The sequence below is a fragment of the Phaeobacter sp. JH20_02 genome (assembly GCF_048056915.1).
Taxonomy (GTDB): Bacteria; Pseudomonadota; Alphaproteobacteria; order Rhodobacterales; family Rhodobacteraceae; genus Phaeobacter; species Phaeobacter bryozoorum.
Genome location: NZ_JAYMVP010000017.1, coordinates 54930 through 111128, shown reverse-complemented (window position 1 = coordinate 111128; position 56199 = coordinate 54930). Strand labels below are relative to the sequence as shown.

The window sequence follows — 56199 nt, the reverse complement described above, 5'->3', positions numbered from 1 at the left end:
TGGAGATCAACGGCGCGTCGGCAAAGGATCGGCGCAAGCGCGCGGATGAGCTTCTGGACATGATTGCACTGCCGGGGCAGGGGGACAAACTGCCGTCGGAACTGTCTGGCGGTCAGCGTCAGCGGGTTGCCATCGCGCGCGCGCTCTGCGCTGAGCCGGATGTGCTCTTGCTGGATGAACCGCTGTCGGCACTTGATCTGAAGCTGCGTCAGCACATGCGGACCGAACTGCGCGAAATTCAGCAGCGGGTCGGCATTACGTTTATCTATATCACCCACGATCAGGGCGAGGCGCTGACCATGTCCGACAATATCGCCGTCATGCGCGCCGGCGTGATCGACCAGATCGGCAACGGCAAGGCGGTCTATAACGATCCTGCAACGGCCTTTGCCGCATCCTTTGTCGGGGAGAACAACGTGTTCCGCGGCAAGGTGAAGCGGGTAATGGGGAATGAAGCGCTCATAGCGACGAACCGGTCCGGTAATCTTGTCGCGCGGATATCTTCTGCCAATCAGGGGAAGATGAAAGAGGGCGATGATGCGATGATGTTTATTCGCCCCGAAGCTTTTGCCCTGGCGCCGCAAGGGGCCACCGGTGATCATTTTGTGACCGCCAAGGTCAACCACGAGGAATTTGAAGGCAATGCCTTCAACATCTTCATGGAGGGAGACGGCGGTAAGGAGCTGAAGGTTTCCATCCCGAACCTTGGTCAGTCGTTCGACGATCACACAGGTCAAAACATCACCCTGGAATACGAGACGAAGAATGCCGTCGTCGTGCCCGCGGGTGAGCTGGCCGCAGAATAAGGAGGGCCAGATCATGCCAAGATTCCTAAGGGAATTCTTTAATCGCAACGGCTACGGACTGGGTTCGTTGATGCTTGGTCTCGTCCTGTTTTGGACTATCGGCCTCATCATTCTGCCGCAGCTGTCGATGCTCGACTTTTCATTCCGACCGAACCTGCCTCCACCAGAGATCGGCGGGCCCAAGGACGTCTATACGCTGGAGAACTACAAATATCTGGTCTTTGGCCCCGAGGGCGGTAGCCAAGACTACAATGCAGTTGATCTGCGGGTATTCTTCCGCACGCTCGTCGCTGCGGTCTGTGTCACGGTGTTCAACCTGATCCTTTGCTATCCGATCGCCTATTATCTCGCGCAGACCAAGGGCAATCACATCCGTATTTTTGCCCTGATGCTGATCATCCCCTATTGGATCAATGAAATCCTACGGGCCTTTGCCCTGCGCATCATTTTCGGGGAAAGCGGTGTTCTGAACACGGCCCTCGTCGGGATGGGGGTTTTCGATACGCCGTTTGATTTCATTCGCAATGATATCGCGCTCTATGCAGGGCTTGGCTATGCCTACATCCTGTTGATGATCTTTCCGATCTATAACGTGATCGAAAGCTTGGATCGCAACCAGATCGAGGCCGCTCGAGACATGGGGGCCAGCTGGGCCAAGATCCACCAACGTGTTGTAATCCCCTATGCCAAACCAGGTATCAGCTCGGGGTGCACCATGGTGTTCATGCTCTCGGCGGGCGCTCTGGCGGCGCCGCAGATCCTGGGTGGCCCCTCGTCCTTGTGGTTCACGCAGTTGATCTACCAGCAGTTCAATGACAACTCCGACTGGCCGCAGGGTGCTGCCTATGCGGTGGTACTGCTTGTGACCTGTATCCTGTTGGTTCTGGCCGTCATGCGCCTGTTCAAGGTGAATATGGGAGATATCGGCAAATGAAGAATTTCTCCTTTCTGCGCCTGAGCGTCTGGTTCTATCTGGCGATATTCTTCGCCTATCTTCTGGGGCCGCTGGTGATCATGTCGGTCACCGCCTTCAACTCGCCGGGCTTTCCGCAAGCCACGCCATGGGAGTGCCTGACATTCGAATGGTTCTCTGCCCTGTTCCAGGACGAGCGCATTCTGAATGGCATCTGGAATTCTATTCTGGTGGGCGCGGGCACGGTGGTGCTGTCGGTGGCAATGGGTCTGGCGGGCGCTTTGATGCTAACGCAGATCTGGCCGAAGCTCCGGGCGACCTATTACACCGTCATCATCGCACCGATCCTGATACCGGGCGTGGTGATCGGTATTTCGACGCTGGTGTTCTGGGATCGTATCAACCGTATGGTTGGTCTGGGGGCGGATAGTTTCCTGTCCAATGGGCTGTTCTTGACCATCATCGGCCAATCCACCTTCATCGCCAGCTATTGTATGCTGGTGCTGGTGGCGCGTCTGCAGCGTTACGACATCGCGCTGACTGAGGCGGCGCTTGACCTCGGGGCGACCCATGCGCAGGCGTTCCGCAAGGTTCTGTTGCCATTCATGAAACCGGCAATTGCGTCGGCGGCGGTTCTTGCCTTCCTTGCTAGTTTTGAGAACTACAACACCACTACTTTCACCTTCGGCGAATACCCGACCCTGACAATCGAACTGGCGCAAAAGGTGCGCTACGGTATCACTCCGGCGATCTCTGCTCTGGCATTTATCATCGTTGTGCTGACGGTTTTTGCGGCGCTGTTCAACGAGGCAACAATCCGTCGGCGTGAGTTGGTCGCGGCGGCCCGCAAGGACGCGACGGTAGAAGAGCTGGAAAGTGGCCGGCTGCGGCTGCCGGGGTTCCTCAGTTCGAACTGGGCGGCTCTTGGGCTGGTTGGGGTTGCCTGCTTCACCATTGTGATTGTCGGCACGGCGACTGTTTACAGCCCAGCCCAATGTATCGCCGAAGTGAAGGAGCAGAAACGTCTGGAAACCGAGCTGCGTATTCAGGAATTACGTCAGCGCCGTGCCGAAGACGCTGCTCGCCGAGCAGCTGAAGAAGCAGAAAACGGGAGCTCTGATGCTGGAGGCGCAACATCTGAGCCATCTGGCAGCGGTGGTAATAGCTCTGGGTTTGGCGGGGTATTTGACCCCAATGCTCTGGGTGGCGGAGACAGCGCTGCCCCTGAAGGCGAAGACGAAAGCTCGGCACCGGCAAGCGGCGGAAACTCCGCCTTCGGTGGCGCGTTCGATCCCAATGCGCTCTCGGGTGAAAGCACGTCTGACGGCAACTGAGCAACTCTGCGTGTAAAACGACAAAGCCCTGCCCAAGGTTCTCTCTTGGGCAGGGCTTATTTCATGCCAGACCAGTCCAGGCTGGTGACAGATCAATCTGGTTCCTCGAGCCCGTGAGAGGGGTAGGCCGCGATTTGCCCGATCCCGCAGGCCGGTTGTCATGCGGTCCGCAGGTCAGCTGAGATGCGCCCGGGCTGCAACTGTTGGCCGGACCGGCGCCTGAACGGATCCAAATCGACGTAGTTTGTGCCACCCCGTCAACCGCCCTGTCAGGATCCGCCACAGCGAGCGATAGACATTGATGATCAGCAATTGGCGATAAATGAAGCGGTTCAACAACAACAGCAGCACCATGGCACGCGGGGTCGATGGCTCGGACCGTACGGCATAATCAGCCATGATCATTTCCAGCAGCGGTAGCGCAAGGAAAATGGCGAGCACGGCATAATCACGAACGGTGAAGGCGTCAAAGGTGGTGCCGTCAAAGCTGGACACGAACCGTACCAACATGAGCACCAGCAACAGGTCGATGATCGGGCCAAGAAGCGGCATGATCACTCCGAAGACAACCAGATCCGTAAGCCCGACCAAGCCGACAGCATGGCCCTGACGGATGGTGCCGCGATGTTTCCATGCGGATTGCAGGATCCCGATCGACCAGCGCATCCGCTGTTTCATCAGCGTTCCGACGGATGCGGGCGCCTCGGTGTAGGCATATGCACGCTCCGCGGCACGGACCTCATACCCCTTTTCCAGGAGTGAGATGGTCAGATCGGTGTCTTCTGCCAGCGTCTGGCTGCTGTAGTAGCCACATTTGCGCACAGCGTCGGTTCGCCAGGCGCCAAATGCACCGGGTACAACCATGATCGCATTGATCGTTTCATAGGCGCGGCGGTCGATGTTCTGGGCGACCGTATACTCAAGCTTTTCCAGCTTTGTCAGAAGGTTGTTAGAGTTGCCGACCATGATTTTGCCAGCCACTGCACCAACGTTGGGGTTGCGCAAGGGCTGCATCAGACGGCGGATAGCATCCGGCGCGACGATGGTATCGGCATCAATCGCAACGACAAAGTCGGTGGTGACATGCGAGAAGGCGAGATTGGATGCTTTCCACTTGCCGCCATTGGGCTGACGCAGGATCTGTACCTTCGGGTTGCCTTTGTAAGTCTTTGTCACCAGCTCATAGGTGGAGTCCGTCGACCCGTCATCCACCACCAGCACTGATAGGTTGGGGTAGTCTGACTCCAGCACGCTGTAGATCGTCTTCAGGATGCTATTCTCTTCGTTATAGGCTGGGATCACCACCGTCACCGGGGCGGAAAAATCACCTGTCCGGTGGCGTAGATCCATGCGGTCGGCACGGCGGGAACGGATCGCCATTATGAACAGGACAAGAGCGCGGATGACCCCGAGAAGCACTGCAAATGGAACCACAAATGCCACCCACGTGGCGCTGTTTCCCACACCTGTAAAGGCCAGCGCTTCGAAGGGTTCAAGGCTGGCGACCTGCCGCGTCTCGTAGGGGCTTCCAAACCCGGCCATTGCCTGTTCTAGCGTCAGAAACTGATAGCCGCGCGCTTTCAGCTCGGGCAGCAACAGGCGTAGGGCGCTGATGGTACTGCTGCGCGGACCTCCGCCATCGTGCATGAGCAGCACCTGACCGCTGCCGTCCAAGGCTCCCAGAGTGTAGTCTACCAGTTGCTTCGGGCTCAGGCTGCGCCAATCCGGTGGCACGATATCCGCACCCAGGAGGTGATAACGTTGATCGATAATGGTCTTCAGCCGCCGCGCCAGATCGCCCTCCAGCGGTCCGGGACCACGCATATAGGGCGCGCGGAAAACAACTGGTGTGCGGCCGGTCAGCCAGGAAAAGATCCTTGACTGCAAAGCCAGTTCAACCTGCACCCGCGCAGGGGACGCGCGATTGAGCTGCGGGTGAGAGAAGGTGTGCAGCCCGAAGTCGAATTCGGCTTCGGCGAGTGCGTTGACGACGTTCTTTTGCTCAAACATCTGATTGCCGACCATGAAGAACGTCGCAGGGACGTTGGCGGCATTCAGGATATCGAGGATCTCCTGCGTGTGGTCCTGCGACGGCCCGTCATCAAAGGTCAGGAGAATGGATTTGTCTGGCAAGACCCCGTAACGGTCCGCGATGACCGGCAAGGGCAGCGGATCGGTGATCGCATCGATGACCATGAGAGTTTCGGAATCGCGGGTCACGTGGCGACGGCCGACGACTTCGGTTTCGCTGAACCGCAGAAATGGGCCGGTGCCACGATACGAGACAAAGCTGTTCAGATCGATATCACGCAACGTGGCAAAGGCTTCGTCCGACAGGATATCTTCCTCGGCGAGCAGAGGCCAAATGGAGGGATCCTCTTGCCCCAGCCCCCAGATCGCAACACCGTCGATGCCAGCTTCTGCGACACTCAGCAACTGGCTGTAGTGGCTTACGGCATCCAGATACCAGATCATGTTTCGCTCGCCACCAGCGTCCATATAGGAGATCAGCCCGTGACCTTTTTCGGGTGCATAGCCCGCGAAGGCGCCATATTGGTCGGCCTGGGACATTGCATCTGCATAACTGATAAACTCCGGTGCACTCGTGCCAGTGGTCCAGTGCACACCACCAGCCGCGAGACCAATCACCAGTTTATCCTGAGGGATAGTGGTGCGCGCACGTTCGAGAACGGACTGGAACCAATCAAGCGGAGCTGGCGATTCTTCGTAGATCCCGAGACGGTAGCTGTTCTGAATGGCGGGCAGGATCACCCGCTCGGGCAATGCGCTGCCATAGGCAAGGGTTTCGATCTGGTCTGGCGCGATAACTGCACAGGTTTCCAGGTTTGCTGCCGCGAAGTCCCCTTTCACACCATCGAGATGGAGTAGAGCCTTTTGCAGGTTTTGCACCTCAAGCCGACGCATATCAAAACACAGACCGGACCACCCCTGCCGCGCCGCAAGCGCTGCGGTATTAGACCAGTGACCAGACGCCTCGCTGCTGAGCGCGCTGGCCTGCACATGGATCAGCGGCTGGATCGGACTATCGCCAAAAGGATTGGTCCGCACGACATAGGGCGTACTAAAATCCTGATTGCCGGACTGCAACCAGTCGACACCTTTGTCGCTGATGATCAGCCATTCGGGGACAAACACATTGATCGTGTTGCAGGTCCGTTGAACGGAGTTGGAAACGTCTTCGAGGTCCGCCGTTACAAAAGCGTATACTTTCGAGGGGTTATTGCTCGCACTGCGTGCCGTGCCTGTTTGGGTTTCGCAGGAACTGCCGCCCGCAATATCCGCGCTGGCGTAATCGCGGTCGAGCTGATCATTGCCCCCATCGCCTTCCAGATTGTCACTCTGCGGCAGGAAACGGCGCCAATCTTGGCTGATGTTATCCGCAGGCGCGCTGTTCTGAAACAATGGTCGCGCCAATTTGAACTCGGTGATCACATTCTGTGTCACGGCAATGATCATCGCCGCCGCCAGGGCGAGCGCAATCACAAACAACAGGACCGCCAGAAACGGCCGGGTTGCGTTGCCAGCTTTGAAGATCTGCTTCTCCGCGTCGGTCGAAAGAGCCATCTCGGCCGGCAGAATCTCAGTCGGAAATGTCTTGTGACGACGCGTTGAAGCAGCAGGAGCCTTTGCTCTGCTTTTCTTTGGACCTGGCGTCGGCCGATTATCAGTCGTCGTGTACATCACTTGCCAACCCGTTCAAATAACGTGTTACTTTTTCAATTACTCGTTTGGGGGGCAGGCGATTTTCGCCAGTCGTGCTTTCGCGCGAACCATTTCGATTCCGCGTCCGCTAATTAAGTTTTTAACAAAGTCCTAACGATAATTCAAGATGGGCATCGCGGCTCGTTCAAGTTATGGTAAACAGCGCCGAAACCAGAAAGTTGGACAGGGTAATGCGGTGGAAACGTCGTGAGTTTCTGGGGTTGGCCTCAGGTGGCCTGATAGGTGCAGCATGGCCGGCTGAAGCGCAGACAGATCACGCAGAGGGAATTCGGGCGTTTTCCATACTGCTGACAGGTGTGCATCCATCCCTGCCCGAGAACGCACTTGGCTCGCTGATCTTTGCGTTCCTGTCGCAAGGCGTTGCTTTGGCGGTTGAAGTTGAGTTCGATGACTTCGCCAGACACAGCCCGGATGCCGTTCATCCGGTCTTGTCGATGCTGAGTGACACGGCATCCAAAAACCGGACATTCGTCGAGATTGTCCCTGCCACGCGCGATCTCATGCAGAAGACGGGATATTTCAAGGCACGAGCACTCTGGAGCCTGCGATCACAGATTGATCGGCTTTTGCCGGGATCGATGGCGGCGGCGGCCCAGCCTGCGCATTTTTCGACCGTGTCCACAAATGGGGTGGAGGGCGACCTGAGGCAGGATGGCTTGCGGACCGGAGGGTGCACGACCGTGATATACGATGCGGTTGCTAATGCCGAACGCGAGGCGCTGCTTGGGCCGGCCGCAGTTCTGATGTTACCGCTTAAGGCGCGTCTTGATCTGAGATCAGCCCAGAAGAAGATGACATCCGGGCTTTTCTCCCAATTGGGGGACGGGACGGTGCTGGCCATTGATGTGGCGGAACTGCCGATTGATCCGGCACGCGCTTATGAGGTCGGTCAACGTATCGCCGCGAGTGTCAATCGCGCGCGTCTTTCAGGGTATCTTCTGTCGGTCCTGCCGCGAGAACTTTACAAACGGTGTTGTGCTTTCCTGCCAAACCACTCCCGGCACTATGTCATTCTGCCCGAGTTCCCTGAGAGTGGGGAAGGCTATGACGCGTTACTGGGCCAGGCGCGGGCACGTCTCGGCGTTGACTGTGTGACTCTGGTGCGCGGCGGGGAGCGTCGCGCGGATGGCGCTTTGTTGTTGGAGACCCGTGACGGGGAGCAGCGCCGTCTGGGAGCGCCGGGCCTGGGGCCTGACGGCGAACCGGTTGAAGGCCCGCTGTTCCTTGCCGATGAGGTTGCGCCGCAGCGGGGAGACGTGCGGCATCCGGATGCTGTCTTCGTTCATAAGGTTGACGCTGTTGGCAAGCTCGCCGCCAAGATTCCGGCCGCGAATGGGATCTGCCTTAATTATCCTACAGGAATTGTTGACCCGGCGCATGAGTTGCTGCTGGAGGCGCGCGAGGCACTGCGCAGTACTGATTTGGCGCCGGAGCCGCCTGTGTTTAATGAGGCCATGATGGCCGACGCACAACTGGCCTACAGCTATCTGGAACAGGCAGAGATGAGCGCCACCGGGTTGGCGCTGACCGTCAGGAAGCAGATTAACGGTAAGTCTTTCAACAACTATGAAATTACGATGTGGGATGTCGGCAGCCTGATACTGGGGCTGCTCGCCGCAATTGATCTGGATCTGGCGCCCGCTGACAAGATCTATCGCCGCATCAAGAAGATCATGGCATCCCTGCCGGTGATCACTGACGGGGACATGGCCTATCCGCCTACGCTGATCAATGTGCGGGATGCGTCTATCGAACGCCGCGGCTTTGATGCCTGTGATTTTGCACGCCTGAGCAGTGCCGTGACCCGGGCCGCGAAACATGCGGCGCTTGCGGAGGCGTCGTCTCAGCTAATGAAGAAATGGGAAATTGCGGGCCTTATGCAGGGTGGTGTGCTGAAGAATATTCTGAAGACACGAATCCAGTCGTCGTATCTGTCGCATTGCGCCCACTATCAGACGCGTATTCTGCCGTTGCTGGGTCAGACTGATACGCGATCTCCTTATCGCGAGGCCTTCGTCGGGGATACCGTCGCCGACAGAACGGTCAGTCTACTCTATACGGTGGATCAGATTGGTATTCTGCCCTCCGAACCGCTGCTGCTGGAATATGTCGAGTTGGGGCCCTCGGCGGAATGCGCGGTCCTCACCGATATCTTCCTTGGGGCGATGAAGCATCACTATGATCAGACCGGGCAATTGCTGGCGCCATCAGAGACCCCAATCGATACAGCGCCCTGGTTTGTCTATCAGGGGTTCGATCTTGGCCATGAAACGCGATGGAATGTCAGTTATCGAAAGGGGCGCGATGTGCTCTTTGAGCCTGTGGCGACCAGCCCCTACGGGATCTTTTCAACCAAAGCGGCTTATCTGTGGTATGCGGTGCGGCCATGCGCGTTCAGCCTGAAGATGCTGGAAACCGCACAGAGCCGCGCCCGAATTGATGGTTTTGGCATGAGCAGTGGCCTGTTCCTTGACGGCTATGGGCAAATGGCAAACCATGCTGACCTTAACACCAATGGGATCGTCCTGCAGGCGCTTGCGCATCTGAAGCGCCGCGCCCGCTAGGGTTAGCGAATTGGATCGCGACCAAGTTAACTCACCGGGCGGAAGACCTGACAGCCGCTGGCCGAGATTTCGCCCTGTGCAACAGGATAGCCGCGCCGTGGGTTGAGGCGGATGGGCTGCATCCCCGTCAATCGGTTCATGCAGCGTTCGGTGTCGCGGACAGAGTTTCGCTTGCCCCCGATGTAGATGTCGAGCCAGGGGCGGCCATTCTTGCCGGTATGGCAGGGACCATTTTGTGGCTGGTGCCCGTCGCCACATACATCTTCTACGATTGCGTATTTGCGCAGGCGCTCGATGTAAAACCGTGTGCCTGCCGGGAAGTCCAACGTCTGGCGCCCGCGCCGAATGGCATGTCCCACCGCGATGGTAATTGGGTCATTATAAGTGCCGGTTCCGCCGGCCTGGCGCCGCAGGACCGGGCGCGCAATGGCGGCACTGCCGGGGGGAGTGTTATCCCAATAGCTGTAGCCGGTAAGATACCCTTCGAATCTCACCTCGGTGCCACGTTTGACGAATTCGTCCAGCTGACTCTTGATATTGTTGTTGATGCTTTGCGCCGGGAGCATTCCGGCAGAAGCGCTCATCATGGTCAGTGCAGCGGCAGCCACTGCAGTTTTTCGAATAATAGAGTTCCAGATCGTCGACATGACGTGTTCCTTGTCGAGGGCAGCCTCGTGCTATCGCGGCTGATAGGGAGATCAGCACGCTGGTTTTGGTACAACTCACCCGGCGCACCGACTGCATGTCGATGCGTTCCAGGCGGCCGGGTTCGGTATTGCCCTGTCGGCAGTTATTGGTGTCGTGTGGTGGCCCGCGAACTGGCGTTCCCGGCAGGGGTGCAAAACGATGACGCGTCCATTTCGTTGGTCCCGTTCCGCAGCGCCTCACGACTGAAGCAAAGCGGATACACCAGATACGGTGTCGTACTCAAAGTGAGCCCACCGGTTTTGGCGGGAACCTTCCAATGGATAAGCGGATTTCAGGCAGCATCGATTTTGGCGGCCACTTGATTTTTTTAAGAGTTTGGAGTCGCGGCGCGGCACCATCGTCGTTTCCAGCGCGGCCTGAGGCAGAGCGCCAACGTCGGCTCGGCTAGATGCGATAGATCGCTCAAGCTGTGTCTCAACGAAAACACGCTGTCTCTGCACGCGCTGAATGTGGGGAGGACCCGGGAAAGTTGGACGCTTGCCTGTATGATCTGCCCTGCGAGCTGTCGGTTGAAAAACCGTAGCCTTGGCCCGCATTTTTCACTTTGGTCCAAACAGACTGGATCGACCCCATACCGCTTGGCACCAGCCGGCACGATGCCCGGCCTTGTCCTGGTCGGCGGGCCGTCGTGTTGCACTTGATTTGTCATTCAACCCTCCTGTTCCGGGTGCTGCTGCGGCGCCGCGCCCCGCTTAGCTCGCGGGATTGCGGTCCTTGGCAATGAGAATGACGGCTGAAAATTAAAATCAGCCTTAACCAGAGTGATTCGCGCATCGCAATCTGTAGACAATTTGATTCAACGGCGGTTAACCGCTGACAGTCTCGAGCAGCGGTCGGCGTTGTTGCTGCAATGGCAACGAATCGGAGTTCGAATGCTCAGGATCGATTCGGTCTCGAGGGGCGTTGTGCTCGATCGGTGGGCTGTCGGCGGACAATCTGTGGGAGAAGCTCTGCAATCGCGAAGGATCCCTGCATACGGAGGGGGTAGCGGCCGAGAATGGCGGCTTCAGATATGCTGTTAAGCATATAAACTTGCGATGTTCTGGAAACTGGTGCTGCTGGAGAGAATCGAACTCTCGACCTCTCCCTTACCAAGGGAGTGCTCTACCTCTGAGCTACAGCAGCGCCGGTGAGGGGGCTTTTAGGCATAAACGAAGTGGGGTGCAAGAGCATTCTGGACGGTTTTTTCACACTCCGGTACAGAAGATCTATGGCAGAGAAGAAAACAGTAAAAAGCGGCGGGTCAGCGCCCACACGCGAAGACCGGTTGAAGGCCGCATTGAAGGCGAATATGGGCCGTCGGAAGGCTCAGGCCAAGGCGCGTGCGGTAAAAGACGACAGTATCGAACGCAGGGCCGACGACCTCTCAACAGGCAGTTCCAAGGAGTAAGGGCAGATGGATTCGATTTTGGTGACCGGGAATGGCCCGCTCAAGGGGCAGATTCCCATCGCGGGTGCAAAAAACGCCTGTCTCACGCTGATGCCGGCAACCATGCTGAGCGAGGAGCCGCTGACGCTGACAAATGCGCCGCGACTTTCGGATATTCGCACCATGACGACCTTGTTGCAGTCGCTGGGAGCCGAGGTGTCGACGCTGCAGGATGGCCAAGTGCTGGCGATGTCCAGCCATGACATCAACAATCATACCGCAGACTACGATATCGTGCGTAAAATGCGGGCGTCGATTCTGGTTCTGGGGCCAATGTTGGCACGCGATGGTCATGCGGTTGTCTCGCTGCCTGGTGGCTGTGCCATTGGGGCGCGTCCGGTAGATCTGCACCTGAAAGCGCTGGAAGCGCTAGGGGCAGAGCTGGAACTGAAAGACGGTTACGTCCATGCCAAGGCGCCGATGGGCGGCTTGAAAGGTGGCACTATCGATTTCCCCTTGGTTTCAGTCGGCGCGACCGAAAATGCCCTGATGGCCGCGACTTTGGCCAAAGGCACCACCGTGATCAACAACGCGGCGCGGGAGCCTGAAATCGTCGACCTGGCGCAGTGCTTGCGCAAGATGGGTGCTCAGATCGAAGGTGAAGGCACCTCGACGATCACAATTCAGGGCGTGGATCGTCTGCACGGCGCCACCCATCCGGTTGTTACCGACCGGATCGAGCTGGGCACCTATATGCTGGCGCCAGCGATCTGCGGTGGTGAGGTTGAGCTGCTCGGCGGAAAACGGTCCTTGATCGAGGCGTTCTGTGATAAGTTGGAGGCCGCCGGCGTCGAGATCACCGAGAATGAGAACAGCCTGACCGTGCGCCGCGGCAGTAACCGCGTTCAGGCCGTGGATGTCGTGACCGAACCGTTCCCCGGTTTTCCGACCGATCTTCAGGCGCAGATGATGGCCCTGATGTGCACGGCCGAGGGAACCAGCGTTCTGGAAGAGAAGATCTTTGAGAACAGGTTTATGCATGCGCCGGAGCTGATGCGCATGGGCGCGAAGATCGACGTGCATGGTGGCCATGCTACCGTGACCGGCGTCGAAAAACTGAAAGGAGCACCGGTGATGGCCACCGATCTGCGTGCCTCGGTTTCCCTGATCCTTGCCGGCCTCGCGGCAGAGGGTGAAACCAAGGTTAGTCGGGTCTATCATCTGGACCGCGGCTACGAGCATGTGGTGCGGAAGTTGTCGTCGGTCGGTGCCAAGATCGAACGGATCCAGGAGCAGTGATGTCAGATGCCAGTTTCGACGATGGGCGCGAAGCGCCGCTGAATCTTGGTGCCCTGGGTCCCGACGATCTGCAGGTCATCGCCTCGCTCGCACAGGATGCGGTGTTTCCGGTGACGGAAATCAGCTGGCGCCCGACCGAACGGCGTTTTGCCCTGCTGCTGAACCGGTTCCGCTGGGAGGACAAGGACGCCGCTGAAAGGCGCGGGCGCCCTTATGAACGGGTGCAGAGTGTACTGGTGGTCGATCAGGTGCTGTCTGTGGCGTCGCAAGGGGTGGATCGCAAAGAGCGCGATCTTATCCTGTCTCTCCTATCGCTGAGTTTTGAGCCTGGCACCGACGGTGACGGGCATATTGTCCTGACGCTTGCCGGTGATGGGGCCATCCGTCTGGCTGTCGAGGCGATCGAGGTGACCTTGCGCGATGTGACGCGTCCCTATCAGGCGCCGTCGGGTCGGGCACCGCAGCACGAGACATGATGTTGCGCCGACTGGTCAAGGCTGATCTTGCGGATCTTCGTGCCCTGTGGCGCGAGGGGCTGACAGAGTTTCCTGCGTCATTTCTGATGACCGTGGAAGAAGCCGACAGCATTCCGGATGCGGCTCTGATCAGCGGCTTCGAGAGCGGCGCCTATTGGGGCGCGTTTGCCGAGGAACGGTTGGTGGGTTTTGCCGTGCTACGGCAGGGGGGATTGTCACGCATTTCCCATACCGCCGATCTGGGGCCTTTCTATATCTCACGTGCCTATCAAGGTCAGGGGATGGCCCGAGCCCTATTGACGCAAATTCTGGGTCACACGCGCGAGATTGGATTGACCCAGGTCGAGCTTTGCGTGGATCAGGAAAACAAGAAAGCGCAAAGGCTCTATCAGCAGGCCGGTTTTCGCCCATTCGGTCTTCGCCCCCGTTCGGTGATGTTGGGAAGTGAGCCCCGACATGATGTGCTGATGCTATGTCCGCTGGATGATACTCTGCCGCCGGACATGATATCGCAACTGGCGCGGCGGGTGCTGCGCTGACATCAACGCAAGCAATCATCTTGAGACTGAGGGCTGGGGGCTATATTGCAGGCGCAAAGGAGAGCCATGATGCCCGTTTTTCTAAACGCGTCCGACGCTGATTTCGAAAAGGCCTTTACCGCGCTTCTGGGCGCGAAACGTGAAGACAGTCCCGATGTGGATGCTGTGGTTGCCGATATTATCGCAGATGTCCGCGCCCGTGGCGATGCCGCGCTGATTGAGCTGACCGCAAAATTCGACCGGTTGCAGCTGACAGCCGATCAGCTGCGAATCTCTGATGCCGAAATTGACGCGGCTGTGCAGGCGGTCTCTGGCGAGGAACGTGCAGCGCTTGAGCTGGCGGTCGATCGAATTCGCGCCTATCACGCACGGCAGATGCCTGCGGATGATGCGTGGCAGGATGATACTGGCGCGTCATTGGGGTGGCGCTGGTCGGCGGTATCGGCCGCAGGTCTTTATGTGCCGGGGGGGCTGGCGAGTTATCCGTCCTCTGTGCTGATGAATGCGGTTCCGGCGAAGGTTGCCGGTGTTGAACGGCTCGCGGTTGTGGTTCCGACGCCGGATGGGCAGATCAACCCTTTGGTTCTGCTGGCGGCGCGGTTGGCGGGCGTCGATGAAATCTACCGTATCGGTGGTGCGCAGGCGATTGCGGCCCTTGCCTATGGAACCGAGAGCATCGCCCCTGTCGACAAAATCACCGGCCCCGGAAACGCATTTGTTGCTGCGGCAAAACGGCGCGTTTTCGGGAAGGTAGGCATCGACATGATTGCAGGGCCGTCCGAGATCCTGGTGATTGCGGACAAGGACAACGACCCAGACTGGATCGCGCTGGATCTGCTGAGTCAGGCTGAGCATGACGAAAGTGCGCAGTCGATCCTGATCACCGATGACGAAGGATTTGGGCGGGCCGTGGCGGAAGCGGTCGAGCAACGATTGAAGACGTTGGAGCGTGCCGCCATCGCTGGCCCCAGCTGGCGCGACTATGGTGCCGTGATTACCGTGCCGGATCTTGCGGAGGCAGCGCGGCTTTCGAACCGCATCGCGCCCGAGCATCTTGAACTCTGTGTTGCTGATCCGCGCGCGCTCAGCGAAAAGACCATTCATGCCGGGGCGATCTTCCTTGGCCAATATACGCCCGAAGCCATCGGTGATTATATCGGTGGACCGAACCACGTGTTGCCAACGGCGCGATCTGCACGGTTCTCATCTGGCCTGTCAGTCATGGATTTTCTGAAGCGCACGACGCTGAGTGAGATCACGCCTGAGGCGCTGCGGGCTATCGGACCTGCGGCCGAGACACTTGCGAAAAGCGAAAGCCTGCAGGCCCATGGTCTGTCTATCCGCGCCCGGCTGGATCGGTTGAATCGGTAATGCAACGGCGAAGGCCGTGACGAATTGCGGGGCGGCCTTCAGATGCGAGACTGTCCCAAGAGACACATCCTTGCTGCACATCGTGCCCCCCGGATTGCTGTTGCTGCGGCCATCGGCTAGTCAGTTATCTGTATGACCCGCGCACAGAGATCTGACCCATGAGCCGCATCAGCCAAATTGACCTTGATGACAGTAACTTGCCGCCGCCGACGCCCGAGATTGAGCAGGAGCGACGAGTCGCCATTTTCGACCTGATCGAGGACAACAGCTTTGCCCTGCCTGCGCGCGGCGAGCGCGAGGTGCCAGAAGGTCCCTATCATCTAGGTCTTGCGATCCGGGATAAGCGGTTGGTGTTTGATGTGGCGTCCGAAGCCGGGGAGAAAGCGGCGGAATTCCATCTGTCACTGTCGCCGTTCCGTCAGGTCGTCAAAGATTACTATCAGATCTGCGAGAGCTATTTCACAGCTGTTAAGACCCTGCCGCCCAGTCAGATCGAGACGATCGACATGGCCCGCCGAGGTATCCATAACGAAGGCAGCCGCGTTCTTCAGGAACGTCTGGAAGGGAAGGCCGAGATTGATACGGATACGGCGCGCCGCCTCTTCACGCTGATTTGCGTTCTGCATTTTGGGGGCTGAAGCGTGAGCGAGTTGCCACAGTCGATTTTGTTCTGCTGTGACCACAACGCGGTCCGTTCCCCTATGGCCGAGGGGATCATGAAGCAATTTTATGGCTCTGGCACCTATGTGCAGTCGGTCGGTGTCAAGAATGATATGGAAATCGACGGTTTCTGCATCGCGGTCTGCCAGGAGATCGGCGTTGAATTGTCGCGTCATCGCTCGCGGTCGTTTGACGAAATGGAGCAATGGGGCGACGACCTGTCGTCTTTTGATCTAGTCGTGGCTTTGTCGCCTGCCAGCCAGAGACGGGCCCTGGAACTCACCCGGTTTTTTCACCTCGATGTCGAATATTGGCCAATTATGGACCCAACTGGACTGGGGGAAACCCGGGATGCCAAGCTAGACAGCTACAGGCAAACCCGATCCCAGATCATCCAGCGCCTGACTGAGCGCTGGGGCAACCCGTTGGAGACAAAATGAACCGCACCGTCACCCGATATTTTGAAGCATTCAACGCCAAAGATACCGAAGCCATGCTGTCGTGTCTTTCCGATGACGTGGCCCACCACGTGAACGAAGGCAAAATCCGCACCGGTAAGGCGTTGTTTGCCGAGTTTTGCGCCCATATGAGCCGCTGCTACGACGAAAACCTCACCGATATGGTGATTTTCGATAATGAAGACGGTACCCGGGCGGCTGCCGAATACATCGTGAACGGCGTCTACCTCGAAACCGATGCAGGTCTGCCCGAAGCGCATCGGCAAAGCTACCGCCTTCCCGCCGGGTCGTTCTTCGATCTGAAGGACGGCAAGATCATCCGCGTGACGACATATTACAACCTGGCGGATTGGACGGCGCAGGTCTCTGGCTGATGGACCTTCAATTGGAGGTTTTGCGTGGCGCGGCCTTGGCTGAAGCGATTGATGACATCGCCCGCCTTCGCATAGCTGTCTTTCGCGATTGGCCTTATCTCTATGATGGCGATTTGGCCTACGAACGCAGTTATCTGCAAAGCTATCTGGACAGCGACCGGTCTATCGTAATTGGGGCATGGGATGGCGAGGCGCTTGTTGGTGCTTCGACCGGCGCACCTCTCGCGGATCACGCCGAGGATTTTGCCGCTGCGTTCGACGGAACCGGCTTGGCGCTGACGGATGTTTTCTACTGCGCCGAATCCGTGCTGTTGCCACAGTATCGCGGGCGCGGGCTTGGGCGCAGTTTCTTTGATATGCGGGAGGCCCATGCCCGAAATCTCGGCTTTTGCGTATCCGCGTTTTGCAGCGTTCAACGTCCGGGCGACCATCCCGCCAGGCCCGAGGTGTACAATGATCTACACAGTTTCTGGCACAAACGTGGATACTCCCCCATGCCGGGTGTGGTGGCTCGTTTTTCGTGGCGTGACGTGGGAGATGTGGAGGAAACCCGAAAACCGCTTCAATTCTGGTCACGCAGCTTGACCTGAGCGGTCTCGTGCAGCTCAGCTCTTCTCAGCCGTTCGATGTCAAACGACAGGAAAATCTTATGAAAATCGCCACTGCTGCCTATCCGCTCGATTGGTTTGATGACTGGTCCGAATATGATGCCAAAATCACCCATTGGGTAAAAGAAGCGGCTGAACAGGGAGCAGAGCTGCTGGTGTTTCCCGAATATGGCGCGATGGAGCTGTCCACGCTCGATGGTGCCGAGGTTGCCGGAAATCTGGAACAATCCCTACATGCGGTTTCCAGCCGGATGCCTGAAGTCGATGCCTTGCACCTGCGTCTCGCCGCGCAATTCGGAGTGCATATTCTTGGGGCATCGGCGCCCGTATTTGATGGCCGGGATCGTCCGGTTAATCGTGCGACCCTATATGCCCCGAACGGCAGGAAGGGCGTTCAAGACAAGCAGATCATGACCATGTTTGAGCGTGATCCATGGGAGGTGGTCGGTGGCGGCCCACTCAAAGTGTTTGACACCGAACTGGGCAAGATCGGCATCCTCATCTGCTACGATAGTGAATTTCCGCTTTTGGGACGGGCGCTTGCAGATGTGGATCTATTGTTGGTGCCGTCCTGCACGGAGGCACTGGCGGGCTATTGGCGGGTCCGCATCGGCGCCATGGCCCGCGCGCTCGAAAATCAGTGCGTCTCGGTGATGTCGTCTATCGTAGGCCCTGCGGAATGGTCAGAGGCCGTGGATCAGAATACCGGAACGGGTGGCATATTTGGACCGCCTGATACCGGCTTCCCCGCGACTGGTGTCTTGGCCGAGGGCATATTGAACAAGCCGGGCTGGACCTATGCCGACATTGATCTTGAGGCGATTGCCCATGTGCGCCGCAATGGCGTTGTACGCAACCGCACGCATTGGGACGAAAGGGCAGAACCTGAGAAATCGGTCACAATATGTCAGCTGCGGTGATTGCGCCCTTGAAAATCTGGGAAAAAGCGCTCATTTAAGCGCACGTCCCGCAGACTCGCGGGAAACCGCAATTATGGAGATAACATGGCCAAGGAAGATACGCTCGAATTTCCCGGTGTCGTGAAGGAACTCCTGCCCAATGCGACGTTTCGGGTCGAGCTGGAAAACGGCCATGAGATCATCGCACATACGGCAGGCAAGATGCGCAAGAACCGCATCCGTGTTCTGGCTGGCGACAAGGTACAGGTTGAAATGACCCCATACGACCTGACTAAGGGACGGATCAACTACCGCTTCAAGTAAGCGTGGCGATCCCTCATATGAACAAAGCCCGGCCTTCGAGCCGGGCTTTTGTTTTGGGTGCAGCTCGCAGCGTGCTGGGTTGGGCTTTCCCCGGTCCGGCAGAGCCAGTAAGACAAGTCTGAAGTGCCTGGCGGCTTTCGCCCGCGGGTTAGAAACACGAACAAGAGGTCCGGACATGGCATTCATTCTGGGATCAGGCAGCCCGCGTCGATTGGAACTGCTGGCTCAGCTGGGAATCACCCCGGATGCGGTCTGCCCACCCGATATAGATGAGACACCCAAGAGGGGAGAATTGCCGCGTCTTTATTGCGCGCGTATTGCCCGGCAGAAAGCCGAGGCGCTCGTTGCCAACCCAGAGGATGTGGTTCTCTGTGCGGACACCACAGTAGCGTTGGGGCGCAGGATCTTGGGCAAACCGTCCGATGCCGGGGAAGCTGCGGAATTTCTTCTGGCGCTTTCTGGACGTCGTCATCAGGTGATTACCTCGGTTGCGGTGCGCCGCGGCGATCGCATTTGGGCGCGTGATGTTGTCAGTGCCGTGAAGATGAAACGCCTCTCGGATGAGGATCTGAATGCCTATCTTGCGACCGGTGATTGGCAGGGCAAGGCGGGCGCCTATGCAATTCAAGGCCCAGCAGGAGCGTTGATCCCTTGGATCAACGGATCCTTCACTGGAATCGTCGGTCTGCCATTGGCCGAAACCGCCGCCCTGTTGCGCGGCGCAGGCTGGACACAGAGTAAGGAGACAGCAGCATGAAGGGACGGACAATTGTGCTCGACCATATCGATGGTCGCGAGGCCGCGGCGCTCATGGTGGATGGCCAGCTTGAGGATCTGCTGATTGACAGCGACGCACCGACACCGGGTACGATTTACCGGGCCCGAGCAGATCGCCCCGTCAAGGGGCAGGGCGGAATGTTCCTGACCACACCGGACGGGCCTGCTTTTTTGCGTCAGGTCAAGGGGTTGGCGCCCGGTCAGGAGTTGCTGGTGCAGCTGACAGGATACGCCGAAGCTGGCAAGGCCTTGCCAGTCTCCCAAAAACTCCTGTTCAAGAGCCGCTACGCGATCGTCACGCCTGAGGCTCCTGGCCTTAATATTTCCCGCTCGATCCGCGACGAGGATGAGCGGGACCGCCTTTTGGAAATCGCCCACGATGCGATGGGGGATCACGGCTATGGCCTGATCCTGCGCTCCGCCTGTCATGGCGCTGACGGGGAGGAGATTGAAGAAGATATCCTCGCCATGGTGGCGCTGGCCTCCCAGGTCATGGAGGATTCCGGTAGCGGACCAGAAGTATTGGCGGAGGGGGACACCCCGCATCTTCTTGCATGGCGTGACTGGACCGATCCGGCAGGTATCGAGCGCGATCCCGGTGGATTTGAACGTCTGGGCGTATTGGATGCACTGGAAACGGTTCGGGGCATTCGCGAACCTCTCAGCGGGGGTGCCTTTCTTTTTATCGAACAGACCCGCGCGCTGATCGCTGTCGACGTAAACACCGGCAGCGACACATCGCTTGCAGCTGGCGTGAAAGCCAATATGGCCTGCGCAAAATCCCTGGCCCGGGCGCTGCGGTTGCGCGGTCTCGGCGGGCAGATCGTTATTGATCCGGCTCCTATGCCCAAGAAAGATCGTCGCGCTTTTGAAACCGCGTTGCGGGCCAGTTTTCGCAATGACAGCGAAGACACCGTTCTGGTGGGCTGGACCACGCTTGGCCACTTTGAACTGCAACGTAAGCGAGGCCGTATTCCGCTGGCGGAGGTGCTTGCATGAGTTGCCCGATCTGTGACGGAGAAACCTCCAGCGATTATCGGCCCTTCTGTTCACGCCGCTGCGCGGATATTGACCTTGCGAAGTGGTTCAACGGCGCCTATGCGACCCCGAGCGCGGACCCGGAAGATATTGAAAACGCTTTGGAAGAAGTCGAAAAACACCGAGAAACCAAACATTAGCGATTTTCTTTGAAAAAGCCTCTGGACACGGTCACGCCCACGTCATAGAAGGCCCACACCCAAGGCGATAAGCCTTCCCGTGCCCGGGTAGCTCAGGGGTAGAGCAGTGGATTGAAAATCCTCGTGTCGGTGGTTCGATTCCGCCCCCGGGCACCATTGTATAAGTATAAATCAATGATTTAAGTTGAGATGCGCTACGCTCCTACCAATCTGCTGGCTAGCTGGGTGCCAACTGCCGCTCCTGCATCTTCTTGATCGTCGTTAGTCGTGCGCACGCCTCGCGAGCAAACTCAATCCGAGTCACTCTCCTTCTTGAATAGCTCCTCTCGCGCTTGGATGTCATCGTTACTGAACTCCGTGAAAAGCGACAAAGACATCGCGCTTGTTACTTTCGCTTGCACGGCGTCCCAATCGTCAGATGGGTCATGCTCGATGTACTTCGAGATACCTTTTGTACTTCGATGCGCACTGACGTCGATCGCTCTCGGCTGGTCGCAAAGTGATAGGGTGTTGGAAAGCCGAAACGCATGAGTTGTGGTAGAAAAGGCGATACTGCGGTTCAATGAAAGTCCCGGCTTGGAAAGAGCCTCTTGGCTTGATCCCTTGGATGCATTGCGCGGGCTGGATAGCGGGTGCGTTTCGGGGTGTCGTCCGCACGTGGCCCCTCGGATTGAATTGCACTGTCTAGCGGGTGGCCTAGCTCCGATAGCCTCGCAGATTCGTCCTCGATATTCTGGGCGATGACATGCACCACAGCACCTTCTCGTTGAAGGTAGCCTGTTACGCGCAACAATCTCCCCCCCATGACAGTGCGGCGAAAACGTTCGTATATCCTGTTCCAAACCACCACATTGCAAACGCCGGTCTCATCCTCAAGGGTCAGAAATGTCACGCCTGAAGCGGTGCCCGGTCGTTGCCTCGTAATGACCAGGCCGCATACGCAGACTGGCTGTAATGGCGCGGTTATCAGCTGGTCGTGGCAGATCAGGCCGGGTAGAGCCGGACGCAGAAGTTCCATCGGATGCGCGCGTAAGCTCAGGCGCATTGAGACATAGTCTTCGACGACTTCTTCCCCCAGATGCATCCGCGGCAGCATGACGTCCGGCTCGGTGATGGCTTCTCCGTCGAACTGATCGTTGAACAGCGGAAGCTGTGCAGGAGTTCGGATTGATTTTACTTGCCAGAGCGCCTCTCGGCGCGGGACCCCCATAGACGAGAAGGCATCCGCCTCAGCCAGACGCTCCAGGGCTGCAGGGGCAAGCCCCGCGCGCAGCCAGAGGTGCTCAGGATCTATATACCCGTTTCCGCGCGCAGCAATGATCCAGCCTGCGTCGTCTTCCTTGAAACCTTTGATCTGACGAAACCCTAGACGCAGGGCCAATGTTCCATCCGGGCGGCGTTCAAGCGTGTTGTCCCATTCGGAGCAGTTTACACAGATCGGCCGGACTTCGATACCATGATCACGTAGATCCCGGATGATCTGTGCTGGAGCATAAAAGCCCATCGGCTGAGAATTGAGCAAGGCACAGGCAAAAATTGCCGGGTGGTGACATTTCAGCCAAGCTGAGACATAGGCCAGCATGGCAAAGGCTGCAGCGTGGCTTTCGGGAAATCCATAGTCCGCAAAGCCTTCTATCTGTCCGAAGCACCGTTCGGCAATGTCTTGGCTATAGCCGTTCCTCAGCATTCCAGCGATGAATTTGTCGCGATACTTTCCAATTGTTCCCATGCGCCTAAAGGAGGCAAGAGAACGGCGCAGGTGGTCAGCTTCTTCTGCAGAAAAACCCGCACCGACAACAGCGATCTGCAAAGCCTGCTCCTGAAACAGAGGCACGCCCATTGTGCGCTTGGTTACCTGTTCCAGAGCAGGTCCGAAGGGATCCGGGTTTTCCAAACCGTTTCGCCTGCGAATATAAGGTTTCACCATATCTCCCTGTATCGGACCCGGGCGGACGATCGCGACTTCGATAACCAGATCGTAGAATTTGCGGGGCCGCATCCGGGGCAGAAAATTCATCTGTGCCCGGCTTTCTACCTGAAAGACCCCCACCGCATCTGCGGCACAGAGCATATCGTAGGTTGCCTCATCTTTTTGGGGGACGGTTGCGATGCTGTGCGTTATGTTCTCGTGTTGCTGCATCAAGGCAAAGGCTTTTTTAATGCAGGTGAGCATACCCAATCCCAGCACATCTACTTTCAGAATGCGCAGGGCATCAATATCATCCTTGTCCCAGCAGATGACGGTACGATCTTCCATTGCGGCATTCTCAATCGGGGCAAGTTCGTCCAGCCGTCCACTGGTGATGACAAACCCGCCCACATGTTGAGAAAGATGACGTGGAAAGCCGATGATCTCGCCGATCCGTTGTATCGTCTGCATCAGGCGGCGGTCTTCTAGATTGAGCCCAAGTTCACGAATGCGATCCAGATCCACATTGCCATTGCTCATGCCCCATATCTGTCCGGACAGGCCTGCAGTTACATCCTGGCTGAGGCCCATAACCTTGCCGACCTCGCGAATGGCAGCGCGCGTGCGAAAGTGGATGACGGTTGCGCAAAGCCCAGCACGATGGCGACCGTATTTCTGGTAAATCCACTGGATGATTTCTTCACGCCGTTCGTGTTCGAAATCAACGTCGATATCCGGTGGCTCTCCCCGATGCTTCGACACGAAACGCTCAAAAACCATCGCAATCATATCGGGGCTGACATCCGTAATGCCCAAGAGATAGCAAAGGATTGAATTGGCAGCAGACCCGCGTCCCTGGCAGAGGATCCCCTTGGATTTGGCAAATTGCACGATGTCATGAACGGTCAGAAAATAGGCTGAAAACTCCAGTTCTTTGACAACAGAAAGCTCTTTCTCCATCAGCTGAATTGCCCTGTCCGGAGGACCATCTGGGTAGCGACGTTTCAAGCCTTCCTGAACCAGGCGTTCCAAACGGGCCTGTGCTGTTTCACCGTCCGCCTCTTCATGTGGGTATTCATAGGAGAGTTCACCCAGATCAAAATTACATCTATTGGCAATCTCCAACGTGCGGCGGAGCGCTGCAGGGTGATCACGAAATATACGTGCCATATCGGCGCCCGCTTTGAGCCGGCGTTCTCCATTTGGCAAGGCGCGGGTGCCGATCTCATCGATGGTGATATTCTCGCGCATGCAGGTCAAAACATCAGCAAGCTGCCTGCGATTGGCACGGTGCATCAGGACATCTCCGATCGCCACCATTGGAGCGCATGTTTTTTGCGCTGTCTGGGCGCAGGCCGCGAGATAAGCCTGATCGCTTCCATCATAGCGCGGCGCGGCCCCCAAGAAGACATGGTGCGGAAACTGCCGCCCCATTCGTTGAATATCCAGGACAGCATCGTTCAATGATCCCTTTGGCAAGGCGATCAGGATCATGGCCTGGCAGGCATTGATGACGTCTTCAGTGTAGAGAATACATTTACCTTTTTCCGCACGCCGTTTCCCGAGGGTGAGCAATCTTGCCAACTTACTATAGGCGGTTCGGTTGCATGGTAGGGCCAGCCAATCCACTGCGCTGTCCTGCAAGATGAGACGGCATCCGACAATCAACTTGGGAAGGACCGGTGCTATCGGCTTGGGAATGGCAGATGCGTGGCCTATCTCTTGCCGAGAGGAGGAATCGATCCGCTGGTGGGACCGGATTTTCAAGGCATCCTGTGTTTCCCGTGTCAGCTCCTTTAGCGCACTCCAGGCCCGGACAACCCCCGCAAGCGAGTTGTGATCTGTTATTGCCAGCGCTGACAGTCCCAATTCGGCAGCTCGCGCAACCAGTTCTTCGGGATGGGAGGCCCCGGTCAGAAAGGTGAAATTTGTGGTGACACACAGTTCGGCATAATCTTGCTTTTGCAGTCGTCGATCCGGCAGATCTTTCTGAAACACCTCAACCTGCCGATGCCTGTGGTTGACCTCAATCATGCGAATTCCCCCTGAACGTACCAGCCGGGGTTCTGAGGCGTATAAAACAGCCAGAGCCGTCGCCCCTGCGTGGTTTCCACCCGCCAATAATCACGCAAGCCAGACCGCCAGTTGTCGTCATCAAACCACCATTCGGGGGTGATGCGCTCCGGTCCGGTGGCCCTGCCTGTGGTCAATGACATGCGTCGCCAGCGGAAATGGGTCGGCGGATAAGATCCGCCCCCTGCAATCGGTTCTGGGTGAAACAGGCAGAGTGGGCGTGGGTTCCTGCAAACCCAACCGCTGGCGGCGGTTGAATAGGCCGCAGGTGATGTAATGAAGCTACGTTCCGGAATATGGCTGTCGGCGGGAAGAAAACGCTGAATGTTTTCAAGACCGATCCGTGTCCCGAGCCGCGTAATCAGATCGTCCAGCCGGTCGTCGCTGTCAGTGGCAACGTGAGTCATCTGCTGCGCGGGCAGAGCCTCGGTCTGTGTCGCTTCGAGACGCAGCTGATCTATGCCAAAGCCAGCGTCAATTTCAGACAGTCCCTTTTCGAACAGGGGGAGAATCCGGAGTGGATCGCGCAAGGGGCGGGCCAGACGCAATTCCACTTCTTGGTGTCCCTGATCCACTCGCCGCAGTGTTACGACAAACACACGGGCGCCCATCTCATGGGTTTTCAAGGTTGCACAGAGTCGTGTCAGCAGTCTTTTCGTGCCAGCCATGACATCATCTATCAGGCCGATAGGCTCTGGCAATGTCATGCGGACACCGTAATGGGGCGGTGCGGCCAAAGGTGTGATTTCTTCAACTTGCTGCCCTAAGGCCTGATCCAGCCTCATCACTACGTTTGGTCCAAAACGGCGTGTCAGCGGGGCACGGGGCGTTGTCGCAAGATCCCCGATTTTGCGCAGCCCCAATCTGATCAGAGCGGTTGTTGTCTTCTCATCCAGCCGCAGAGCGGCAACGGGAAGGTCCTTAAGGGCTGGCAACATAGCCCCTGGTGCAGCCTGTCCCTCGCCGAAATGTGCCAGCGCCCAGGCTGCTCCGCGTGTGTCGGCCAGTCCGATCTGTGCCGATAGGCCCGCCCGTGTCAGACCTGTGCGGATATCACTCAACATATTGTCCTCTCCTCCAAAAAGGTGAGAAGAGCCACTGATATCAAGAACGAGGCCGTCCCGGCCTTCTAACCCTACCCAAGGGCAATACCGGGTGGCCCATCGGCGCAGGGTCAGCAAGAATTGCTGATCCCGGTAGAGATCCGCAGGGGCTGTTTGTAGTTTTGGACAAAATGCGCGGGCGTCTGAGTGGGACATACCCTGGTGCAAGCCTTGCTGCGCGGCTTCCGTATTGAGGCAATACAGCCGATTTGCATTGCTGTGTTTGATGGTCAGCGCAAAAGGGCCGGACAGCGGGTACTGCCGAAGAAACCGGTCACTCGCTAACCGGTGAAACCATATCGACACGACGCGACGTGCGATTCCATCGAACATGCCAAGATCCAACTGTTCCCGATTTGTTCTTAATAAGACTCCAGTGAAAATGAGTCGAGTCCTGTGCATGAAATAGAGGTCGACAGCGCCAGCGGCTTTCGGCGGCATTGCTGCCCATCCCTTCAGGGATAAGGCAAAGCCCGGTGCTGTTTCCTGTCTTCGCCGCGAGTTGCAGACGCCGCCCGGCAGTAAGGCTGAGAGGTTTGCTGATGTCGATCGCGACCAATGCGACAGCGCGCTCCCGCAACGCCTCCTCGGCACTGGCAAGCCCATCGGTCTGATGCGTCACATTTGCAACCAGCATCTGAGAGGGATCTGCAAATTCACCTAGCCCCATAGGGTTGATATATTCTGGACGGTGGCTTTCACGTATCCAAAGCGTGGGTCCGCAGGTCTGGGCCATCAAAGCTGCAAGAAACCCAAAACTGCCAGGACCGCAGACTTCATGTACGCGTCCGCGCTTGAGTGGAAAATATGGGAGCGTTGAAGTGGTCATGATCGATTTATACCGTGTCACATCGCCCTGCAAAAGTGGCTGCCCTGACAACAGCACAGACCGCACGACAAACCAGTCGAGGGCAAAGGGCCAATTCTGACGGACATGTTTGGTGAAAGGAGCGTGATCCTGAATCGGGTTAATATTCGACCAAATCCCCGAAAATGCCTATTTAGAGACTGTTCAGAACCTTTCTTGCACTGCTGAGATAGGCCTCCTGTTTGTCTGACGACATTCTGTCCCAGGTCCGATAGGGCTGCATCAAACGCGGGTTTCTTGACAGTTTTTCACGGTTTCGGATCAGAAAATCCCAGTACAGCGGTGTAAACGGGCAAGCCTTGGGCCCTGTTTTTTGTTTCACGTCATAGGCGCAATTCGCGCAGTAATCCGACATTTTGTTGATGTAATTTCCACTGGCGGCATAGGGCTTGGACCCTAGGAAACCGCCATCTGCAAACTGGCTCATGCCGATGACATTTGGCGCTTCAACCCATTCATAGGCATCTGCGTAGACCGCCAGATACCATTCGTGGACCTGGTGCGGGTCCACTCCAGCCAGCATGGCGAAATTGCCGGTGACCATCAGCCGCTGAATATGATGTGCATAGGCCTCGTCACGGGTCTGACTGATGGCTGCGGCCATACAGGCCATGTCGGTTCGGCCACTCCAGTAGAACTCTGGCAGGTCCCGTGTTGCCCCCAAGAAATTCATTGAGGTGTAGCCCGGCATGTTCAGCCAGTAGATACCGCGCATATACTCGCGCCAGCCGATAATCTGACGAATAAACCCTTCGACCGCATTGAGAGGAGCGCGCCCCTCATAATAGGCACGTTCGGCGCGGAGGCAGACTTCCAAAGGGCCAAGCAGGCCAATATTGATGTATTGCGCCAGAACGGAGTGGTAGAGAAACGGCTCTCCTGTCAGCATGGCATCCTGATAATCGCCAAATAGTGGCAGCGCCTCATCTACAAAATGATCTAGCGCCGCCAGGGCTTCCTTGCGGGTGACTGCGAACCAGAAGGGGGTTAGCTGTCCGAAATTGCTGGAAAACCGCTGCTCCACCAGCGCGAGTACGCCTTGCGTGATTTTGTCCGGATCGGTGTGAACAGGCTTGGGCATGAACATGTCGTTCTGGGCCGGTTTGCGGTTCTCAGAATCATAGTTCCATTTGCCACCCTCAGGGTCGTCACCCTGCATCAATAAGCCGGTTTTGCGACGCATTTCGCGATAGAAATACTCCATGCGGAGTTGTTTGCGCCCCTCCGCCCAGTTGCGGAACATCTCATGACTGGCGAGAAAGCGGCTGTCCTCAAGCATGGTCAGCTTTGCCGGTCCAGACCAGTTGGTCAGCGCCTCTTTGAGGCGATATTCTCCCGGCTCGGTGATGAGAACCTCTGTTGCCGGGGTCTGCTCCAATGCACGCTCCAGCTCGCCAATCAAGCTGCCTGAATTGTCGAGATCCTCAAGTCGTATGTACCGCAGGGCCCAACCGTCGGCGGACAGCTCATCCGCGAAGTGCCGCATGGCGGAAAAGACAAAGGCGAGTTTCTTTTTGTGGTGCGGGACATAACTGGCTTCCTCCGTAACTTCAGCCATCAGGAGGCGGTCTTTCTGTCGGTCACCCTGCTGCAGAGACGAAAGATCATGCGACAGCTGATCACCCAGGATCAGAATAATCCTGCCGCGGTCATTGCTGTCCTGAGGTGTCACATTATTGGTCATGTCCCGGTACTCCGCTGGTCTGGCAGCAGATAGCGTGACCGTGAAAGCTGGCAACGGGGAAAGCTGGCAACGGCAGGGTGGTCCCGCGCAGAAAGGCGCGACAGATAAGCCAATATTAGAGACTGATCTATGTCATTTTCAAAGCGTCAGGAGGCCTGGCTGTAGCGGACACCCTCCGGTTTATGCGCGTCGAATGCGCTGGCGATGATCCGGGTCAGCGCGCGCCCTTCGGGTTTGACACGGAGGGCGTCGTCCGCCCAGGTCACCAGTTCACCGTAGGTCGCGGTGACCTCCTCCAGATCCGCAGTCAGCTGCTGGCATATGGGCCCGTACCGCTGGCGCAGTTCCGTGAGATCCAGCAGGAAATCACACATCAGCATTTCAATCGCCCGAGCCCGCACCTTGTCGATCTGGGTAAGTTGATGGCCGCGTGCGCCGGCAAGCTCGCCGGCTTCAATCCTCTGAACATAGGCGGCCGTAGCAGCTGCATTCTGCACATAGCCGCCTTCAAAGCGCGAGATCGAAGAAGCGCCAACACCGATCAGCGTCGGGCAGCGGTCATCCGTGTAACCCTGGAAGTTTCGCCGCAAGCCGCCATTTTCGCTGGCCAGGTTCAAGCGGTCCTGAGGGCGCGCAAAATGATCTATGCCGATGTTGGCAAATCCGGCAGATCGAAATGCCTCTGCGGCCAGCTCAGCCAGATGGTAGCGGGCTTCATCGCCTGGCAGCGCGGTATCATCAATCAGCTTCTGCCGTTTTGCCACCCATGGGACATGGGCATAACCAAACAGGGCGACACGATCTGGCGCCAGTGTCAGCACCTTGTCAACCGTATCCGCGATGCGTGTCGCGTCCTGATGGGGCAATCCATAGACGAGATCGGTATTCAGAGATCGAATGCCAGCCGCACGCAGCTCAGCGACACAGGCGGCAGTGACGTCATAGGGCTGGATACGACCGATTGCTGCCTGCACCTCGGGATCAAAATCCTGAATGCCGATGCTGGCGCGGTTCATGCCTTCCTCTGCCAGAGCCGCAATCTTGTCGCCGTCTACCATTGTCGGGTCGATCTCGACTGAAAACTCGCAATCATCTGTCGGCGGTATGGCAGATTTCACCGCTTGCGCCAGCCGGTGTATCAGCGCTGGCGGCAGAATGGTCGGAGTGCCGCCTCCCCAATGCAGGCGGCCCATCTGCAACCCTTTGGGAAGTCGCTCGGCGAGAAGGGACAGTTCTTTTTCGACGGTGGCGATATAGCTTTCGACCGGGCTGAGTGTCTGAGTGCCCTGGGTTCGGCACGCACAAAACCAGCACAAGCGTTCGCAGAAGGGCACGTGTATATAGACTGACACAGGTTCCGCCGGGTCCAGCGCCGACAGTGCATGGCTCTGGAAAGCGCTATCGACGGCTGCGCTGAATACCGGCGCTGTGGGGTAGGAGGTATAGCGGGGAACGCGGCTGTCAAAAAGTCCCAGCTCGCGAAGGCGATCAATCTGTTTCATATTGCCAGATATGACCGATTTCTGAATGCAGGACTTTGCGCGAAATCAAATTTTAGACTGGCAAGGGTGAAACGCCGATCACGCGCTCATGCAAATGTAACGCGGCCGCCCAGAGCAACAGGCCAAGCGCGGCCCGTATGGCCAGATCCCGCAGGTGCTGTTGCCGCCAGCCTGAGTTGAGGATCGGGCGTAGCGAGAACAAGGCGGTAGTTGCGAAATAAGCCGCTGCGTCCGCACCAAGCGTTGCGCGTGCCTTAAGGTCAAAGAGCAGGATTGCAGCACCGGCCAGGAGAAAGGATCCGCCAAACACAATGGCATGAGCCAAATCGCCGTTGGCCAGCAGATGTGACAGCGACCAGAGTGCCAGCGCCAAGAGGATCGGATGGCGGCTGAACGCGGCGCGCCCGGGATCATCCCGCGTCGGATCGGAACTGCGCCGTCCTCCAAGCGTAAAGGGGGTTTCCACGCCCAAACCGCAGCTTGTCAGCACAAAGACCAAGGGCATTGTCAGCATCGGGGCCCATCGCAACCAATCAGATGGCGGCCAGAGTTCGACATAAGGCGCATCAGCCGCGGCTACGATGACCCAGCCGAACACTCCGAGTGACAAAAGCCCGTAGGCCGAGAAATAGGCGCGGCGACCAAGGGTTGCGATCAGTCGCCCGCGCAGATCTGCGAGGCGTGGCAGGAAATGGCTGACGATAAACACTGTCATGGCAAGGGTGAAACCCGTCCAATCGGTTGACATCAATGATCCCCTCGTCTGGCAGGAGCGGTACCGCTGGATGCGGACTATCCTATCTGTTTGTCCGTTGTAGTGGCGGAATGAACTGCATCCGGATGCGCCATCGCGAAGGCCTGATTGCTTGCACATGTGGCTTCAATCTCACCAAGACGGGACAGGTCGTTGAAATCCACCCTCCAGCGTCGTGCGTTGTAGAGTTGTGGCATCAGGCAGAGATCTGCGAGCCCCGGACGGTCTCCGGTGCAATATGGCGCAGGGGGATATCTTTCCAGAAGCGCATTAAAAGCAATGAGACCCGGACGAATGAAGTGGCGCATCCAGCCTGCGGGCATGTCGAGAGAGTGTTCAGCATCTTGCGGCTGTGCCTCTGCACAAAGGCTGGTGGCGTAGCGGGCGACCTTCAGATTGCAGACAGGGTGCAGATCAACCGCGATGGAGTGGGCAAGGGCCTGAACCCCCGCACGCTCTGAGGGGGTGCCAGGCAGCAGGCCAAGGTTTCGGGTCTGGTCCAGGTAGTCGAGGATTGCCAGCGATTGCGTCAGGCGCAGCCCGTCGATTTCCAGCACCGGCACGAACCCTTGCGGGTTGCGGGCCAGATGCTCGGGGCCGGTTTGCTCGCCGTTGACCAGATCCACGGTTTGGCTCCGGTAGGCGATACCCGCGAGATTGAGGGCAATGCGAACACGATAGCTGGCCGATGATCGCCAGTAGTCGTAGAGTATGACATCAGACATTCCGGTCTCCCTGCATGGCCTGAGTGATCGGTGGAAACACCGCCCCGCGGCCCGATCACTAAAGCTCGCTCAATTCCTTGGCGTGCAGCCATTCGGCATGTTTCGGCGCCTTCTTGGTCTTGGACCATTCTTCCAGCATTTCCCATTTCACCGAGTCCAGCTTTTGCAGCAGTGCCTGTTCCTCCGGGTCGGGGCAGGCCAGCTCCACCCGGTGGCCGTTCGGATCGAAGAAATAGATCGAGTGGAAGATCGAATGATCGGTGACGCCCAGCACCTCAACGCCGTTGGCCTCCAGATGCTCCTTGAACTGGATCAGGGTCGCGCGGTCCTTCACCTTGAAGGCGATGTGCTGCACCCAGACCGGCGTGTTGCGGTCGCGGTCCATCTCCGGCTTGGTCGGCAGCTCAAAAAAGGCCAGGACGTTGCCGTTGCCTGCATCCATGAAGATATGCATGTACGGGTCGGGTTCATGCGTCGACGGCACATGGTCCTCGGCAATGGCCAAAACAAAATCCATGTTTAGCATTTTGTTGTACCACAGGACTGTCTCCTTTGCGTCCTTGCAGCGGTAGGCGACGTGGTGGATTTGTTCGATTTTCAAGCGGAGTCCTCCCCGGTTTTCAGCGCGGCAGCAGCCAGCGCCTGTTTCAGGATCGCGCGTTTCCCGATGTGATTTGCCAGCACCAGCACCAGCCGTGCATTCAGCGCATCGCTTTCGGCCTTGCTCAGATCCTCATGTGCGGCAAGCAGATCGGCATAGAAATCGTCGGCGCGTTCGAGGTTGGCGGCCAGGATCAGTTGGTCTTCGGTCATGGTGATCACTCCTTGCCGATGGCCCGGCGGATCGCATGCCGGAACAGGTTGTCGTCATAGCTGGGGCGGCGGGCGGCGACATGCTGGTCCGGGCGGATCAGGTAGACACCGCTTTCATGCCTGCCCAGGTAGCGGTCCTTCAGCGCCAGTGTCTTGTCGTCCTTGCTGGAGAGCGCCAATCGGGTGACCGTGATGCCGGATTCCTCAATCTCATCAGGCGCGTCGGCGTCGATGGTCAGCAGGGTGAATTTGTCGCCCAGCTTGCCAAGCAGAAACCCGTCGACCAGCGGCACATCGGGGCAGGGTGAGCCGGGCCGGGTGCGTTCCGGCCCGTTGAGCGCGTCTGCCGAATTCAGCGGTGAGCCCTCATAGGTGCAGGGCACCGACAGCCGGCCGGAGTTCACCAAAGGACGCGCGAATTCATACTGTTCGGACAGGTCCAGAACCGCATCACGCAGGACCCGGCTCATCTCCGACTTGGGGGTGATGAAATCGGTGGAGCGCGAGGAGTTCCGGATATTCTCGTCAGCGCCGTGGACGCGTTCAATGTCATAGCTGTCCAGCAGGCTTTCCGGCGCTTTGCCGTCCATCACCAGCTTGAGTTTCCAGCACAGATTGTCGGTATCTTGCAGGCCGGAGTTGGCACCGCGGGCTCCGAACGGCGACACCTGATGTGCGGCATCGCCGGCGAAGATCACCCGGCCATGGCGGAACTTCTCCATGCGGCGGCACTGGAAGGTGTAGATCGAGACCCACTCAAGTTCGAATTTTACATCTTCGCCCAGCATCGCCTTGAGACGCGGGATCACGTTTTCGGGGCGCTTCTCACGCTCCTTGTCGATGTCCCAGCCCAGCTGAAGGTCAATGCGCCAGACCCCATCGGGCTGCTTGTGCAGCAGTGCCGACTGCCCCTTGTTGAAGGGAGGGTCGAACCAGAACCAGCGTTCCGTCGGGAAATCCGCGTCCATGATCACATCAGCAATCAGGAAGTTGTCTTCGAACACCCGGCCGACGAAATCCAGCCCCAGCATCTGCCGGGTAGGAGAGCCAGCACCGTCGCAGGCAATCAGCCAGTCGGCTTCCAGGTTGTAGGAACCTTCTGGCGAGTCAATTTCCAGCACGGCATGGCTGGGGTGAGTGCCGATGGCAGAGACCTTGTTGCGGCCGCGGATTTCGATCGGTGCGCCTTGCTCCTGCAGCTCTCGGACCCGGTTCACCAGGTATTCCTCGAAATAATACTGCTGCAGATTGATAAATGCGGGCCGCTTGTGGCCCTCCTCAGGCAGGAGATTGAAATCGTACACCTTGCGGTCGTCGAAAAAGACTTTGCCGAGGTTCCATTGAACGCCTTTGGCGACCATCGGATCCCCGAGGCCAAGCCGATCGGCGATTTCCAGTGTCCGTTTCGAGAAGCAGATGGCGCGAGAGCCAAAACTGACCTTGTCGTTGTCGTCCAGCACAACCACGCCAATGCCCTGCTGGGCCAGGTCAATTGCGGCAGCAAGACCAACCGGCCCCGCACCGATCACGACGACGGGATGACGCACCGGCGAGGGCGCATCCTGATCGTCACTGCGTTGATAAGAATACAAGGGAACTTCAAAGATCTTGTTCATCTGGCCTCCTCCCAAATCCGGGTGCCGTCAGGCACGGCTCGACTAGCCCCCGGTCGCGGCTACGCCGAGGTTCTGGTCAAACATTTCATAGGTACTGCTGGGGCGATACGATCTGGATCAAACCGCCCCGAGTATAAATTTGCCTGGGCCTCACCCCTGCAGGGCTTCCCACATCTCCAGATCGCGCTGAGCGGTCCAGATCCGGGGGGTGTCGATGCCGCGTGCCTCGTCATAGGCACGGGCCACGTTGAAGGGCAGGCAATGCTCATAGATGGCATAATCTGCAAACTTCGGATCGCATTCTGCGCGCACCGCGTCCCAGGCTTCTTTCAGCGTGCCGTTGCGGGCTGCAACTTTCGCTGCCGGGCGGTAGGTGCTTTCAACGAAATCGCGGGTGCTTTCGACGGCGCGTTCCACCGCGTCCTTGCCCACCAGCGCGTCTCCACGACCGGGGGCAATGGCGTCGACATCATAAGCTTTGATATTGTCCAGCGTCCTACCCCAGTCACCGAAATGCCCGTCGCCGCAGTAGCAGGCTGAGTGGTCTTCGACGATATCGCCGGTGAACATCACGTTCTGATCCGGCACGTGGATCACCGCGTCACCCGCGGTATGGGCGCGACCCAGATGCTTGATGTCGATCCGGCGATTGCCGAGGTAAACGGTCATCGAATCGCTGAAGGTGGTGGAGGGCCAGGTCAGTCCGGGGATGCTCTCATGGCCTTCGAAAAGGCGCGGGAAGCGCTGGAATTCGCTGTCCCAGTCCTCCTGCCCGCGTTCGACCACCATCGAACGGGCCTTGTCCGACATGATGATGTTCTGCGCGCCAAATGCGGAAGCACCCAGTACGCGAACAGCGTGGTAATGTGTCAGCACCACATGGGTGATCGGCTTGTCGGTGACAGAGCGAACGCAGTCGATCACCTTGTTCGCAAGCCGTGGGGTTGCCTGCGCTTCGACGATCATCACAGAGTCATCGCCGATGATCACGCCGGAGTTCGGGTCGCCCTCGGCGGTAAAAGCATAAAGCCCCTCGCCGATCTCATCAAAGGTGATCTTCTTTTCGGTCATGTCCCCTTGGGACGCAAAAGCTTTTGCCATTGTGGTTTTCCTTATCTTGCGTAGGGCTTATCAAGCGCGGGCAGCACGGTACCGGTGCAGTCGCCGAAACCGATGGTGTAGCCGTCGCCTTTGGCCGCGCCTTTCAGGGTCAGCGTGTCACCGTCGGCGATGAAGGAGCGCTCCTCGCCAGTGTCCAGCGTCAGCGGCTCCTTACCGCCCCAGCTGAGTTCCAGGAGCGAGCCGCGGCTATCCTTGGTGGGGCCGGAGATGGTGCCGGAGCCCAGAAGATCGCCCGCGTTCATCGGGCAGCCCGAGGTGGTGTGATGCGCCAGCTGCTGTGCGGCGGAGTAATACATTTCTTTGTAGTTGGTCCGCGCGATGGTTGTGGCCTCTTTGCCTTCCGGCGCCATGGTGACCTCAAGGTCGATATCATAGAGCATCGGGCCGCAATCCTTCAGGTGGTCCAGCAGTTCCACCTCACGCCCGGGCGTGTCGCAGCGGAACGGCTCCAGCGCCGTTTTGGTCACGATCCAAGGAGAGATCGTGTTGGCAGTGGCCTTGGCCTGGAACGGTCCCAAGGGCTGGTATTCCCAGGCCTGGATATCGCGCGCGGACCAGTCGTTCAGCAGTACATAGCCAAAGATATGGTCATCCGCTTCCTGCACGGTGATCGGGCCATCGGACGGCGTGCCGACAATCGCACCCATCTCCAGCTCGATATCGAAGCGCGCGCAGGGCGCCCACCGCGGCGTCTCGTCATTTGGACCTTTCAGCTGACCCCAGGGTCGGCGCACGTCGGTACCGGACACCACAACGGAGGAGGCCCGCCCGTTATAGCCGATCGGGATATGCAGCCAGTTCGGCGGCAGTGCATTTTCCGGACCGCGGAACATGGTGCCGACGTTGAAGGCGTGGTTCTTGCCCGCATAGAAGTCGGTGTATTCGCTGACGGCAAAGGGCATGTGCAGCTCGGCGTCCGTAGCCGGAACCAGCAAAGGTTCGACCTTACCCTGCTCGGCAGAGCCTACGGACAGCAGCGCTGTCAAACGGTTGCGAAGCGCAGTCCAGACGGCCGGACCTTCTTCCATAAGGTCGTTCCAATACGGAACGTCGAACAGTGGCGCATCGCTCAACTGGACCAAGCCGGCTTCCTCGGCGGCCTGCATATCGAGGATCATGTCGCCGATGGCCACGCCGCAGCGCGGATCGTCGCCATCAACAGAAAACACGCCATAAGGCAGGTTATTCAGTGGGAACGGATGGGTCGCGCTGTTGGCGGAGGTGACCCAGGATTTTGTCAAAGGCATACGTGGTCCTTTTCGTTTGAGAGCAGCTGCTCTCGTCATCTTTCCCGAAATACTCCGAGGGTGAATGCGGCCTTCAGGCCGCAGAGGGGGCAGCGCCCCCGTTGGATTACTTCTTGCCTGGTGTGCCGTCGAATTTCTTCTCGATATCGGCCCAGCAGTCGATGTAGTCATCCTGCAGCGGTGCTTCCTTCGCGGCAAATCCTGTCAGATGCTGCGGGAAACGGGTCTCGAACATGAAGGACATTGTGTTCTCGAGCTTCTCGGGGCCGAGGTTGGAGTTCGACGCACCCTCGAACGCATTCTTGTCCGGCCCGTGCGGCAGCATCATGTTGTGTAAGGACATGCCACCCGGCACGAACCCTTGCGGTTTGGCATCATACTGGCCGTAGATATTGCCCATTAGCTCCGACATGATGTTCTTGTGATACCACGGCGGGCGGAAGGTGTTCTCGGCCACCATCCAGCGTTCGCGGAACAGCACAAAGTCGATGTTGGCGGTGCCCGGTACACCGGACGGCGCGGTCAGCACGGTAAAGATCGACGGGTCCGGGTGGTCGAACAGGATCGCGCCGACCGGGCAATAGGTGGTCAGGTCGTATTTATAGGGCGCGTAGTTGCCGTGCCAGGCGACCACATCCAGCGGCGAGTGGCCGATCCTGGTCTCATGGAATTGACCGCACCATTTGATGGTCACGGTGGAGGGCGTCTCGCGATCCTCGAACGCCGCCACCGGCGCCTTGAAGTCGCGCGGGTTGGCCATGCAGTTGGCGCCGATGGGCCCGCGGCCGGGCAACTCGAATTTCTGACCGTAGTTCTCGCAGACAAAGCCGCGGCAGGGGCCTTCCAGCACCTCCACCCGGTACACCAGACCGCGCGGGATGATGGCGATTTCCTGCGGTGCGAGGTCGATGATACCCAGCTCAGTGGCAAAGCGCAGGCGTCCTTCCTGTGGCACCACCAAGAGTTCAGAATCGGCGGAGAAGAAGTAGCTGTCCACCATCGACTCGGTGACCAAATAGATGTGGCTGGCCATGCCGACCTGGGTGTTCACATCGCCTGCGGTGGTCATCGTGCGCATGCCGGTGAGCCAAGTCAGGCCTTCATCCGAATGCGGCACCGGATCCCAGCGGTACTGGCCCAGCGAGATCACGTCCGGATCGACGCAGGGGGCAGACTTCCAATGCGGCAGGTCGATCTTCTGATAGCGGTGCGAATGCTTGACGGACGGGCGGATGCGATAGCACCAGGTCCGCTCCGGCACATCGGCGGTAAAAGCGGTGCCGCTCAGCTGTTCGCCGTAAAGACCATAGTTGCACTTTTGCGGGCTGTTCATGCCTTGCGGCAGCGCACCGGGCAGCGCCTCGGTTTCAAAATCATTGGCAAAGCCCGGCATATAGCCCTCGTGTGGCCCGGTAAGGGACGGGGCCTGGATCATTTCGTGGGCATCGACTTTGTGATTCATGGCGCGCTCCTTTTCTTAACTCTCTGTTTCGGTAATAGTTGATTTTGTAACTAACAAGGCATAGGTCACCCTCATGACCGAAAAAGATGACTTCGCGCTGCAGGATTTCTTACCCTATCTCCTCAATCGCGCCGCAGAAGAGAGCTCGCTTGAGTTTCAACAGCACTACAAGAATCGCTACGGGATGCTCCGTACCGAATGGCGGGTCCTGTTCCATCTGGGCAGCTACGGGCGCATGACCGCAAAGGAAATTGGCCAGCGCGCCAAAATCCATAAGACCAAGATCAGCCGTGCCGTTGCGAAGCTCGCCGAGCGTCGGTTTGTATTGCGTCACCGGGATGAACGAGACCGACGATCAGAGCATCTGGAACTGACCCCGCAGGGGCAGGCCGCCTATCGCGATCTTCGGGAGCAGGCCGCCATCTATGATGGGCAGCTTGCATCCCGACTCAGCGAAGGTGAAAGCGAGGCGCTACGCCACATGCTGCGCAAACTGGCCGGAATTGAACCATAGACATCCGTTGGTTGAGGCTTCAGATTGGGCCGGAACCACAATGTGAGGCCGTGCACAATGACGGATGCTGCTCTGCGCGCCACGCCGATAATCGACTGGCTGACTGCTGAAGGACTAAGAGGGGCAAGCCGTCAGGAGATGCTGCAAGGCTTTTGCCAGAGGCTTGCTGACGACGGCGTGCCGCTCCTGCGGTTTCATCTGGCGCAGCGTGCCTATCACCCAAAATACGGTGGTATCGGCTTTAGCTGGACCCGCGCGGACGGCTTGTCGCATGAATTCTATGAACACAGCGATACACCGCGGGATGAGTGGCTCTACAGCACCTTCTATTATATGTTGGAACGCCAAGTGCCTGAGTTTCGCACCAAACTGACCGGGCATGTGCTGGAGCGGTTTCCTGCACTAGCGCAGTTCAAACAGCGCGGGGCCACGGATTACTTTGCGCTGGCAATGCGCTTTGGTGATTTTGCCGATGCCCCTTTTGATCCTAAGCGGCCGGGAGAGGGCATCCTGTCATCCTGGTCAACCGATCATCCCGACGGTTTCTCAGAGGCAGATCTCACGTTGATCCGTTTTATCTACCCGCATCTGGCGCTGGCGCTGCGGGCGGCCTCTGCCCAGCAGATGGCCAAGGATCTGCTTCAGGTCTATCTCGGTCGCGATGCTGGTCAGCGGGTTCTGTCAGGAGAAATACAGCGGGGTTCGTCACGCCAGATTGATGCGGTGATCTGCTATTTCGATCTGAAAGGCTTTACCCAACTGGCTGAGCAAATTCCGGGCGCCGAATTGATCGACATGATTAACGACTACTTTGGTCTGGCGGTCGAGACCATTCAGACCCATGGAGGGAATATCCTCAAATTCATGGGTGATGGCATATTGGCGATGTTTGACCTTGGCAGTATCGGCGAAGATGCAACAGCAGCGCTCGCGGCGGCCAGTGGCTTGCAGAGCAAGATACGCAATCGCAATGTCGAGCGTGCGCAGCAGGGTAACCCGGTTGCTGATTTCACGCTGGCCCTGCATGCCGGCGAAATCCTCTATGGTAATATCGGATCTGAGAACCGGTTGGATTTCACGGTGATCGGACCAACCGTCAACCTGACGGCACGGCTGTCAGGTATGCACGCCTCTGTTGGTCGCAGCATCATTGTCTCGGAACAGGTTCAACGGGCAGCCCAGCCGACCAGTCACGATCTGGTGTCGCTGGGTCGCTATATGCTGCGCGGTGTTGCCGAGCCGGTTGAGCTCTTCACGATTTACGAAGGCAGCGCAGCGGGTCTTTCTGATCGGGCGTCAGAACAACGCTCAGCCTGAACAAAGGTAAAAATTGCCATAATTTACGCATTTTTCCCGCGTAGAGCAGAGCTGGGACAGATTATGGCCAACGAGATTCGTGCAAGAAATCTTGAACTGCCATGCCTGGCTTTATTGAGAGAGCAGCGAGGAAAGTGTGATGAAACTGGCAGTGCGCATACATGACCTGATAACCGTTGCGGCCGTTTGGTGTGCAACTGCCCCCATGGCATTTGCGGCTGGTGAATGGCCTGACGCGAGCGGACCGGGCAATGGGAACGGCAATGGCAATGGTTGGGGCAATGGTTGGGGCAACGGCGGGGGCAATGGGAACGGCAACGGCAATGGCCAGACCGTGCCTGAGATCGACGTCAGCGCAGGTATGCTCGCCGTGGCTGCGGTCGCCGCTGCTTTGCTTCTGAGCTGGGAGTTGCGCCGGCGCCGGTCTGTCTAGAACCAATGGCTGCCAGGGCGTCGGTTGAGCCAACCATTCTGGACCTAGATAAGTGTCCAGTTCCCGGTCGCAAAGGCAACATAGGCGATCAGGGCATTTGCCACCATATGGGCCAATATGGCGGCCGGTAACCCGCCCCCACGCAGATATAGAGCGCCAAAGATTGCACCAGCGGCCATACCAAGCGCGAAGCGGTCATGCATCAGACCGAACAGAATGCTGCTGACAATCAAGGCGATAACCGCCCGTAGAACCTGACCCTGCCCGGCCATGCGGCGCAGCAGATACCCGCGAAAGAACAGCTCTTCGATGATGGGCACCAGAATTATGGTCCCGAGCAGGCGTGTCGCAATCCATAGGATATCCCGGTGCTCTGTAATGTTGCCACGGCTGATGTCGGGTGTGGCCATCACGATCCAGACGGCTGCAATTGCGGCCCCGGCGGTGATATCCATAGGGCGTGGCCTGTAGGCCAGCGCCCTAAGGGCAGGCCAGAACAACAGCAATGCGGCTGCCATCATTGCGGTACGCAGCGGATATCCGTCTGCAGGTTCTGCCCAGATTGCAGAAACCAATACGCCGCTCAGCATCATCACGACAAAAGGCACTATGCTCGCGATCAGCATATCGGCGCGCAGCGGTGGCAGGTCGGCGGTTGCGGCGGCCACCCTAGCGGGGTTGCTCTGCAACCAGCGAGAGCGATGGGCAATCGCCAGGATCAGCAGCGCAAGACAGGTGAACATCAGCCAGCCGGCATAGCTGTGAAATCCGTTGACCGCATGCTCCGGTGCAATCCAGGCGCCGATCAGGATCAGTATAGCGATACGCGCGACATTGAAGCCCCAGCTGAGCAGCAGAGCGGCGGGAAACAGGAACAGCCAATATCGTGTCTGCCTGAGGTCGCGGCCCATCAACAGCGCATAAAGCCCCATAAAGGTCGTGACGAGGGCAAACCCTTCGACGCCTGAGCAGGGTTCGCCGATCTCCACCAGAAAACCGTCGACACGGATCAGATGCAATGCCGGATCGGACCAGACTGTGGCACCTGAGCTTTCCAGAACCCATGTCACGAGGAGGAACGTCACCGACGTCAGCGCTTCTATGTTCCAGATCGGTTCCGTCATGCGAGTGATATCGGGCATGACCAGTGCCACAAGGAGCGCCAGGATCAGAGGCAGGCCGCAGCCGTGCAGCCAGACAACCCAATCTCGAAGTGGCATCAGGGCCAGCAGACCGCCTAGCCCGGCGATGCCGCCGCCTAGGCAGACCAGAATAAGTGTCGGCGAAATCCATGCGTTGATGCCGCTGGGTCCAAACAGGGCCAGCGGGACCAGCGCGATCAGAAGACCGACGAGGTTCAGGATAACTGCCGATGGGCGTTGCGAGGCGCTCCCGACAAATGCGGCCAGCGCAGTATAGGCGCTGCGCACCAGCACAAGATAAAGGCTGAGCACGGTCAACAACGCCAGCAAACGCCCGGCGAGTGATCGCACGGTGGTACAGGCCAGATCCGCGCCGGTGAATTTGCAATGCACATCGGCCAGCAGCTGGTAGGCGACCATGACAAGCAACAGCTCGGCAATCGCCAACCCGAGGATCAGGAATAACCGTCGGCTGCCGTTGCCCAACACCTGGTCGATAGGGCGCGACGACTGTGGCTGATCAGATATCGACATCCACGCCTGGCAGATTCAGCGATTTCATCATGTCGCGCAGTTCCTGCCGTGCCGCGATGTTGGAGATATTCAGCTGTTTGACGCCAATATCCTTGAGGTCCAGCAGGGTCAGCCCGCGCGGAAACAACTCCCGGAACACCACCCGTTCTGAAAATCCGGGGGCAACGCGAAATCCGATCCGTTTCGACAGCATGGAAATCGCGCGTTCCATCTTTTCCTTGTTCACCATGCGCTGAGTGCCAACTCGATTTCGGATCACAATCCAGTCAATTGGTTTCAGGCCAGCCTGCGCGCGCAACTGTCGCGCGTTCCAGACCATTTCGGAATAAACGGACGGCCCGGTGATCTTTTCACCCTTTTGGTCAGTATGCGCCAGGAGGTCGAAATCGACAAAACTGTCGTTCAGTGGCGTGATCAGCGTGTCGGCCAGGGAATGGGCGACCTGACTGAGCCGGGTGTGCGAACCCGGGCAGTCGATCAGGATAAAGTCGTTGTTGGGTTCCAGCTCGGAGACCGCCGCAGACAGCCGGTGGTCATAGATGTTCTCGCCGGGTTGCAGGCTTTCGGGATCGATTTCGGGCAGCTCATGCAGCTCCACCAGCGGCAGGTCCAGCGCGGCCTTTTCCATGAACGCCTTGCGGTTTTCCAGATAGCGCCCCAGTGAACGTTGACGCAAGTCGAGGTCCAGGGCGGCAATCTTGTATCCCAATCGGGCCAGGGTGGTTGCCACATGCATGGAAACGGTGGATTTGCCCGCGCCCCCTTTTTCGTTGCCGACGACAATAATATGCGCCACGTTCGCTTCCCCCAATCACTGCGCAAAATACCGCGCATTTTGGGATGAGTATACTGCCCGCGCGAATCGATGGAAAGCGGGATATCCGCACGTTAGGCCCTGTTTTAGGGTCTAGGTTCATCCCGCGTTAACGGGAGAGGGCGCTGCGCGGGCGGGCGTGGCACCAATAAAAAACGCCGCCCAAAACGAGCGGCGTTTTCCGAAAGAACAAGACCGGATCGGCTTAGAAGCCCAGGCCTTCGTATTTTTTCTTGAACTTGGATACGCGACCACCGGCGTCCATCAGGCGGGTCGAACCACCGGTCCATGCGGGGTGCACGGTGGGGTCGATGTCCAGCGAGAGAGTGTCACCCTCTTTGCCCCAGGTGGAGCGCATCTTGAGGATGGTGCCATCGGTCATTTTGACGTCGATGAAGTGGTATTCGGGATGGGTGTCGGCTTTCATGATACCACTCCTTACGCTTTGGCTTTGTAGTTTGTATCTTCTGCAATCCGTGCGGATTTACCGCGACGGGCGCGCAGATAGTACAGTTTCGCACGGCGAACACGGCCGCGGCGCACAACAGTGATGCTGTCGATGTTGGTCGAGTGCAGCGGGAAAACACGCTCCACACCTTCGCCAAACGAAATCTTGCGAACGGTGAACGAACCGGCGATGCCGGAGCCATTCTTGCGGCTGATGCAGACACCTTCGTAGTTCTGCACGCGCGAGCGGCTGCCTTCGGTCACTTTGTAGCCGACGCGGATGGTGTCACCGGCTTTGAAATCGGGGATCTCTTTCCCCAGGGCGGCAACTTGTTCCGCCTCCAACTGTGCGATCAGATCCATCGCAGGTCTCCTATGGTTGCTCGTGGTTATGTCCACGAAGTTTTGCGCGGTTGCGAGAGCTCTTGGTCTTCATCGGGTCCCGCCATTTGCAGCCCGCCAGAGATCGTTCCGTTCTTTCCTGAGAGCGAGCTGACATCCCCCCGGATTGCCGAAGAAGGCGGGTCGGGGGTTTCATGATGCAACAGCACACCGGTCCATAGACGCAGAAGCGAATCCAGACAGGGGCCTTCTATGCCTGTTTTGCTGGCGGATCAAGAGCCCAGGTTCAGTCTGGGACCGGCCTGTCCACTTGCGGGCGCTCACTCGGCCTTCTTGCGGTCCAGAAAGGCCTGCCAAAGGTCAGGGCGCCGCGCCTGCGTGATCTCTTCGCTCATTTTCTGGCGCCATTCAGCGATCTTGCCGTGATGGCCGGACATCAGAACATCAGGTATGGGGTGACCCTTCCAGTCTGCCGGACGGGTGTATTGCGGGTGCTCGAGCAAGCCTGAGGAGAAGCTCTCTTCCTCGGCTGAGGCTTGGTTGCCCAAGACGCCTGGGATCAGCCGAACGGTGGCATCAATCATGGCTTGGGCGGCAATCTCGCCGCCGGTCATCACAAAATCTCCCAGGGAGACTTCCTGAATGCCATAGTGCTGCAATACGCGCTCGTCGACACCCTCGAATCTCCCGCAGAGCAAGGTAACCCCGTCGCAGCGTGCGAGGTTCTGCATCAACGCCTGATCCATCCGGCGACCGCGCGGAGACAGATAGATCAGGGGCCAGTTACCGGAGGTGCCTGCCATTGTATGTTCAATAGCGTTGCCAAGAACGTCGGCCCGCAGGACCATGCCGGCGCCGCCGCCTGCCGGAGTGTCATCGACATTGCGATGCTTACCGATGCCGAATTGGCGCAGGTCAATGGTTTCCAGCTGCCATAACCCTTCCTGCAACGCCTTTCCGGTCAGGCTTTCGCCAAGTATGCCGGGGAAGGCATTCGGGAACAGCGTCATGATCTTGGCCTTCCAGACGCCGACCAGATCCGGCGTCGGCGTCATCAGCTCGCGCGGTTTAAATGAGGGGCGAATGGCTTTGCGGCCATGAGATTTGTTTTGTGCACTCATGTGGTGCTGTTTAATCCAGTTAGAACGACACGCAATAAAAAGCTTTGGTGTTTGGATGAATTCGGAAATGGCCCTTATTGTTACCGACCGTGAGTATCAGGCCGCAATCGACGATGTGCAGGCGCGCGCAAAAGCGTTCTGGCCACGTATTGCGTCGGATCTAGGTCTGCCGCCCGATGGGGTCAGTTTTCGCAGACTACAGGTGCATAGTCGGCGCCAACACTGTCGTAGTGTGCTCGAGGTCAAAACGGCCAGTGGGCAAAGCTATGTCTTGAGGGCGGTTTTTGACGAAGCCAGCGCCGCGCGGCAGATCAGGTTTCTTGACCGGCATCAGCAAGCGGCGCTTGGCCTGCAATCGGTCTGCGGTGTGTCATCGCCTGACGTGCTGTGGCGAGATCAAGATAGTGCTGTAGTTTTGATGGACTTTGTCCAAGGGGATACCGCCTACCGCGAGCTGGCTATGACCGAATACGGGTTCGGTGACCGGGCAGAGGTTCTTCGACGGATTGGACATGCGGTCGCTGAATTGCACAGGGTTTCGGATGCCGGAGATATGCAATTCTGGCCAAAACCGTTTCTGAAACAGGTCTCAGCGCGGGCGGAGGCGGTACGTGCCGGGGAGTTCCAGGTCTTGAAGCCCAAGAGGTATCTGGGTCTCTGCGCGCTGCTTCACCGGGAGGCACGGCGCGCCCGTGCACAGACATTTCGTGGTGCATTGGAGCATGGAGATCTTCATCTACGCAATATCTTGATGTGCGATGGTGAGGTGTCATTCATTGACTATTCAAACCACGACGGAACATTCCCGCAGCGCGATATTGCCGATATCTGGTTGTCCAACTGCCCCGACCACCTGGCTGCAGAAGGGCGCGCGCCTGGTTTCGGAGGTGTTGCCAAAGCCGATTGGGCAGCATTTGAGGACGGCTATGGTGCAGAACTGACGACGGATCCGATCTTTAGGTTCTTCTTTACTTGGCGCCTGTTCAAGCTGTGGTCAGCGCTGGGCGACAAACTATCGGAGCCGCGACAGAGAACAAAGGATCTCGGGGTCGCTGTTGAACATGTGCTGGAGCAGCTGTTGGCAGCTGAAGGCTGACGGGCTCAGAACACGCCGTCCGGCGGGTCTGCGATGATGCGTCGGCTGGCAAGATCGACCGTCGGCACCGCAGCCAGTGTAAAGGGCAGCAATACTGTCTTGCTGTCTGCCGGGATGGCGATTTCCAGCAGATCACTGGCGCCGTGGTTCTGCACCGATTTCACGGTCCCCAGCAGGGTCCCGCCGGTGTCGTACACCTCCAGCCCCATCAGATCGGTGTGGTAGTATTCATCATCCGGCAGGCTCGGCAGACGGTTACGCGGCGCAAACAGGCGGACCCCCTTTAGAGCATCGGCCTGCTCCTTGGTCTCGATTCCGCCGATACGGGCGGTAAACCCGTTCTTGATGGCGCGGACCAAGGTGATCGTATAGGTCTGGCTGCCGTCTTCGGTGCTGAGCGGGGAATAGTCTTCGATATCCTCGGGCATCGCACAAAAGCTCTTCAGCCGCACTTCGCCCCGCACTCCGTACGAGCCGGAAATGGCACCAACGCAAATCTGCTCAGTCATTCAGTCCATCCTTTGCAGAACCGCGCAGCAGTCCAAGTGCCGCCCGCGAGTCCGCAGCGTTCTGTTTGGTAATTGCGTTCATATAGAACGCCTGCGGTAAAGGCGATCAGAACAAAAACCGCAAGCCGTATCAATCGCCACATGGGCGGATTACCGAGTTTCGATCGGCAATGCGTTGCGCCGGGTTTCCCAACCCAGTTGTTCCAGTTCGGGCGTCTTGGACATCCGCTCCGGGTGACCAACACAGAAATAGCCGATCAGCTGCCAGTCCGCTGGCACATCCAGATCCCTGTTCAACCGTTGTGGGTCAAGGATGGATACCCAGCCCAGCCCCAGCCCTTCGGCGCGCAAGGCCAGCCAGAACAGAGTCACGGCGGTGACCACCGAATAGCGACGCATCTCCGGCATGGTGCCGGCGCCCAGCTTGTGACCTTTTGTGGTGGAATCGTCGCAGTAGATCGCCAACTGAACCGGTGCTTCGCGCATGCCGGAAAGCTTCAGTTTGGCGTAGCGTTCGGCCCTGGCTTCGGAGAAACCCGCTAGCGCTTCGGCGTTTGCGCTTTCAAAATTGGCAAGTGCGGCGGCCCGGGCTGCGTCACTTTCGACGCGAATGACCCGCCATGGTTCGCTGAGACCCACGGAGGGAGCCAGCTGAATGGTGTCGAGACAGCGCGTGAGCACTGTCTCGTCCACCGGATCAGAGCGGAACCGGCGCACATCGCGCCGGACACGCATCAACAGATCAAGTTGCATGCGGAAGTCTTCAGAGAATGAATTGTCCCGCATGTTCATCAACTTACTCCGCTTCTGCAGTCGCTTCGGCAGCTTTGGCTGCTTTCTCTTCAGCACGTTCCTGGGCTTTCTTGCCCGGGGTGCCTTTCTTAGGGTTGTTACGTTCAACCTTAGCGCGTACGCCAGCGGATTCCAACATGCGAGCGATACGATCTGTGGGCTGGGCGCCCTGGTCCAGCCAGTGCTGCACACGCTCCATGTCCATTTTCACGCGCTCTTCGCTGTCTTTCGGCAGCAGCGGGTTGTAGGTGCCCAGCTTTTCGATGAAGCGACCATCGCGCGGCATGCGGCTGTCGGCAGCCACGATGCGGTAGAAGGGACGCTTTTTCGAGCCGCCGCGGGCCAGACGAATTTTCATTGCCATGGGTTCAGTCTCCTTTAATGGCGTTTGCAGGGAAGCCCCTGTTATTCCTGGTGTTTCTTGTGGTGTCGGATGACTTCCTGAATAATGAAGTTCAGGAAAGCCTTGGCGAAATCGGGGTCCAGGTCGGCCTGTTTCGCCAGGTCTTCGAGCCGTGCGATCTGCGCTGTCTCACGCGTCGGATCGGACGGGGGAAGGTCGTGTTCTGCCTTGAGCCGGCCCACCGCCTGGGTGTGCTTGAACCGCTCGCCCAACGTGTAGACGAGGATCGCATCGAGGCGATCAATACTCTCGCGGTGGCCTTTCAGCAACGCCGCTGCGCGGGCGACGGGATCTTGAGGCTCTGTCGTCATTTCTGGCTCCACAAGGCAATGAAGGCATATCGCATCAGGCAGCGTTGGGTGAATAGATCAGTCAAGCGCCCAACCCTCCGGTTTGAACATGGGATCTGCGTAGTGGCTTATCTCCATCTCGATCCCATGGGACAACTGGCTGTTCTTGAGTGCTTCTGGTGCGGGATGCCTGTAGACGGCGTCGTTGCCATCAATGGTTGCGGCGTCCTGGTCCTTCTTGGCACCCAGCCGTTCGGCAAGACGGATCGAATCCAGGTTCTTGGGGTCAATATAGCTGACCGCCCCATCCCAGCCGAGCGTATTGTAATAGTAGTTCCGTGCCGCGTGGGTTGCTTCCAGCGCATAGCCTTTACCTGCGGCATCGGGCCAGATGATCCAGGCGATCTCACGCTCGGGCCAGCCAGCAGGCATCCAGCCACCCGCCATGCCGTAAGTTTCCTCGGTGGTCTTATCGTGGATCATCCACATGCCAAAGCCACGCACCTGCCAGTGGCCGATTTCGGCGGCATAGAGCATCCAGGCCTCATAGGGGTTCAGTGGACCGCCCATGAAACGCGCACGATAGGAACTGAACGTGGCTTTGAAGTCGGGATAATCCACGGCTTCCGGGCCACGCAGAATCAGGCGCTTGGTTTCGATTACGGGGATGGACGATGGCATCAGATGCCCCCCGCGCTGAAGTCGCAGTGGCAATAGATCATTGAAGGCGCCCTGTGATTGCAGGCCGGTCCAGCAGGTGTTTGCGGGGCTGATGGCGCCAGGTGCGCATATTGTGTGCAGGTGCGAGGCGGAACGATACTAATTTTTCTGGGCGGGCGCCGATTCGCTGCGCCAGGGCAATGGAGGCTGCGTTGTCCTCGGGAATGAAGGAGGCGATACTGCTCCAGTTTTTCTCGCGGAACAGCCAGTCGAGAACGACCTCTGCGGCCTCGCTTGCGTAGCCTTTACCACGGGCATCCTCGGTCAGGTGCCACGAAAGCTCCGGCTCTGGCCAGCCCTTCGGGAACCAGGGGCCAATCATGCCGACCGGGCGCCCGGTATTGCGCTCGATGAGGGCGAACAATCCGTAACCACGCAGGTGCCAGTGGCCGATGATCGTCGCTATCGACCACCACAGCGCATCAGGATCGTCGACCGCGTCGATGAAGCGCGGCGCACCAATGCGCAGGAAGGCATCATGCGCGTCAAAACCGGCCTCCGCAGGGGAGACCAACAATAGCCTCTTCGTCATGAGGCTAGGGAAACGATTGTCTGTGTCTGGCATACCCACACTCGTTTCGGCCCCTGCCGCGCGCGCACCAGTGACCTGTTTCGGCATCAATGACGGCTCGATCATGCCAGATGCCGGGAAACAAGGGGTTAAGGCGCTGTTGCGCTGTGGCAAGGCGGCCACAGCGGAGCGGATGTGGGTAAAGACGCGTGTGGGAAGGTGGGTGGCCATCATGCGTAGGCCTCCGGTCCGCGCAGGACCAAGTGTTCGGTTTCAAGCTGAAGGATAGCCGGGATCTGCATCATGCCAGTCCCCGCAGATCATGCACGATCACCACGTCGCCGACGCATTCGCCCTCTGCGTCGGGGTCGATAACACCGCCGAGACGCTGGCCCAGGGCGATTGATCGGTGGTTGTTCGGGTCGATAATATTGATCAGACTGTCCCAGCCGAAATTCTGTCGCGCCCAGGTCATGACAGCTTGCGCGGCCTCGGCAGCGATTCCCTTTCCTTCAGCTTCGGGGACGACGAACCAGCCCAGTTCCGGGCCGGGATAGCCGTCCGGTTGGTAAATCCCGACCTCGCCCGCATAGGCGCCGGTTTCTCGGATTTCGACACCGAAGGGGCCGTACCCACGAAGTGTCCAAAGTGCCACATCCCCGGCCCAGACTCTCCACGCTTCGCCGCGCGGCAGGATGCCACGCTCGTAGCGGGCGCGTTCGGACGCAAAGAACGCGGCCCAATGCTCAAAATCCTCAAGCTTGGGGGCGCGCAGCGTCAGGCGCTCGGTCTGAAGGGTAGGGATGGAGGCGATCATGCGGCTTATTTCTTCTTGCCGAAACCGGAGAGGCCGCCGGGCAGCCCCATGCCACCCCCGAGACCACCAAGCCCGCCGGGACCGCCGGGCAACCCGCCCTTGCCGCCCATCGCCTTGGCCGCCGCTTCTAGCGCTTTTGGGTCCATCTGGCTCGGATCCATGCCGGCCATTTCGGGCATGCCACCTTTGCCGAACATGCCTTTCATAGCCTGCTTCAGCATCTTGCCTTTGCCCATCTTACCCATTTTCTTCATGACGTCGGCCATCTGGCGATGCATTTTCATGAGCTTGTTGAGGTCAGAGACCTGCATGCCGGATCCTGCTGCAATCCGTTTCTTGCGAGACGCCTGGAGCAGGGCAGGATTGGCGCGTTCTTTCTTGGTCATCGACTGGATCATGGCGATCTGCTGACGCAGAACCTTGTCGTCGAACCCCGAATCCTCAACCTGCTTGGCCATCTTCGCCATGCCAGGCATCATCTGCATCATGCCCTGCATGCCGCCCATCTGGATCATCTGCTCAAGCTGCATCTTCAGGTCATTCATATTGAATTGACCCTTCATCATGCGCTTCATCATGCGCTCAGCCTGTTCGGCCTCGATGGTTTCTTGGGCCTTTTCGACCAGTGCAACGATGTCGCCCATGCCGAGGATCCGGCCCGCGATTCGATCCGGCTCGAAGGTTTCGATGGCGTCCATTTTCTCGCCGAGACCAACAAAGCGGATCGGCTTGCCGGTGACAGCGCGCATCGAAAGCGCCGCACCGCCACGGCCGTCGCCATCCATCCGGGTCAGGACCACACCGGAGATGCCAATTTTGGCATCGAATTCTTCGGCCACCTCAACGGCGACCTGACCTGTCAACCCGTCAACAACAAGCAGGGTTTCGCGGGGGGAGACGACATCACGGACGTCTTCGACCTCCCGCATCAACACTTCGTCGATCTGCAACCGGCCCGCCGTGTCGAGCATATAGACGTCGTAACCACCAAGCGCCGCCTGTTGTTTGGCGCGTTTGGCGATATCGACGGGTTTCTGGCCCGGAACGATGGGCAGTGTGTCGACACCGATCTGTGTGCCCAGCACAGCCAGCTGGTCCATCGCGGCAGGGCGATAGACGTCAAGCGACGCCATCAGGACGCGCTTGCCTTCTTTATCTTTTAGACGCTTGGCAAGCTTGCCGGTGGTCGTGGTCTTACCTGACCCCTGCAAACCGACCATCAGGATCGGCGCGGGAGGATTGTCGACCTTCAGCTGTCCGGGATCTTCGTCGCCGCGCAGCACGTCAACCAGTGCGTCATGGACGATCTTTACAACCTGCTGGCCCGGGGTGACCGATTTGGTCACGGCTTGGCCCGTTGCCTGCTCCTGTACGCGCTTCACAAAATCGCGGGCGACCGGCAGGGAGACATCTGCCTCGAGCAGCGCGACACGGACTTCGCGCAGGGCGGTCTTTACATCTTCTTCAGAGAGCGCGCCCTGTTTGGTCAACCGGTCGAAGACACCGGATAGGCGTTCGGATAGATTTTCAAACATGCCTGCGGCCTCCTATGCCGGTTTCGAAGTGGACGCCCCACATGTAGGGAGCAAATGATCCATGCACAATCGCCCCCACGGGCGTAACACGCTGGTGGGGGGCGATCCCTGACACGGGCAGGGACCGGAAGACTCATCATGGCTCCCGGATTTGCAGCATGCGTTACGCCTTTGTCCCGAGTGAGTCAACCCGGCGCGCCCAGACAGAGCGAGGGGGAGGCTGCCATGCGCTGGGTGCAACGGTTGACGTGAGCCACCTCCCTGAGGGAATATCGCAGGGAGACGGCACCTCGGCGACCACCTTCACGGGCGCTTATTCGGGTGTTCCCCCATATGACGAAACTACGGTGTCGAATAAGCGGCACCACGCGAGAGGCAGTTATTCTCAAGGCATCTGTTGCGGCAATCTAATGCCGCATTCCTTCATCGGGCGGCTTTGCAGCCATCAGAAGGATCATGACAGATGCGTGTATTTTCGATCATCGGCCCCTCCCAATCCGGTAAAACGGAGTTGGCAACGGCACTGGCGACACTTCAGGAGCCTGGGCAAAAACCACAGCACGCCACGGGCGTTGCAGATCTGCGAGCCTTCCAGTTCATGGAGGAAAACTGGGGGGTGATTGATATCGCCGGCGGGGTTGAAAACCTGGCCATCGCCGGGCCCGCTTTGGCCGCCAGTGATGCAACGGTGGTCTGCGTGCCTGCTGATCCCGCCGCCGGGGTCTTGGCCGCGCCCTATCTGCGTATGGTCGAAGAGGCGGGTGTTCCCGCCTTTCTTTTTATCAACCGTATGGATCTGGCTGCAGGGCGGGTGGCGGATATTGTTGCTGCGCTACAAACCTATTGTCGGCACAATATCGTACTGCGTCAGATCCCTATGCGGGCGGGTGGTGAGGTGATCGGGGCAGTAGACCTGATCTCCGAGCGGGCGTGGAAGTATCAGGAGGGGCAGCCCTCGGCCCTTGTGGCCTTCCCTGACAGTATCCATGCACGCGAGCGTCAGGCGCGCGGAGAGATGCTGGAGGCGCTGGCGGACTATGACGACGATCTGCTGGAGCAATTGATCGAGGATCGCAAGCCGCTGACCGAAGCGGTCTATGATGTCGCCACGCGGGTATTGCAGCACAATGACCTGATCCCTGCGTTGCTGGGGTCGGCGCTGCATCGCAACGGGATTGTCAGGCTTATGAAGTCCCTTCGGCATGAGGCCCCAGCAGTTGATGTTGCTGCGCAGCGGTTGGCGGGGGACGGAACGCCCCTTGCAGTGGGCTGCATCGGTGACCTCGTCAAACATCTTGGCAAGACAGTTGTAGTTCGCGCGCTCAGCGAACCTGTCGGGATCGGCGCACAGGTCGGTGGCGGCAACCTGGGGGCGATGACCCAACTGAACGGTGATGGCGGGCTTGCAAAGAACGGGGCAGGCGTCCAGACGCCTTCACGATCTGCGGGGAATGGCAGCAATGGTGCCTCATCTGATGCCGGTGAGTTGGCGCCAGGCGATATCGCGCAGGTGGTCAAGTCTGATCATCTCAGTCTTGGATATACCTATCTTAAAGACCACGCTGCGGAATTGCCGGACTGGGCGCAGCCACGCCCGGCAAGTTATCAACGGATCCTCACCCCTTTACATGATCGCGATGATGTCCGCCTTACCTCTGCTCTGGAAAGAATTGCTGAGGTAGATCCGGGGCTGCGAGTTGATCAGGATGAAATGAGCGGTCATGCGCTGCTCCACCTCCAGGGGCCGTTGCACCTGCGCCGGATTCTGTCGCTGCTAAAAGGGTCGTTTGGCATTGAGGTCAGTGACGAACCGGTGCCACCCGCCCTTCGGGAGACGATCACCCGTCCTGCCACAATCCATCATCGCCACCGCAAGCAGTCCGGGGGGGGCGGGCCAGTTTGCGGATGTCGTGCTGAGCATCGCCCCCGCAGCGCGCGGATCAGGGTTTCAGTTTACAGATGAGGTCAAGGGTGGTGCCGTACCCAAAGGGTATATTCCTTCAGTCGAAGCCGGCGCGCGAGAGGCTCTGCAAGCGGGTGTCAACGGTCACCCTGTGGTCGACGTGAAGGTAACCCTGCTGGATGGCAAACACCACTCCGTCGACAGTTCCGATTTTGCTTTCCGCACCGCTGGCAAATCTGCGGTGCGTGAGGCATTGGCGCAGGCCGGGTCTGTGGTGCTGCAACCGATTATGCGCGTGGAAATTCACGTACCCTCCGTCTTTACCGGCGGGCTGGTCCCCGTGGTGAGCGGAATGCAGGGGCAGATCCTGGGCTTTGCCGCCCATCCAGATGCCGCCGGGTGGGATGTGTTTGAAACCCTACTGCCTGTCGCCGCGCAGGAGCAGCTGTGCAACAGCCTGGCCAGTGCGACCCGCGGTACGGCGTGGTTCTCAAGCGGTTTCGATCATTATGAGGAGGCACGGCGGGTGTAGCCGGTCTATGGCAGACTGACCAACCAACATTGAAACGCCGGCGAAACTATGATGTTACCCCTTGCGTCCTTGTGGGTTTCTTATTGATCTGCTGACATCACGTGATTTGCAGAACGATAACAGCATGAGGCCGCAATGGATGCATCAACCGAGCTACAGGACAGCCTACCGGTTTCCTGCGATAAACTGCTGGCGCAGCTGGATGTCTGGGGCATCGGCTACCGGTTGCACCGCCATCCACCGCTGCGCACGGTTGAGGAGGCAAAAGCGGTCGAAGCGGAGTTCGTAGAGCCGGGGAAGACCGCATTGCGGTTGAAGAACCTTTATTTGCGGGACAAGAAGAAACGCAACCACCTGATCAGCTTGGAACAGGACCGCGACGTCGATCTGAAGCGTCTCGCCGCTGAGCTGGGGCTGGGGACGCTGTCATTCGGCTCGGCAGAGCGGCTGTTTCAGACCCTCGGTGTGCGCCCAGGAGCGGTGACGCCGCTTGCGATGATCAATGGTGTCGAAAGAGATGTGCATTTCTACATGGACAAGGCTGCCCAGCAGGTCGACCTGATCTACATGCACCCGCTGGTTAATGATCGGACGGTCGCGCTGAGCCGTCCGGCCTTTCTCGATGTGATGCAGCGTTTGGGTGTGGCGATCACCTGGGTCTGAACTGCTCAAACTCTGGCTGACCTTTGCGCAACTGCGAACCTTTCTCTGGCCGTCCTTGGTGGAATGTGCATGTTTGCAGTAAGTGGGGCGCAAGTTGAGAGATAGCCATGGAGAACTGGGACGAGGTACGCACTGCCTATCAGGTCGCGCGCATGGGGACGGTCAGCGGCGCCGCCGAAGTATTGGGGGTTCACCATGCCACGGTCATCCGCCACGTCGATGCTATTGAGGCGCGGTTGGGCGTGAAGCTGTTCCAACGCCATGCCCGTGGCTACACACCGACAGAGGCCGGGCAGGATCTGCTGCGCGTGGCACAGGCCACAGATGATCAGTTTGGCCAGCTTGTCGGTCGGCTCAAGGGGCACGGCGATGCTGTCTCGGGCGAACTGGTCGTGACATCGCTGTTGTCGATGTCCGCGCTTCTGGTTCCTGCACTGACCGAGTTTCAGCGTCAGCATCCGGAGCTGGTGATCCGGTTCCTGACCGGCAGCCGCCTGTTTCGCCTGGAATACGGTGAGGCGCATGTGGCGATTCGTGCCGGATCTCCGCCTGAGCAGCCTGACAACGTGGTTCAGCCGTTTATGCGTCAGCAACATGGGCTTTACGCCAGCAGGTCCTATCTGGAGCGGTTCGGCCCCTTGAACGGGCTTGAGGATATGCCCAATCATCGCTTCATTTGTAACGATGATATCGACAGCCGCGCGCCTTACTCCCGCTGGCTGCGAGCGCATGCCCCCGAGAGCGCGCTGTCGTTCCGCTGCGTCAATGGGGCGTCGATACAGGACGCGCTCTTGGCCGGGGCGGGGATCGGTTTTCTGACCAAATGGGAAGCTGCGCGGCATCCCGAGCTGACACAGATCATGGAGCCGCTGCCCGAGTGGAGTGGCGATTTGTGGCTGGTCACCCATGTGGATCTGCACCGCACCACCAAGGTTCAGAGCTTCCTCAGCTTTCTGAAAGCAGAAGCCAAGGCATGGGCTGAATGACACCGGCTCATCGTGGCCATCTGGCTATGCTGCTCTTCTCGGCGTTGGTGGCCGGATCGTTTTCGCTTGGCTCCATGGTCGCCAACGACATCGCTCCGATGGCCCTGAACGCGGCGAGGTTCATAATTGCTGCGGTTGTGATTGGCATTGCCGCCCAGGTGACTCATGGCTTGCGGCGACGGAATTTTCAGGCGCCCTGGCGCTTCATCCTTCTGGGCGGCTTCTTTGCGGTCTATTTTGTTCTGATGTTCTATGGCCTGCAAACGGCAGCGCCGGTCAGTGCGGCCGCCGTCTTTACGCTGACACCGGTTCTGAGCGGCATTTTCGGCTGGCTGCTGTTGCGCCAGGTTACGAGCTGGCGGATGGCGTTGGCTTTGGCGATCGGCGCGGCGGGCGCGATCTGGGTCATATTTCGTGGTGATCTGGCGGCGATCTGGGCGTTTGAGGTCGGTCGCGGAGAGGTGATCTATTTCTGGGGCTGCGTGGCTCATGCCGTCTATACGCCGATGGTGCGGCTGCTGAATCGCGGGGAACCTGCGGTGGTGTTTACCTTTGGTATGCTGGTTGCCGGGGCCATCATCCTGGTGGTGGTGGGTTGGGCTGATATCCGCGCGACGGATTGGGTCGGGCTGTCACCGCTTGTCTGGCTGGTTCTGCTTTATGTGGCGCTGATTGCCAGTGCCGCGACCTTTGTCTTGCTGCAATACGCGACGCTTCATCTGCCGTCCGCCAAGGTGATGGCCTATACCTATCTGACGCCGAGCTGGGTCATCCTGTGGGAAATCGCATTGGGTCGACCGGCTCCGGGCGGTATCGTGACGCTGGGCGTGCTCTGCACGATCTGGGCGCTTTGGCTTCTGCTGCGGGAAGGTCGCCCACCGATGGCAGCGGCAGAGGCTGGCGGATCGGCGTCAATCCGATGACAGATCGTTCGCCGGGGTTCCGAGTTCGGTTTCCAGGAACCGCTCGAACGCATCCAGATTGACGGGCTCGTACTGACCAAACCCCTGCATCCAGACACTGGCGGACCGCATGGCATCCGGTTGTAGCTTGCACCATTTGACCCGGCCCCGTTTTTCCTGCGCGATCAAACCGGCGCGGCTCAGGATCGTCAGGTGTTTGGAAATTGCCGCCAGCGACATGTCAAAGGGATCCGCAACGTCTGTAACAGCCATATCATCCTCCAGCAGCATGGTCAGAATGCTGCGTCGTGTTGGATCCGCAAGCGCGGCAAAGACAATATCAAGGGGGTCGCTCATTCTGACACACCTAAACCGCAGAATGCGGGTCGACAATCCCAAGCTGTGAACCCCATAACTCCCGGGTCAGAGATTGCAGCACCGGAGAGACGTGACATGGCACTGAAATATTGGGCGGCGATCTTTGTGCTGGGCATCGGTTGGGGCATGTCCTTCATGTTCAACGCTGTGCTGCTGCGCGAATTGGGGCCGCTGTCGGTTTCCATGGGCCGTGTCGGCTTTGGGGCGCTTGGATGCTGG

At 58.5% G+C, this 56199-nt stretch carries 55 protein-coding genes, 2 tRNA genes and 1 pseudogene (2 of these 58 running past the window's edge); 28 read left to right on the top strand and 30 right to left on the bottom strand.

Annotation, left to right across the window (positions count from 1 at the left end):
• The 3 genes in view from VWY34_RS04785 to VWY34_RS04775 are tightly spaced (at most 13 nt apart) and all read left to right on the top strand, a layout consistent with a single transcriptional unit that may run on beyond the window.
• Positions 1–806, top strand: the 3' portion of a protein-coding gene (locus tag VWY34_RS04785) for an ABC transporter ATP-binding protein (protein WP_340546459.1). Its footprint begins 307 nt before the window's first position; only the last 806 of its 1113 coding nucleotides appear in the window; its start codon lies beyond the left edge, outside the window; the stop codon is at positions 804–806.
• A 13-nt stretch (positions 807–819) separates the two neighbouring features.
• Positions 820–1740 (top strand): ABC transporter permease, encoded by a 921-nt coding sequence (locus VWY34_RS04780; protein WP_340546460.1) that lies wholly within the window; start codon positions 820–822, stop codon positions 1738–1740.
• The gene (locus VWY34_RS04775) at positions 1737–3053 is read left to right on the top strand and encodes an ABC transporter permease (RefSeq protein ID WP_340546461.1); all 1317 of its coding nucleotides are present in this window, start codon (positions 1737–1739) and stop codon (positions 3051–3053) included. Before VWY34_RS04780 ends, VWY34_RS04775 begins: the two co-directional genes overlap by 4 nt.
• Positions 3054–3227: 174 nt before the next feature.
• Here VWY34_RS04775 and VWY34_RS04770 read toward each other — a convergent pair whose 3' ends face one another.
• On the bottom strand, positions 3228–6638 hold the full coding sequence (locus tag VWY34_RS04770; protein ID WP_416544529.1) for a glycosyltransferase: 3411 nt from the start codon (positions 6636–6638) through the stop codon (positions 3228–3230).
• A gap of 329 nt (positions 6639–6967) precedes the next feature.
• Here VWY34_RS04770 and VWY34_RS04765 point away from each other — a divergent pair, with 329 nt between their 5' ends.
• Positions 6968–9361, top strand: a complete 2394-nt coding sequence (locus VWY34_RS04765) for a DUF3131 domain-containing protein (RefSeq protein ID WP_416544528.1) — start codon at positions 6968–6970, stop codon at positions 9359–9361.
• A gap of 26 nt (positions 9362–9387) precedes the next feature.
• On the opposite strand, the gene VWY34_RS04760 is transcribed toward VWY34_RS04765, so the two are convergent.
• Positions 9388–10008: a hypothetical protein gene (locus VWY34_RS04760; RefSeq protein WP_416544527.1), complete on the bottom strand. Its 621-nt coding sequence runs from the start codon at positions 10006–10008 to the stop codon at positions 9388–9390.
• A 1111-nt stretch (positions 10009–11119) separates the two neighbouring features.
• A tRNA-Thr gene (locus VWY34_RS04755) sits at positions 11120–11194 on the bottom strand.
• An 85-nt stretch (positions 11195–11279) separates the two neighbouring features.
• Here VWY34_RS04755 and VWY34_RS04750 point away from each other — a divergent pair.
• The 15 genes from VWY34_RS04750 to VWY34_RS04680 all read left to right on the top strand — a co-directional run bounded on the left by VWY34_RS04750 (position 11280) and on the right by VWY34_RS04680 (position 20557).
• Complete coding sequence (locus tag VWY34_RS04750) at positions 11280–11459, top strand: hypothetical protein (RefSeq protein WP_340546465.1); 180 nt, start codon at positions 11280–11282, stop codon at positions 11457–11459.
• A 6-nt stretch (positions 11460–11465) separates the two neighbouring features.
• Entirely contained in the window at positions 11466–12737 is a 1272-nt protein-coding gene (murA, locus tag VWY34_RS04745; protein WP_340546466.1) for a UDP-N-acetylglucosamine 1-carboxyvinyltransferase, read from the top strand.
• Positions 12737–13213 carry a DUF2948 family protein gene (locus VWY34_RS04740; protein ID WP_416540874.1) on the top strand — a complete coding sequence of 159 codons (477 nt, stop codon included), beginning with the start codon at positions 12737–12739 and terminating at the stop codon, positions 13211–13213. The genes murA and VWY34_RS04740 overlap by 1 nt, the downstream gene beginning before the upstream one ends.
• On the top strand, positions 13210–13752 hold the full coding sequence (locus tag VWY34_RS04735) for a GNAT family N-acetyltransferase (RefSeq protein ID WP_416544526.1): 543 nt from the start codon (positions 13210–13212) through the stop codon (positions 13750–13752). Before VWY34_RS04740 ends, VWY34_RS04735 begins: the two co-directional genes overlap by 4 nt.
• Before the next feature lie 69 nt (positions 13753–13821).
• A complete protein-coding gene (gene hisD, locus VWY34_RS04730; RefSeq protein ID WP_416538302.1) occupies positions 13822–15123 on the top strand; it encodes a histidinol dehydrogenase in 1302 nt (433 codons plus the stop codon).
• Between the two features lie 158 nt (positions 15124–15281).
• Positions 15282–15761, top strand: a complete 480-nt coding sequence (locus VWY34_RS04725; RefSeq protein ID WP_340546470.1) for a UPF0262 family protein — start codon at positions 15282–15284, stop codon at positions 15759–15761.
• Positions 15762–15764: 3 nt separating this feature from the next.
• Entirely contained in the window at positions 15765–16223 is a 459-nt protein-coding gene (locus VWY34_RS04720) for a low molecular weight phosphatase family protein (RefSeq protein ID WP_340546471.1), read from the top strand.
• Positions 16220–16615, top strand: coding sequence for a ketosteroid isomerase-related protein (locus VWY34_RS04715; RefSeq protein ID WP_340546472.1), 396 nt, complete (start codon positions 16220–16222; stop codon positions 16613–16615). The genes VWY34_RS04720 and VWY34_RS04715 overlap by 4 nt, the downstream gene beginning before the upstream one ends.
• Positions 16615–17205 carry a GNAT family N-acetyltransferase gene (locus VWY34_RS04710; protein ID WP_416544525.1) on the top strand — a complete coding sequence of 197 codons (591 nt, stop codon included), beginning with the start codon at positions 16615–16617 and terminating at the stop codon, positions 17203–17205. Before VWY34_RS04715 ends, VWY34_RS04710 begins: the two co-directional genes overlap by 1 nt.
• Before the next feature lie 59 nt (positions 17206–17264).
• The gene (locus tag VWY34_RS04705) at positions 17265–18143 is read left to right on the top strand and encodes a carbon-nitrogen hydrolase family protein (protein ID WP_416544524.1); all 879 of its coding nucleotides are present in this window, start codon (positions 17265–17267) and stop codon (positions 18141–18143) included.
• Between the two features lie 84 nt (positions 18144–18227).
• Positions 18228–18446: a translation initiation factor IF-1 gene (gene infA, locus VWY34_RS04700; RefSeq protein ID WP_005978431.1), complete on the top strand. Its 219-nt coding sequence runs from the start codon at positions 18228–18230 to the stop codon at positions 18444–18446.
• A gap of 175 nt (positions 18447–18621) precedes the next feature.
• Entirely contained in the window at positions 18622–19203 is a 582-nt protein-coding gene (locus VWY34_RS04695; RefSeq protein ID WP_416544523.1) for a Maf family protein, read from the top strand.
• Positions 19200–20222, top strand: a complete 1023-nt coding sequence (locus VWY34_RS04690) for a ribonuclease E/G (protein ID WP_416544522.1) — start codon at positions 19200–19202, stop codon at positions 20220–20222. Before VWY34_RS04695 ends, VWY34_RS04690 begins: the two co-directional genes overlap by 4 nt.
• Entirely contained in the window at positions 20219–20401 is a 183-nt protein-coding gene (locus VWY34_RS04685; RefSeq protein ID WP_340546477.1) for a DNA gyrase inhibitor YacG, read from the top strand. The genes VWY34_RS04690 and VWY34_RS04685 overlap by 4 nt, the downstream gene beginning before the upstream one ends.
• 81 nt (positions 20402–20482) lie before the next feature.
• A tRNA-Phe gene (locus VWY34_RS04680) sits at positions 20483–20557 on the top strand.
• Positions 20558–20960: 403 nt separating this feature from the next.
• Here VWY34_RS04680 and VWY34_RS04675 read toward each other — a convergent pair.
• The 13 genes from VWY34_RS04675 to hmgA form a co-directional block, all read right to left on the bottom strand.
• Positions 20961–24344 (bottom strand): error-prone DNA polymerase, encoded by a 3384-nt coding sequence (locus tag VWY34_RS04675; RefSeq protein ID WP_416544514.1) that lies wholly within the window; start codon positions 24342–24344, stop codon positions 20961–20963.
• On the bottom strand, positions 24341–25819 hold the full coding sequence (locus VWY34_RS04670; RefSeq protein WP_416544513.1) for a Y-family DNA polymerase: 1479 nt from the start codon (positions 25817–25819) through the stop codon (positions 24341–24343). The genes VWY34_RS04675 and VWY34_RS04670 overlap by 4 nt, the downstream gene beginning before the upstream one ends.
• The gene (locus VWY34_RS04665; RefSeq protein ID WP_340546480.1) at positions 25761–26315 is read right to left on the bottom strand and encodes an ImuA family protein; all 555 of its coding nucleotides are present in this window, start codon (positions 26313–26315) and stop codon (positions 25761–25763) included. Before VWY34_RS04665 ends, VWY34_RS04670 begins: the two co-directional genes overlap by 59 nt.
• A 172-nt stretch (positions 26316–26487) precedes the next feature.
• Entirely contained in the window at positions 26488–28038 is a 1551-nt protein-coding gene (locus VWY34_RS04660) for a cryptochrome/photolyase family protein (RefSeq protein WP_416544512.1), read from the bottom strand.
• A 146-nt stretch (positions 28039–28184) separates the two neighbouring features.
• Positions 28185–29540 carry an oxygen-independent coproporphyrinogen III oxidase gene (gene hemN, locus VWY34_RS04655; protein WP_416534677.1) on the bottom strand — a complete coding sequence of 452 codons (1356 nt, stop codon included), beginning with the start codon at positions 29538–29540 and terminating at the stop codon, positions 28185–28187.
• Between the two features lie 52 nt (positions 29541–29592).
• A complete protein-coding gene (locus tag VWY34_RS04650; RefSeq protein ID WP_416538309.1) occupies positions 29593–30288 on the bottom strand; it encodes an NnrU family protein in 696 nt (231 codons plus the stop codon).
• A gap of 44 nt (positions 30289–30332) precedes the next feature.
• Positions 30333–31019: a maleylacetoacetate isomerase gene (gene maiA / locus VWY34_RS04645; RefSeq protein WP_416544511.1), complete on the bottom strand. Its 687-nt coding sequence runs from the start codon at positions 31017–31019 to the stop codon at positions 30333–30335.
• Positions 31020–31077: 58 nt separating this feature from the next.
• The gene (locus VWY34_RS04640) at positions 31078–31620 is read right to left on the bottom strand and encodes a VOC family protein (protein ID WP_416544510.1); all 543 of its coding nucleotides are present in this window, start codon (positions 31618–31620) and stop codon (positions 31078–31080) included.
• Positions 31617–31832, bottom strand: coding sequence for a DUF2783 domain-containing protein (locus tag VWY34_RS04635; RefSeq protein WP_271907643.1), 216 nt, complete (start codon positions 31830–31832; stop codon positions 31617–31619). The genes VWY34_RS04640 and VWY34_RS04635 overlap by 4 nt, the downstream gene beginning before the upstream one ends.
• Positions 31833–31837: 5 nt before the next feature.
• Positions 31838–33448, bottom strand: a complete 1611-nt coding sequence (locus VWY34_RS04630; protein WP_416544509.1) for an FAD-dependent oxidoreductase — start codon at positions 33446–33448, stop codon at positions 31838–31840.
• A gap of 150 nt (positions 33449–33598) precedes the next feature.
• A complete protein-coding gene (locus tag VWY34_RS04625) occupies positions 33599–34549 on the bottom strand; it encodes an MBL fold metallo-hydrolase (RefSeq protein ID WP_416534672.1) in 951 nt (316 codons plus the stop codon).
• 11 nt (positions 34550–34560) lie between these two features.
• A complete protein-coding gene (fahA, locus tag VWY34_RS04620; RefSeq protein WP_416544508.1) occupies positions 34561–35817 on the bottom strand; it encodes a fumarylacetoacetase in 1257 nt (418 codons plus the stop codon).
• 106 nt (positions 35818–35923) lie between these two features.
• Complete coding sequence (gene hmgA, locus VWY34_RS04615) at positions 35924–37279, bottom strand: homogentisate 1,2-dioxygenase (protein ID WP_416541014.1); 1356 nt, start codon at positions 37277–37279, stop codon at positions 35924–35926.
• A 73-nt stretch (positions 37280–37352) separates the two neighbouring features.
• Here hmgA and VWY34_RS04610 point away from each other — a divergent pair, with 73 nt between their 5' ends.
• The 3 genes from VWY34_RS04610 (at position 37353) to VWY34_RS04600 (ending at position 39543) form a co-directional block, all read left to right on the top strand.
• Positions 37353–37793: a MarR family winged helix-turn-helix transcriptional regulator gene (locus VWY34_RS04610; RefSeq protein WP_340546491.1), complete on the top strand. Its 441-nt coding sequence runs from the start codon at positions 37353–37355 to the stop codon at positions 37791–37793.
• Between the two features lie 57 nt (positions 37794–37850).
• Positions 37851–39110 carry an adenylate/guanylate cyclase domain-containing protein gene (locus VWY34_RS04605; protein WP_416544507.1) on the top strand — a complete coding sequence of 420 codons (1260 nt, stop codon included), beginning with the start codon at positions 37851–37853 and terminating at the stop codon, positions 39108–39110.
• 205 nt (positions 39111–39315) lie between these two features.
• Positions 39316–39543, top strand: a complete 228-nt coding sequence (locus tag VWY34_RS04600) for a VPEID-CTERM sorting domain-containing protein (protein WP_416544506.1) — start codon at positions 39316–39318, stop codon at positions 39541–39543.
• A 44-nt stretch (positions 39544–39587) separates the two neighbouring features.
• On the opposite strand, the gene xrtE is transcribed toward VWY34_RS04600, so the two are convergent.
• The 5 genes from xrtE to trmD form a co-directional block, all read right to left on the bottom strand.
• Positions 39588–41219, bottom strand: a complete 1632-nt coding sequence (xrtE, locus tag VWY34_RS04595) for an exosortase E/protease, VPEID-CTERM system (protein WP_416544505.1) — start codon at positions 41217–41219, stop codon at positions 39588–39590.
• Positions 41206–42015 carry a division plane positioning ATPase MipZ gene (locus VWY34_RS04590; protein WP_340546495.1) on the bottom strand — a complete coding sequence of 270 codons (810 nt, stop codon included), beginning with the start codon at positions 42013–42015 and terminating at the stop codon, positions 41206–41208. The genes xrtE and VWY34_RS04590 overlap by 14 nt, the downstream gene beginning before the upstream one ends.
• Positions 42016–42238: 223 nt before the next feature.
• On the bottom strand, positions 42239–42460 hold the full coding sequence (gene rpmE / locus VWY34_RS04585; RefSeq protein WP_340546496.1) for a 50S ribosomal protein L31: 222 nt from the start codon (positions 42458–42460) through the stop codon (positions 42239–42241).
• Between the two features lie 11 nt (positions 42461–42471).
• Complete coding sequence (rplS, locus tag VWY34_RS04580) at positions 42472–42843, bottom strand: 50S ribosomal protein L19 (protein ID WP_014876109.1); 372 nt, start codon at positions 42841–42843, stop codon at positions 42472–42474.
• Positions 42844–43142: 299 nt separating this feature from the next.
• Positions 43143–43943 carry a tRNA (guanosine(37)-N1)-methyltransferase TrmD gene (gene trmD, locus VWY34_RS04575; RefSeq protein WP_416544504.1) on the bottom strand — a complete coding sequence of 267 codons (801 nt, stop codon included), beginning with the start codon at positions 43941–43943 and terminating at the stop codon, positions 43143–43145.
• Here trmD and VWY34_RS04570 point away from each other — a divergent pair.
• Positions 43942–45039: a phosphotransferase gene (locus VWY34_RS04570; RefSeq protein ID WP_416558533.1), complete on the top strand. Its 1098-nt coding sequence runs from the start codon at positions 43942–43944 to the stop codon at positions 45037–45039. The two genes, trmD and VWY34_RS04570, sit on opposite strands and share 2 nt — an antisense overlap.
• 5 nt (positions 45040–45044) lie before the next feature.
• Here VWY34_RS04570 and rimM read toward each other — a convergent pair whose 3' ends face one another.
• The 8 genes from rimM to ffh form a co-directional block, all read right to left on the bottom strand.
• Positions 45045–45548 carry a ribosome maturation factor RimM gene (gene rimM / locus VWY34_RS04565; protein WP_416544502.1) on the bottom strand — a complete coding sequence of 168 codons (504 nt, stop codon included), beginning with the start codon at positions 45546–45548 and terminating at the stop codon, positions 45045–45047.
• 150 nt (positions 45549–45698) lie between these two features.
• Positions 45699–46340 (bottom strand): 5,6-dimethylbenzimidazole synthase, encoded by a 642-nt coding sequence (gene bluB / locus VWY34_RS04560; RefSeq protein WP_416544501.1) that lies wholly within the window; start codon positions 46338–46340, stop codon positions 45699–45701.
• Positions 46341–46344: 4 nt separating this feature from the next.
• The gene (gene rpsP, locus VWY34_RS04555; RefSeq protein ID WP_340546501.1) at positions 46345–46704 is read right to left on the bottom strand and encodes a 30S ribosomal protein S16; all 360 of its coding nucleotides are present in this window, start codon (positions 46702–46704) and stop codon (positions 46345–46347) included.
• Positions 46705–46745: 41 nt separating this feature from the next.
• A complete protein-coding gene (locus VWY34_RS04550) occupies positions 46746–47054 on the bottom strand; it encodes a chorismate mutase (protein WP_416534663.1) in 309 nt (102 codons plus the stop codon).
• Between the two features lie 57 nt (positions 47055–47111).
• The gene (locus tag VWY34_RS04545) at positions 47112–47714 is read right to left on the bottom strand and encodes a GNAT family N-acetyltransferase (RefSeq protein ID WP_340546503.1); all 603 of its coding nucleotides are present in this window, start codon (positions 47712–47714) and stop codon (positions 47112–47114) included.
• 37 nt (positions 47715–47751) lie between these two features.
• Entirely contained in the window at positions 47752–48498 is a 747-nt protein-coding gene (locus VWY34_RS04540; RefSeq protein WP_340546504.1) for a GNAT family N-acetyltransferase, read from the bottom strand.
• A 67-nt stretch (positions 48499–48565) separates the two neighbouring features.
• Positions 48566–49081 carry a GNAT family N-acetyltransferase gene (locus VWY34_RS04535; RefSeq protein ID WP_416538322.1) on the bottom strand — a complete coding sequence of 172 codons (516 nt, stop codon included), beginning with the start codon at positions 49079–49081 and terminating at the stop codon, positions 48566–48568.
• Positions 49082–49086: 5 nt separating this feature from the next.
• A complete protein-coding gene (gene ffh / locus VWY34_RS04530; RefSeq protein ID WP_416544500.1) occupies positions 49087–50616 on the bottom strand; it encodes a signal recognition particle protein in 1530 nt (509 codons plus the stop codon).
• 463 nt (positions 50617–51079) lie between these two features.
• Between ffh and VWY34_RS04525 the strand changes: the two are divergent.
• From VWY34_RS04525 to VWY34_RS04510, 4 genes and pseudogenes are all read left to right on the top strand, one after another.
• Positions 51080–53051: pseudogene (locus tag VWY34_RS04525) on the top strand (elongation factor G).
• A 135-nt stretch (positions 53052–53186) separates the two neighbouring features.
• Entirely contained in the window at positions 53187–53714 is a 528-nt protein-coding gene (locus tag VWY34_RS04520; RefSeq protein ID WP_340546508.1) for a prolyl-tRNA synthetase associated domain-containing protein, read from the top strand.
• Between the two features lie 107 nt (positions 53715–53821).
• On the top strand, positions 53822–54700 hold the full coding sequence (locus tag VWY34_RS04515; protein WP_416544498.1) for a LysR family transcriptional regulator: 879 nt from the start codon (positions 53822–53824) through the stop codon (positions 54698–54700).
• Entirely contained in the window at positions 54697–55623 is a 927-nt protein-coding gene (locus VWY34_RS04510; RefSeq protein ID WP_416544497.1) for a DMT family transporter, read from the top strand. Before VWY34_RS04515 ends, VWY34_RS04510 begins: the two co-directional genes overlap by 4 nt.
• Here the strand turns inward: VWY34_RS04510 and VWY34_RS04505 are convergent.
• The gene (locus VWY34_RS04505; protein ID WP_340546511.1) at positions 55612–55959 is read right to left on the bottom strand and encodes an ArsR/SmtB family transcription factor; all 348 of its coding nucleotides are present in this window, start codon (positions 55957–55959) and stop codon (positions 55612–55614) included. The two genes, VWY34_RS04510 and VWY34_RS04505, sit on opposite strands and share 12 nt — an antisense overlap.
• Positions 55960–56055: 96 nt before the next feature.
• Between VWY34_RS04505 and VWY34_RS04500 the strand changes: the two genes are divergently transcribed.
• Positions 56056–56199, top strand: the beginning of a protein-coding gene (locus VWY34_RS04500) for a DMT family transporter (protein ID WP_416538326.1). Its footprint extends 750 nt past the window's final position; only the first 144 of its 894 coding nucleotides appear in the window; its start codon is at positions 56056–56058; the stop codon falls past the right edge of the window.

Bases quoted from the DNA above. Each gene is read 5' to 3' on its own strand.
- VWY34_RS04780 (WP_340546460.1), top strand. From the start codon at position 820: ATGCCAAGATTCCTAAGGGAATTCTTTAATCGCAACGGCTACGGACTG.
- VWY34_RS04775 (WP_340546461.1), top strand. From the start codon at position 1,737: ATGAAGAATTTCTCCTTTCTGCGCCTGAGCGTCTGGTTCTATCTGGCG.
- VWY34_RS04770 (WP_416544529.1), bottom strand. From the start codon at position 6,638: ATGGCTCTTTCGACCGACGCGGAGAAGCAGATCTTCAAAGCTGGCAAC.
- VWY34_RS04765 (WP_416544528.1), top strand. From the start codon at position 6,968: ATGCGGTGGAAACGTCGTGAGTTTCTGGGGTTGGCCTCAGGTGGCCTG.
- VWY34_RS04760 (WP_416544527.1), bottom strand. From the start codon at position 10,008: ATGTCGACGATCTGGAACTCTATTATTCGAAAAACTGCAGTGGCTGCC.
- VWY34_RS04750 (WP_340546465.1), top strand. From the start codon at position 11,280: ATGGCAGAGAAGAAAACAGTAAAAAGCGGCGGGTCAGCGCCCACACGC.
- murA (WP_340546466.1), top strand. From the start codon at position 11,466: ATGGATTCGATTTTGGTGACCGGGAATGGCCCGCTCAAGGGGCAGATT.
- VWY34_RS04740 (WP_416540874.1), top strand. From the start codon at position 12,737: ATGTCAGATGCCAGTTTCGACGATGGGCGCGAAGCGCCGCTGAATCTT.
- VWY34_RS04735 (WP_416544526.1), top strand. From the start codon at position 13,210: ATGATGTTGCGCCGACTGGTCAAGGCTGATCTTGCGGATCTTCGTGCC.
- hisD (WP_416538302.1), top strand. From the start codon at position 13,822: ATGCCCGTTTTTCTAAACGCGTCCGACGCTGATTTCGAAAAGGCCTTT.
- VWY34_RS04725 (WP_340546470.1), top strand. From the start codon at position 15,282: ATGAGCCGCATCAGCCAAATTGACCTTGATGACAGTAACTTGCCGCCG.
- VWY34_RS04715 (WP_340546472.1), top strand. From the start codon at position 16,220: ATGAACCGCACCGTCACCCGATATTTTGAAGCATTCAACGCCAAAGAT.
- VWY34_RS04710 (WP_416544525.1), top strand. From the start codon at position 16,615: ATGGACCTTCAATTGGAGGTTTTGCGTGGCGCGGCCTTGGCTGAAGCG.
- VWY34_RS04705 (WP_416544524.1), top strand. From the start codon at position 17,265: ATGAAAATCGCCACTGCTGCCTATCCGCTCGATTGGTTTGATGACTGG.
- infA (WP_005978431.1), top strand. From the start codon at position 18,228: ATGGCCAAGGAAGATACGCTCGAATTTCCCGGTGTCGTGAAGGAACTC.
- VWY34_RS04695 (WP_416544523.1), top strand. From the start codon at position 18,622: ATGGCATTCATTCTGGGATCAGGCAGCCCGCGTCGATTGGAACTGCTG.
- VWY34_RS04690 (WP_416544522.1), top strand. From the start codon at position 19,200: ATGAAGGGACGGACAATTGTGCTCGACCATATCGATGGTCGCGAGGCC.
- VWY34_RS04685 (WP_340546477.1), top strand. From the start codon at position 20,219: ATGAGTTGCCCGATCTGTGACGGAGAAACCTCCAGCGATTATCGGCCC.
- VWY34_RS04675 (WP_416544514.1), bottom strand. From the start codon at position 24,344: ATGATTGAGGTCAACCACAGGCATCGGCAGGTTGAGGTGTTTCAGAAA.
- VWY34_RS04670 (WP_416544513.1), bottom strand. From the start codon at position 25,819: ATGTTCGATGGAATCGCACGTCGCGTCGTGTCGATATGGTTTCACCGG.
- VWY34_RS04665 (WP_340546480.1), bottom strand. From the start codon at position 26,315: ATGACCACTTCAACGCTCCCATATTTTCCACTCAAGCGCGGACGCGTA.
- VWY34_RS04660 (WP_416544512.1), bottom strand. From the start codon at position 28,038: ATGACCAATAATGTGACACCTCAGGACAGCAATGACCGCGGCAGGATT.
- hemN (WP_416534677.1), bottom strand. From the start codon at position 29,540: ATGAAACAGATTGATCGCCTTCGCGAGCTGGGACTTTTTGACAGCCGC.
- VWY34_RS04650 (WP_416538309.1), bottom strand. From the start codon at position 30,288: ATGTCAACCGATTGGACGGGTTTCACCCTTGCCATGACAGTGTTTATC.
- maiA (WP_416544511.1), bottom strand. From the start codon at position 31,019: ATGTCTGATGTCATACTCTACGACTACTGGCGATCATCGGCCAGCTAT.
- VWY34_RS04635 (WP_271907643.1), bottom strand. From the start codon at position 31,832: ATGACCGAAGACCAACTGATCCTGGCCGCCAACCTCGAACGCGCCGAC.
- VWY34_RS04630 (WP_416544509.1), bottom strand. From the start codon at position 33,448: ATGAACAAGATCTTTGAAGTTCCCTTGTATTCTTATCAACGCAGTGAC.
- VWY34_RS04625 (WP_416534672.1), bottom strand. From the start codon at position 34,549: ATGGCAAAAGCTTTTGCGTCCCAAGGGGACATGACCGAAAAGAAGATC.
- fahA (WP_416544508.1), bottom strand. From the start codon at position 35,817: ATGCCTTTGACAAAATCCTGGGTCACCTCCGCCAACAGCGCGACCCAT.
- hmgA (WP_416541014.1), bottom strand. From the start codon at position 37,279: ATGAATCACAAAGTCGATGCCCACGAAATGATCCAGGCCCCGTCCCTT.
- VWY34_RS04610 (WP_340546491.1), top strand. From the start codon at position 37,353: ATGACCGAAAAAGATGACTTCGCGCTGCAGGATTTCTTACCCTATCTC.
- VWY34_RS04605 (WP_416544507.1), top strand. From the start codon at position 37,851: ATGACGGATGCTGCTCTGCGCGCCACGCCGATAATCGACTGGCTGACT.
- VWY34_RS04600 (WP_416544506.1), top strand. From the start codon at position 39,316: ATGGCATTTGCGGCTGGTGAATGGCCTGACGCGAGCGGACCGGGCAAT.
- xrtE (WP_416544505.1), bottom strand. From the start codon at position 41,219: ATGTCGATATCTGATCAGCCACAGTCGTCGCGCCCTATCGACCAGGTG.
- rpmE (WP_340546496.1), bottom strand. From the start codon at position 42,460: ATGAAAGCCGACACCCATCCCGAATACCACTTCATCGACGTCAAAATG.
- rplS (WP_014876109.1), bottom strand. From the start codon at position 42,843: ATGGATCTGATCGCACAGTTGGAGGCGGAACAAGTTGCCGCCCTGGGG.
- VWY34_RS04570 (WP_416558533.1), top strand. From the start codon at position 43,942: ATGTGGTGCTGTTTAATCCAGTTAGAACGACACGCAATAAAAAGCTTT.
- trmD (WP_416544504.1), bottom strand. From the start codon at position 43,943: ATGAGTGCACAAAACAAATCTCATGGCCGCAAAGCCATTCGCCCCTCA.
- rimM (WP_416544502.1), bottom strand. From the start codon at position 45,548: ATGACTGAGCAGATTTGCGTTGGTGCCATTTCCGGCTCGTACGGAGTG.
- bluB (WP_416544501.1), bottom strand. From the start codon at position 46,340: ATGAACATGCGGGACAATTCATTCTCTGAAGACTTCCGCATGCAACTT.
- rpsP (WP_340546501.1), bottom strand. From the start codon at position 46,704: ATGGCAATGAAAATTCGTCTGGCCCGCGGCGGCTCGAAAAAGCGTCCC.
- VWY34_RS04550 (WP_416534663.1), bottom strand. From the start codon at position 47,054: ATGACGACAGAGCCTCAAGATCCCGTCGCCCGCGCAGCGGCGTTGCTG.
- VWY34_RS04545 (WP_340546503.1), bottom strand. From the start codon at position 47,714: ATGCCATCGTCCATCCCCGTAATCGAAACCAAGCGCCTGATTCTGCGT.
- VWY34_RS04540 (WP_340546504.1), bottom strand. From the start codon at position 48,498: ATGATGGCCACCCACCTTCCCACACGCGTCTTTACCCACATCCGCTCC.
- VWY34_RS04535 (WP_416538322.1), bottom strand. From the start codon at position 49,081: ATGATCGCCTCCATCCCTACCCTTCAGACCGAGCGCCTGACGCTGCGC.
- ffh (WP_416544500.1), bottom strand. From the start codon at position 50,616: ATGTTTGAAAATCTATCCGAACGCCTATCCGGTGTCTTCGACCGGTTG.
- VWY34_RS04520 (WP_340546508.1), top strand. From the start codon at position 53,187: ATGGATGCATCAACCGAGCTACAGGACAGCCTACCGGTTTCCTGCGAT.
- VWY34_RS04515 (WP_416544498.1), top strand. From the start codon at position 53,822: ATGGAGAACTGGGACGAGGTACGCACTGCCTATCAGGTCGCGCGCATG.
- VWY34_RS04510 (WP_416544497.1), top strand. From the start codon at position 54,697: ATGACACCGGCTCATCGTGGCCATCTGGCTATGCTGCTCTTCTCGGCG.
- VWY34_RS04505 (WP_340546511.1), bottom strand. From the start codon at position 55,959: ATGAGCGACCCCCTTGATATTGTCTTTGCCGCGCTTGCGGATCCAACA.